The 49,998-nt window shown below is 68.7% G+C and carries 45 protein-coding genes and 1 tRNA gene (1 of these 46 cut by a window edge); 21 read left to right on the top strand and 25 right to left on the bottom strand.

Features of this window, described 5'->3' with window-relative positions:
• Window positions 1–287: 287 nt before the first annotated feature.
• Together cpaB and ACYVF6_RS37990 are read right to left on the bottom strand one after the other, a co-directional pair.
• On the bottom strand, window positions 288–968 hold the full coding sequence (gene cpaB, locus ACYVF6_RS37995; RefSeq protein ID WP_460528883.1) for a CpaB family protein: 681 nt from the start codon (window positions 966–968) through the stop codon (window positions 288–290).
• A gap of 13 nt (window positions 969–981) precedes the next feature.
• Window positions 982–1,806, bottom strand: coding sequence for a PNP/MTAP phosphorylase family protein (locus ACYVF6_RS37990; RefSeq protein ID WP_460528881.1), 825 nt, complete (start codon window positions 1,804–1,806; stop codon window positions 982–984).
• 211 nt (window positions 1,807–2,017) lie between these two features.
• On the opposite strand from ACYVF6_RS37990, the gene ACYVF6_RS37985 reads away from it, so the two are divergent.
• From ACYVF6_RS37985 to mscL, 4 genes are all read left to right on the top strand, one after another.
• Window positions 2,018–2,344, top strand: a complete 327-nt coding sequence (locus tag ACYVF6_RS37985) for a YciI family protein (RefSeq protein WP_460528889.1) — start codon at window positions 2,018–2,020, stop codon at window positions 2,342–2,344.
• A 17-nt stretch (window positions 2,345–2,361) separates the two neighbouring features.
• The gene (locus ACYVF6_RS37980) at window positions 2,362–3,567 is read left to right on the top strand and encodes an RNA polymerase sigma factor (protein ID WP_460528887.1); all 1,206 of its coding nucleotides are present in this window, start codon (window positions 2,362–2,364) and stop codon (window positions 3,565–3,567) included.
• Window positions 3,568–3,844: 277 nt separating this feature from the next.
• The gene (locus tag ACYVF6_RS37975) at window positions 3,845–4,363 is read left to right on the top strand and encodes a DinB family protein (RefSeq protein ID WP_460528879.1); all 519 of its coding nucleotides are present in this window, start codon (window positions 3,845–3,847) and stop codon (window positions 4,361–4,363) included.
• A gap of 243 nt (window positions 4,364–4,606) precedes the next feature.
• Window positions 4,607–4,999 (top strand): MscL family protein, encoded by a 393-nt coding sequence (gene mscL / locus ACYVF6_RS37970; RefSeq protein ID WP_460528877.1) that lies wholly within the window; start codon window positions 4,607–4,609, stop codon window positions 4,997–4,999.
• A gap of 75 nt (window positions 5,000–5,074) precedes the next feature.
• On the opposite strand, the gene ACYVF6_RS37965 is transcribed toward mscL, so the two are convergent.
• Complete coding sequence (locus ACYVF6_RS37965; protein ID WP_460528875.1) at window positions 5,075–5,725, bottom strand: HhH-GDP family DNA glycosylase; 651 nt, start codon at window positions 5,723–5,725, stop codon at window positions 5,075–5,077.
• 158 nt (window positions 5,726–5,883) lie between these two features.
• The gene (locus ACYVF6_RS37960; protein WP_460528873.1) at window positions 5,884–6,657 is read right to left on the bottom strand and encodes a glucose 1-dehydrogenase; all 774 of its coding nucleotides are present in this window, start codon (window positions 6,655–6,657) and stop codon (window positions 5,884–5,886) included.
• A 22-nt stretch (window positions 6,658–6,679) separates the two neighbouring features.
• On the opposite strand from ACYVF6_RS37960, the gene ACYVF6_RS37955 reads away from it, so the two are divergent.
• Window positions 6,680–7,474, top strand: coding sequence for an aldo/keto reductase (locus ACYVF6_RS37955; RefSeq protein WP_460528871.1), 795 nt, complete (start codon window positions 6,680–6,682; stop codon window positions 7,472–7,474).
• Between the two features lie 180 nt (window positions 7,475–7,654).
• Window positions 7,655–7,727, top strand: a tRNA-Arg gene (locus tag ACYVF6_RS37950).
• A 93-nt stretch (window positions 7,728–7,820) separates the two neighbouring features.
• On the opposite strand, the gene ACYVF6_RS37945 is transcribed toward ACYVF6_RS37950, so the two are convergent.
• The 8 genes from ACYVF6_RS37945 to ACYVF6_RS37910 all read right to left on the bottom strand — a co-directional run bounded on the left by ACYVF6_RS37945 (window position 7,821) and on the right by ACYVF6_RS37910 (window position 22,090).
• Complete coding sequence (locus ACYVF6_RS37945) at window positions 7,821–8,255, bottom strand: VOC family protein (RefSeq protein WP_460528869.1); 435 nt, start codon at window positions 8,253–8,255, stop codon at window positions 7,821–7,823.
• 89 nt (window positions 8,256–8,344) lie between these two features.
• Window positions 8,345–10,156 carry an ABC transporter ATP-binding protein gene (locus ACYVF6_RS37940; RefSeq protein WP_460528867.1) on the bottom strand — a complete coding sequence of 604 codons (1,812 nt, stop codon included), beginning with the start codon at window positions 10,154–10,156 and terminating at the stop codon, window positions 8,345–8,347.
• Window positions 10,149–11,930, bottom strand: coding sequence for an ABC transporter ATP-binding protein (locus tag ACYVF6_RS37935; protein WP_460528865.1), 1,782 nt, complete (start codon window positions 11,928–11,930; stop codon window positions 10,149–10,151). The genes ACYVF6_RS37940 and ACYVF6_RS37935 overlap by 8 nt, the downstream gene beginning before the upstream one ends.
• 188 nt (window positions 11,931–12,118) lie before the next feature.
• Window positions 12,119–13,534, bottom strand: a complete 1,416-nt coding sequence (locus ACYVF6_RS37930) for an integrin alpha (protein ID WP_460528863.1) — start codon at window positions 13,532–13,534, stop codon at window positions 12,119–12,121.
• Window positions 13,535–14,097: 563 nt separating this feature from the next.
• The gene (locus tag ACYVF6_RS37925) at window positions 14,098–15,735 is read right to left on the bottom strand and encodes an MDR family MFS transporter (protein ID WP_460528861.1); all 1,638 of its coding nucleotides are present in this window, start codon (window positions 15,733–15,735) and stop codon (window positions 14,098–14,100) included.
• A gap of 126 nt (window positions 15,736–15,861) precedes the next feature.
• Window positions 15,862–17,211 (bottom strand): serine hydrolase, encoded by a 1,350-nt coding sequence (locus ACYVF6_RS37920; protein WP_460528859.1) that lies wholly within the window; start codon window positions 17,209–17,211, stop codon window positions 15,862–15,864.
• 1,622 nt (window positions 17,212–18,833) lie between these two features.
• Window positions 18,834–20,030 (bottom strand): mandelate racemase/muconate lactonizing enzyme family protein, encoded by a 1,197-nt coding sequence (locus ACYVF6_RS37915; protein ID WP_460528857.1) that lies wholly within the window; start codon window positions 20,028–20,030, stop codon window positions 18,834–18,836.
• Window positions 20,027–22,090, bottom strand: coding sequence for an alpha-galactosidase (locus ACYVF6_RS37910; RefSeq protein WP_460528855.1), 2,064 nt, complete (start codon window positions 22,088–22,090; stop codon window positions 20,027–20,029). Before ACYVF6_RS37910 ends, ACYVF6_RS37915 begins: the two co-directional genes overlap by 4 nt.
• Before the next feature lie 111 nt (window positions 22,091–22,201).
• On the opposite strand from ACYVF6_RS37910, the gene ACYVF6_RS37905 reads away from it, so the two are divergent.
• Window positions 22,202–24,490 (top strand): glycoside hydrolase family 3 protein, encoded by a 2,289-nt coding sequence (locus tag ACYVF6_RS37905; protein ID WP_460528853.1) that lies wholly within the window; start codon window positions 22,202–22,204, stop codon window positions 24,488–24,490.
• A gap of 18 nt (window positions 24,491–24,508) precedes the next feature.
• Here the strand turns inward: ACYVF6_RS37905 and ACYVF6_RS37900 are convergent, their stop codons facing one another.
• Window positions 24,509–25,489 (bottom strand): adenine nucleotide alpha hydrolase family protein, encoded by a 981-nt coding sequence (locus tag ACYVF6_RS37900; protein ID WP_460528850.1) that lies wholly within the window; start codon window positions 25,487–25,489, stop codon window positions 24,509–24,511.
• Window positions 25,490–25,631: 142 nt separating this feature from the next.
• A complete protein-coding gene (locus ACYVF6_RS37895) occupies window positions 25,632–27,401 on the bottom strand; it encodes a GAF domain-containing sensor histidine kinase (RefSeq protein WP_460528848.1) in 1,770 nt (589 codons plus the stop codon).
• A 216-nt stretch (window positions 27,402–27,617) separates the two neighbouring features.
• Here ACYVF6_RS37895 and ACYVF6_RS37890 point away from each other — a divergent pair, with 216 nt between their 5' ends.
• The 3 genes from ACYVF6_RS37890 (at window position 27,618) to ACYVF6_RS37880 (ending at window position 29,754) form a co-directional block, all read left to right on the top strand.
• A complete protein-coding gene (locus ACYVF6_RS37890; protein WP_460528846.1) occupies window positions 27,618–28,217 on the top strand; it encodes a hypothetical protein in 600 nt (199 codons plus the stop codon).
• A gap of 90 nt (window positions 28,218–28,307) precedes the next feature.
• Window positions 28,308–28,958: a transcriptional regulator gene (locus ACYVF6_RS37885; RefSeq protein WP_460528844.1), complete on the top strand. Its 651-nt coding sequence runs from the start codon at window positions 28,308–28,310 to the stop codon at window positions 28,956–28,958.
• A gap of 148 nt (window positions 28,959–29,106) precedes the next feature.
• Window positions 29,107–29,754, top strand: coding sequence for a TetR/AcrR family transcriptional regulator (locus tag ACYVF6_RS37880; RefSeq protein ID WP_460528842.1), 648 nt, complete (start codon window positions 29,107–29,109; stop codon window positions 29,752–29,754).
• Here the strand turns inward: ACYVF6_RS37880 and ACYVF6_RS37875 are convergent.
• A complete protein-coding gene (locus tag ACYVF6_RS37875; RefSeq protein WP_460528840.1) occupies window positions 29,670–30,572 on the bottom strand; it encodes a CPBP family glutamic-type intramembrane protease in 903 nt (300 codons plus the stop codon). The two genes, ACYVF6_RS37880 and ACYVF6_RS37875, sit on opposite strands and share 85 nt — an antisense overlap.
• A gap of 136 nt (window positions 30,573–30,708) precedes the next feature.
• On the opposite strand from ACYVF6_RS37875, the gene ACYVF6_RS37870 reads away from it, so the two are divergent.
• Window positions 30,709–32,055 carry a sensor histidine kinase gene (locus ACYVF6_RS37870; protein ID WP_460528838.1) on the top strand — a complete coding sequence of 449 codons (1,347 nt, stop codon included), beginning with the start codon at window positions 30,709–30,711 and terminating at the stop codon, window positions 32,053–32,055.
• Between the two features lie 80 nt (window positions 32,056–32,135).
• Window positions 32,136–32,777, top strand: a complete 642-nt coding sequence (locus ACYVF6_RS37865) for a response regulator (RefSeq protein WP_460528885.1) — start codon at window positions 32,136–32,138, stop codon at window positions 32,775–32,777.
• Here ACYVF6_RS37865 and ACYVF6_RS37860 read toward each other — a convergent pair.
• The 4 genes from ACYVF6_RS37860 to ACYVF6_RS37845 form a co-directional block, all read right to left on the bottom strand.
• Window positions 32,762–33,661 carry a phosphotransferase family protein gene (locus ACYVF6_RS37860; RefSeq protein WP_460528836.1) on the bottom strand — a complete coding sequence of 300 codons (900 nt, stop codon included), beginning with the start codon at window positions 33,659–33,661 and terminating at the stop codon, window positions 32,762–32,764. The two genes, ACYVF6_RS37865 and ACYVF6_RS37860, sit on opposite strands and share 16 nt — an antisense overlap.
• A gap of 9 nt (window positions 33,662–33,670) precedes the next feature.
• A complete protein-coding gene (locus ACYVF6_RS37855; protein WP_460528834.1) occupies window positions 33,671–34,492 on the bottom strand; it encodes an oxidoreductase in 822 nt (273 codons plus the stop codon).
• A 994-nt stretch (window positions 34,493–35,486) separates the two neighbouring features.
• Complete coding sequence (locus tag ACYVF6_RS37850) at window positions 35,487–35,936, bottom strand: hypothetical protein (protein WP_460528832.1); 450 nt, start codon at window positions 35,934–35,936, stop codon at window positions 35,487–35,489.
• A 52-nt stretch (window positions 35,937–35,988) separates the two neighbouring features.
• Window positions 35,989–36,843 carry a TetR/AcrR family transcriptional regulator C-terminal domain-containing protein gene (locus ACYVF6_RS37845; RefSeq protein WP_460528830.1) on the bottom strand — a complete coding sequence of 285 codons (855 nt, stop codon included), beginning with the start codon at window positions 36,841–36,843 and terminating at the stop codon, window positions 35,989–35,991.
• A gap of 77 nt (window positions 36,844–36,920) precedes the next feature.
• Between ACYVF6_RS37845 and ACYVF6_RS37840 the strand changes: the two genes are divergently transcribed.
• A complete protein-coding gene (locus tag ACYVF6_RS37840; protein WP_460528828.1) occupies window positions 36,921–39,188 on the top strand; it encodes an excinuclease ABC subunit UvrA in 2,268 nt (755 codons plus the stop codon).
• A 72-nt stretch (window positions 39,189–39,260) separates the two neighbouring features.
• Entirely contained in the window at window positions 39,261–39,758 is a 498-nt protein-coding gene (locus ACYVF6_RS37835) for a DinB family protein (RefSeq protein ID WP_460528826.1), read from the top strand.
• Between the two features lie 180 nt (window positions 39,759–39,938).
• Here ACYVF6_RS37835 and ACYVF6_RS37830 read toward each other — a convergent pair whose 3' ends face one another.
• Window positions 39,939–40,478 carry a class I SAM-dependent methyltransferase gene (locus ACYVF6_RS37830; protein ID WP_460528824.1) on the bottom strand — a complete coding sequence of 180 codons (540 nt, stop codon included), beginning with the start codon at window positions 40,476–40,478 and terminating at the stop codon, window positions 39,939–39,941.
• A 21-nt stretch (window positions 40,479–40,499) separates the two neighbouring features.
• On the bottom strand, window positions 40,500–41,363 hold the full coding sequence (locus ACYVF6_RS37825; protein WP_460528822.1) for a Rossmann-fold NAD(P)-binding domain-containing protein: 864 nt from the start codon (window positions 41,361–41,363) through the stop codon (window positions 40,500–40,502).
• 116 nt (window positions 41,364–41,479) lie between these two features.
• On the opposite strand from ACYVF6_RS37825, the gene ACYVF6_RS37820 reads away from it, so the two are divergent.
• Window positions 41,480–41,866: a winged helix-turn-helix transcriptional regulator gene (locus ACYVF6_RS37820; RefSeq protein ID WP_460528820.1), complete on the top strand. Its 387-nt coding sequence runs from the start codon at window positions 41,480–41,482 to the stop codon at window positions 41,864–41,866.
• A gap of 105 nt (window positions 41,867–41,971) precedes the next feature.
• Here the strand turns inward: ACYVF6_RS37820 and ACYVF6_RS37815 are convergent, their stop codons facing one another.
• Entirely contained in the window at window positions 41,972–42,445 is a 474-nt protein-coding gene (locus tag ACYVF6_RS37815; RefSeq protein WP_460528818.1) for an OsmC family protein, read from the bottom strand.
• A gap of 3 nt (window positions 42,446–42,448) precedes the next feature.
• On the bottom strand, window positions 42,449–43,204 hold the full coding sequence (locus tag ACYVF6_RS37810; RefSeq protein ID WP_460528816.1) for a helix-turn-helix domain-containing protein: 756 nt from the start codon (window positions 43,202–43,204) through the stop codon (window positions 42,449–42,451).
• An 88-nt stretch (window positions 43,205–43,292) separates the two neighbouring features.
• Here ACYVF6_RS37810 and ACYVF6_RS37805 point away from each other — a divergent pair, with 88 nt between their 5' ends.
• Window positions 43,293–44,078, top strand: a complete 786-nt coding sequence (locus ACYVF6_RS37805) for a phytanoyl-CoA dioxygenase family protein (protein ID WP_460528814.1) — start codon at window positions 43,293–43,295, stop codon at window positions 44,076–44,078.
• Window positions 44,079–44,088: 10 nt separating this feature from the next.
• On the opposite strand, the gene ACYVF6_RS37800 is transcribed toward ACYVF6_RS37805, so the two are convergent.
• The gene (locus tag ACYVF6_RS37800; RefSeq protein WP_460528811.1) at window positions 44,089–44,583 is read right to left on the bottom strand and encodes a hypothetical protein; all 495 of its coding nucleotides are present in this window, start codon (window positions 44,581–44,583) and stop codon (window positions 44,089–44,091) included.
• 216 nt (window positions 44,584–44,799) lie between these two features.
• Between ACYVF6_RS37800 and ACYVF6_RS37795 the strand changes: the two genes are divergently transcribed.
• The 5 genes from ACYVF6_RS37795 to ACYVF6_RS37775 all read left to right on the top strand — a co-directional run bounded on the left by ACYVF6_RS37795 (window position 44,800) and on the right by ACYVF6_RS37775 (window position 49,874).
• The gene (locus ACYVF6_RS37795) at window positions 44,800–46,131 is read left to right on the top strand and encodes a sugar ABC transporter substrate-binding protein (protein WP_460528809.1); all 1,332 of its coding nucleotides are present in this window, start codon (window positions 44,800–44,802) and stop codon (window positions 46,129–46,131) included.
• A gap of 30 nt (window positions 46,132–46,161) precedes the next feature.
• Complete coding sequence (locus ACYVF6_RS37790) at window positions 46,162–47,124, top strand: carbohydrate ABC transporter permease (RefSeq protein WP_460528807.1); 963 nt, start codon at window positions 46,162–46,164, stop codon at window positions 47,122–47,124.
• Window positions 47,124–47,969, top strand: a complete 846-nt coding sequence (locus ACYVF6_RS37785; protein WP_460528805.1) for a carbohydrate ABC transporter permease — start codon at window positions 47,124–47,126, stop codon at window positions 47,967–47,969. Before ACYVF6_RS37790 ends, ACYVF6_RS37785 begins: the two co-directional genes overlap by 1 nt.
• 3 nt (window positions 47,970–47,972) lie before the next feature.
• Complete coding sequence (locus ACYVF6_RS37780) at window positions 47,973–49,433, top strand: glycoside hydrolase family 3 protein (RefSeq protein WP_460528803.1); 1,461 nt, start codon at window positions 47,973–47,975, stop codon at window positions 49,431–49,433.
• Between the two features lie 132 nt (window positions 49,434–49,565).
• Window positions 49,566–49,874 carry a hypothetical protein gene (locus tag ACYVF6_RS37775; RefSeq protein WP_460528801.1) on the top strand — a complete coding sequence of 103 codons (309 nt, stop codon included), beginning with the start codon at window positions 49,566–49,568 and terminating at the stop codon, window positions 49,872–49,874.
• 28 nt (window positions 49,875–49,902) lie between these two features.
• Here ACYVF6_RS37775 and ACYVF6_RS37770 read toward each other — a convergent pair whose 3' ends face one another.
• On the bottom strand, window positions 49,903–49,998 hold the 3' end of the coding sequence (locus tag ACYVF6_RS37770; RefSeq protein WP_460528799.1) for an ROK family transcriptional regulator. It continues 1,083 nt past the right edge of the window; the window shows 96 of its 1,179 coding nt (coding positions 1,084–1,179); its start codon lies beyond the right edge, outside the window; it ends in the stop codon at window positions 49,903–49,905.

Raw genomic sequence — 49,998 nt, 5'->3', positions numbered from 1 at the left:
TGCTGCGGTGCGGTGCTGCGGTGCGGTGCTGCGGTGCGGTGCGGTGCGGTGCTGCGGTGCGGTGCTGCGGTGCGGTGCTGCGGTGCGGTGCTGCGGTGCGGTGCGGTGCGGTGCTGCGGTGCGGTGCTGCGGCTGAATGACGGGCGACGCGATGCGTGCGGCGCGGCCCGGTGGAGGTGGCCGGTGGCGGGTGGCGGCCCGTCGCGGCGGGTGGCGGGCAGCTGCGGCGCTTGCGGTGCGGCGACGATGCGGTCGCCCGCTGACCGGGGGCGGCGGGTGGCCTGCTGCTATTCGCGGATTACGACGGAGAGGCGGGCGGTCACCGCTGCACGGGCGAGGGTGGGGGCGGCTGAGGGTGGGACGGCGAGGAGTACGAGGCCGCCATCGCCCGAGTCGAGTGGGGTGGCGGCCAGAGGGCCGGATGGTTCGGGTTCGCGGGCGGGGAGGGCGACGATGCGGGCTGAGCGGACGAGGGTGCGGGCCGACGCGTAGGCCTGGTCTGGCGTGGTTTCGGCGGCGAGTACGTCGACGCGGGTGCCGATCTGGACGAGCTCCAGCACTCCGGCGTCGGCGAGACGGATGGGGACGATGACTCGGCCGGGGCCGTACGCCGCGGCCAGGCCGGGGCCGAGCAGGCGTACGTCGGTTAGAGGCTCGCCGCGGCGGGCCGGGGTCGCCAGGACGCGGCCGGTGGCGCCGGAGGTCGCGCGCAATGAGCCGGAGGGTACGACCCCGGCGGGGAGGGCCACCACACGTACGTCGGACGGGGTGAGGCGTGTGCCCGCCGGCAGGTCACGGGCGATGGTGACGACGTTCGACGTCGGTGGTGGCGAAGGCTTCAGCGCGGACAGGCCGACCAGCGTCGCCAGGGCGGCGAGCCCGGCGGCCACCAGCCGGCGGTGCCACGACACCGCCTGCAGGATCGGTCGCAGCGGGCCGCGCCGCAGCTGTTCGACGAGGGAGGGCATGGCCGGTCATCCCCTACGGCAGTTCGAACGGGAGCGGCATGCCGTCGAGCGCGTGGGCGCACAGGCAGTCGCGGCTGGTCGGGAGCGCCGGCACGATGTCGTAGAGCAGCCGGCGCAGGCGGTCGACGTGTTCGGCGAACAGGCGGAAGACCTCCTCCTGGCTGACACCCTCGCCCTCGGACAGGCCGGCATCGAGGTCGGTGACCAGGGCGATCGCGGTGTAGCAGAGGGCGAGCTCACGGGCGAGAACGGCTTCGGGATGGCCGGTCATGTTGACCAGCGACCAGCCCTGCGCGGCGTACCACTGCGACTCCGCGCGCGTGGAGAACCGCGGCCCCTCGATGACCACCATCGTGCCGTTGTCGGCCGGCTCGGACGGCCACGAGCTGCGGGCGGCTTCGACGGCGGCCTTGCGGCCGGTTGGGCAATAGGGATCGGCGAACGAGACGTGGACGGCGTTGCGGTCGTAGTAGGTCTGGGCGCGGCCGCTGGTGCGGTCGACCAGCTGATCGGGAACGACCAGGGTGCCCGGGCCAAGCTCGGGACGCAGGGAGCCGACGGCGCAGGGCGCGAGGACCTGGCGGACGCCGAGCGAGCGCAGCGCCCAGAGGTTGGCGCGGTAGTTGATCTGGTGCGGTGGATAGCGGTGGTCGCGGCCATGCCGAGGGAGGAATGCGACCGAACGCCCCGCCACCGTACCGACGACGAGCGGGTCGGTCGGGTCGCCGTAGGGCGTGGTGATCGGCACTTCGGTGGCGTCGTCGAGGAAGGCGTAGAGGCCGGAGCCGCCGATGACTCCGATGTCGGCTGTTGGGTGAGGGGTGAGGGGTGAAGTCATGTCGCGAGGTTATGGGATTGGTGGGGAGGGCTGGGATGCTGTCCACAGGGGCCGGATTTCGCGGAGTTGTGGACGAAAAGTGGTGCGGGTCGGTGGTCTCGCAGACAAAGAGGCCGGAGAGGCGGTGTCGGATCAGCGCGGATCCGTTCGTGGTAAGGGTGAGCGGGTCGCCCGTGCGAGGCACCCAGAAGCACAGGATTGGCAGGCCGAGATGCGATATCTGGTTTCCGTGATCGACGACAGGACGAACTCCGCCACCGCGGACGAGATGGCGGCCACCGGCGCGTACAACGAACGGATCGAGGCCGCAGGTCACTGGGTGTTCTCCGGCGGTCTGGCGGCGCCGAGCACGGCGACGGTCATCGACAACCGGGGTACGGAGGTTGTGTTCACCGACGGGCCGTACGTGGAGTCGAAGGAGTACCTCGCCGGTTTCTGGGTCATCGAGGCTCCCGACCTCGACGTGGCGCTCAAGCTCGCCGCCGAGGGGTCGAAGGCCTGCAATCGGAAGGTAGAGGTGCGGCCGTTCCTGCCGTAGCGAGCGTTCAAGACGCGATCACGCGCGCCCACCATACGGAGTGGGCGCGGGTCGTCGCCGCGCTGACCAGGCGTTTCGGCGACCTCGACATCGCCGAGGAGGCCGCGGCCGAGGCGTTCGCGACCGCTGTCGAACGCTGGGCCGCCGACGGCGTACCCCCGAACCCCGGTGGCTGGCTGACGACCACGGCCAACCGCAAGGCCATCGACCGGCTCCGGCGCGAGAACCAGCGCGACGACAAGCAGAAGGAGGCCCAGATGCTGTACGACCGCGAACCGCCCGAGCCCGTCGGCGCCATCGACGACGACCGCCTCCGGCTGATCTTCACCTGCTGTCACCCGTCGCTCGCGATGGAGACCCGGGTCGCACTGACGCTGCGAATGGTCGGCGGTCTGACGATGCCGGAGATCGCCCGCGCGTTCTTCGTACCCGAGTCCACCATGGGGCAGCGCATCACCCGCGCGAAGGCCAAGATCAAAGCGGCTCGCATCCCGTATCGGGTGCCGGCCGCGGAGGACCTCCCGGCACGGGTCTCCGGCGTACTCTCCGTTCTCTTCCTCGTCTTCAACGAGGGCTACCTCGCGACCGGCCCCGGCACCGATCCCATCCGGCACGACCTGACGGCCGAGGCGATCCGGCTCGCGCGCCTGATCCGTGCGCTCCTGCCGGAGGACGGTGAGGTGGCCGGGCTGCTGGCGCTGATGCTGCTCACCGAGGCCCGTCGCGGCGCCCGGGTCTCGGCGAGCGGCGAGCTGGTCACGCTCGCCGAGCAGGACCGTGGCGCGTGGGACACGGCGCTGGTCGCCGAGGGGCAACGGCTGGTGCGCGAGCGCCTGGCCTCCGGGGCGGCGCCGGGTCGCTACCAGATCCTCGCGGCGATCAACGCCGTGCACACCTCGGCCCGGGACGTACGCGACACCGACTGGTCGCAGATCGTGGCCCTGTACGACCAGCTGGTCCGCATCGACCCGTCGCCGATCGTCGTACTCAACCGGGCGGTCGCGGTCGCGGAGCTGGACGGGCCGGATGTGGCACTGGCGGACATCGATCGCCTCGAGGAACGGCTGGGTGGCTATCACGCCTACCACGCGGCCCGCGCCGACCTGCTGCGCCGGCTGGGCCGGAGCGAGGAGTCGCGGGCGGCGTACGACAGAGCGATCGAGTTGGCGGGCAACACCGCCGAGACGGCCTACCTGACGCGACGGCGCGACCAACTGGGGTGACTGCGGACTCTGCGGCGAAGCGGCGTACGACCGGGCTATCGAACCGAGGCGCAACACCACCGAGACCGCCTACCTGACACGCCGCCGCGACCAGCTGGGATGACCGCGGATCCGCGGCCGAGTCCCGCCGCGAAGCAGCAGACGACGAGGCGATCAGCTGGCGGGCAACGCCGCCGCGACCAACTGGGACAGCGGCCGCGGATCCGCCCGCCGGATCCTGCGGCGAAGCGGTAACCGGCGCGCGACGGCGGTTGGGGCGGCGCGAGAGGATGGCCAGATGGAATCTTCCGACCTCCTCATCGACGCGTATGGGCGGATCCGTGAGCTCGTACAGGCTTCGGCCCAAGGGCTGGGCACCGACGGCCTGACGTACCGGCCGGAGCCCGGCGCCAACTCGATCGCCTGGCTGGTGTGGCACCTCACCCGGATCCAGGACGACCATGTGTCCGAGATCGCCGGCCGTACCCAGGCGTGGGTCGAGGGCCCGTGGGCGGAGCAGCTCGGCCGCGCCGCCGACGCACACGAGACCGGGTTCGGGCACACGGCCGAGCAGGTTGCCAGCCTTCGGCCGGGCAGCGCCGAGCCCTTGCTCGCCTACCATGCGGCCGTCGCCGGGCGTACGGTCGACTACCTCGCCACCGTCACCGCCGCCGAGTTGGACCGCGTCATCGACGACAACTACGACCCGCCGGTCACCGTCGGCGTGCGGTTGGTCAGCGTCGTCAGCGACAACCTCCAGCACGCTGGGCAGGCCCGCTACCTCCGCGGCATCGTCGATCGCCTCGGCCGCGCCTGACCGACGTACCCGTCGCAGAAGGTACGTCGGCGCGGTACCCGCCACGTGCGGTGCGCCCTCACGCTTGGCGCATGCCGCCGAGGTGGATTCGTCCGACCATCGATCGCCTCAATCCACCCACACCAAGATTCCGTCCGCCATGGGCGCTTCGCGGCGTTTCCGACGCGCAGGCGGGTTATCCCGCATGGCAGACTTCGGGCACTCGCGCACCCAAGCCCGGACAATCTGGTAGAACCAGGCACCATGATCGATGGTTTCAAGAAGTTCCTCTTCCGTGGCAACGTCATCGACCTCGCGGTCGCTGTCGTCATCGGGGCCGCGTTCACCGCGGTTATCAACGGTGTCGTCAAGGGCTTCATCAACCCGCTGATCGCCGCCATCTTCGGCGAGCCCAATCTGATGGGCGTCGGCAACTTCACGCTCAACGGTGCCGACTTCAGTATCGGGCTCATCCTGGACGCCCTGCTCAAGTTCGTCCTGGTCGCCGCCGCGATCTACTTCGTCATCGTGCTGCCGCTCAACAAGCTCAACGAGCGCCGCCAGCGCGGGCAGGAACCCGAGCCCGAGGTCGTGCCCGAGGATGTCGCCCTGCTGCGCGAGATCCGCGACCTCCTCGCCGAACGCGACCGCGGCTGACGCCGTTCTCCTTGTACACAACGGCTTCCAGTGCCGGCACCTAGGCTGGAACGGTTCCAGTTCCGGCCGCCGCGCCTATCCGGTGTGCGCCGACGCGAGTGTGTCCTGCACGACGTCCTCCGACCGGCTCGCCCGTACGCAGCCCGCCATCAGCCGCGGCAGGTCAGCGGGTTTCACCAACCCGGCAAGCCGTTCCGGCGTCTTCGGCAGACCCAGCCGCTCCGCGCCGGCCGCGGCCCGTTCGTCGACGTACGGCGCGAGGTCCGGCCAGACCGCCTGCACCTCCCGGCAGAAGATCGCGGCCCCGGTCGGACCGATTCCGGGCACCTCCCGCAGCAGCTCGCCGACGCCCTCGACGTCGCCGCCCTCTTCATGGAGACGACGCAGATCGCCCTTCCAGCGTTGGAGAATCAGCTCCGCGCCATCCCCCAGCCTGGTCGACGTACTCTCGTCGTACCTGCGATAGCGCCCACGGCCGAGCGCGTCAACGCGTTCCTGCCAGGTGGCGTCCCGCATCGCGCGAGGCGTGCGATATCCCGCCCGGAACAGCTCCTTGCCGGCGTCGACCGCGATCCCGGACGAGATCGGGGCGGACAGCAGCGTGGACACGACCAGCAGTTGATAGAGCGGAGCCGGCGTGTCCTTCAGGGAGATCCCGGCCTGCTCGGCGAACGTCACACCGTGCCGGTCGATCAGTGTTCGGACAAGGTCCTCTTTGGCACCCATGACGAACGCCCTTCCCGCGCGGAGGCCTCGCAACCTAACTGCAACCTCCCGATCGGCATGCTTTCACCGAAGCATTACCTCTCCTTCAAGGGGCGACACATGTGGCCTGCTTGAGTAGACGCAGGCAGGCCACATACGTCTACGGCAAGCGCCTGCCGTCAGGCGAACCGAGCGCCCAAGCCTCCGTCGACGTTCCACTCCGACCCGGTGACGTACGACGCCGCCTTCGAGGCAAGGAAGCAGACCACCTCGGCAACCTCCTCCGGTGTCCCGATCCGGCCAAGCGGATGGACGCCGAGCACCTGCTGCTCCACGCTCGGGTCGTCCGAACGCCGGAAGTACTCGTCGACCAGGCGGGTACGGATGTAGCCGGGGCTCACCGCGTTCACGCGAACACCGTTCGGCGCCATGTCGAGGGCGAGGCTCCGCGTCATGCCGACGAGGCCGGATTTGCAAGCAGCGTAGGGAAACATGCCCTTCGTCGTCAGCTGGGAGTGTACGGACGCGATGTTCACGATCGATCCCGACTGCCGTTCGACCATCGCCGGAAGTACGGCGCGCGCCATCAGCCAAGCCCCTTTGAGATCGACGGCGAACACCTCGTCCCACTCGTCGACGGTCATCGCCACGGGATCGGCGTAGGAGTTACGGCCGGCGTTGTTGACCAGAACGGTCGCCGGGCCGAGCGCGCCGGCGCAGGCCGCTACGGCGTCGGCGACCTGCCGTTCGTCGGTGATGTCGACCGTGGCGAGGAACGTGTCGACCCCGAATTCCTTTGTCTCGTTGAGGGTTTCGAGGCCTCCGTGCTCGTCGAGATCGAGGATCCCCACGCTCGCGCCTTCGCGCGCGGCACACGCCGCGATCGCCCGTCCGATGCCTTGTGCGGCGCCCGTGACGAGCACGACCTCGTCCGCCAGTCGTCCTTCTCGCATTGCGTCATGGTATGACCGGTACATGAGTACAAATGGATCCGTATACGAGATGGGCGCGGCGCTGTCCGGCGGCGGACAGATCCCGTTGCTGGGGTTCGGCACCTGGCAGCTGCGTGGCGACGAAGCGCAGCAGGCGGTCGAGTGGGCGCTGGAGGCCGGATACCGGCACCTCGACAGCGCGACGGGCTACCGCAACCAGACCGAGGTGGGCGCCGCGCTGAAGGCGAGCGGGCTGCCCCGCGAGTCGGTGTTCGTGACGACCAAGCTGCCGCCCGACCACGTTGACCGCGAGCAGCGGACGCTCGAGGAGAGCCTGTCCGAGTTGGGACTCGACCACCTTGACCTGTGGCTGATCCACTGGCCGCCCGGCGGCGAGGCGGGCGTGTCGACCTGGCAGGTGTTCGTGGAGGCGCGCAACCAGGGCCTCACCAAGGCGATCGGCGTCAGCAACTACTCCCTAGCCCAGCTCGACGAGCTCGCCGACGCGACCGGCGTCATGCCGGAGGTCAACCAGATCAAGTGGTCGCCGGCCAACTACGACGCCGAGATCGTCCAGGGCCACCTCGACCGCGGTGTAGTACTGGAGGGCTACAGCCCGTTCCGTTCGGCCAACCTCGAGCACCCCGTGTTCGCGGGGATCGCGGAGAAGTACGGCAAGACCGTGCCGCAGGTGATCGTGCGCTGGCACCTGCAGCACGAGTTCGTGGTGATCCCGAAGTCGTCGCAACGCGACCGCATCATCGCCAACGCCGACGCGGGCGACTTCTCCCTCACCCCCGACGAGCTCTCCGCGATCGACGGCATCTCGGCCGGCTGACGGCGCCGGCGCGCAACGCCGACCCTTTCGGCCCCGGATTCGCGGCGCGGCCGCCCTCCCGGCGAGCCGCGCCGCCGTCCGGCGCCGGCCAGCACACCGATCGACCCTCTCGCCGAAGCGCTCGACGCCTCGGGACGGTACCCTGAACGCCGGTGGATGGCGCTCCGGCTTCGTCTGCTTGCCTCAGTAGCTCAGGGGATAGAGCACCGCTCTCCTAAAGCGGGTGTCGCAGGTTCGAATCCTGCCTGGGGCACCGCTCCTGACCAGTAGGTTTCTCGAAAAGTAGCCATCCAGTTCCAGGCCCATGGGGCGAACAAACGTTCGACGGACTGATGTTCGCCGCTCTTCAGTCGAGGCAGAACTCGTTGCCCTCGATGTCCCGCATCACGATCGTCGACTCGTCGACCTCGTCGGCAGGCAACAGGCGCTCGCGTACCGCGCCGAGCGCGACCAGTCGTGCGCACTCGGCCTCGAGCGTGGCGAGGCGCTCTTCACTCACGAGCCCGGTGCTGACCCGCACGCAAAGATGTACTCGGTTCTTGACGACCTTGCCTTCGGGAACGCGCTGGAAGAACAGTCGCGGGCCCACCCCTGTGGGATCAACACAGGCGAACGCTGAACCCTGATGCTCAGGCGGCAGTGAGCGATCGAAATCGTCCCAGGTGGCAAACCCCTCCGGCGGCGGTGGCACGACGTACCCCAGCACCTCGCACCAGAAACGAGCAACGCGCTCAGGGTTCGCACAGTCGAAGGTGACCTGGAACTGCTTGACCGATGCCATCGATCCACCCTAGTGGCGCGTGCTGTTCACCCAAGAATGTCGTGCAGCGCGGCGATTTCCGCACCCTGGGTGCTCGACGGGATGGTCGCTCAGCGGTATGACCTGGCCTGGAGCTCGAAGAGCTCGGCGTAGAGGCCGTTACGTGCGATCAGCTCGTGGTGGCTGCCGATCTCACCGATCCGGCCCGCGTCGAGGACGACGATGAGGTCGGCCATCCGGACTGTGGAGAACCGGTGCGACACGAGGATGGTGATGGCGCCGGTGTCCGTACGCAGCTTGTGGGCGACGGCCGTCCAGCGTTCGAAGAGCCGGTGCTCGGTGTCGGCGTCCAGTGCCGCGGTTGGCTCGTCCAGCAGTAGCAGCAAAGGTGTGGTGCGCATCATCGCCCGTCCCAACGCGAGCTTCTGCCATTGTCCGCCGGACAGGTCGATGCCGCCCTCCCAGCTCGGGCCGAGCTGGGTGCTCAGCCCGTGGGGCATGGAGTCGAGTACGTCGGCTGCGCCGGCCTGCTCGAGAGCCCTCGACACCGCCTGGCTGTCGTTCCGCCGTGGAAGGTCGCCGATGCCGACTGTCTCTTGAACGCGGAACTCGAACCGGGCGTGATCCTGGAATCCGGCGGATGTGCGTTCCCGCCACCGCTCGGGATCGACTGTGGTGAGATCGGTTCCATCCAGGGTGATACGCCCGCTGGTCGGGACATAGAGACCCGCGAGCAGTCTCACCAACGTCGTCTTGCCCGCGCCGTTGTCGCCCACAATCGCCACTGTCGTGCCGGCTGACAAGGTGAGATTGACGTCGTGCAGAGCCTTGCCGGTGGCGTGCGGATAGCGGTACGACACACCTTCGAGCCTGATGCCGTCGACGAGCCGGACCGGCGGAGCGACAGAACTGTCGACCCGCCGCCGAACTGCTCGGGACACTTCCTGCAGGTGAACGAGGCGGCCGGCCGCGGTGAGGGTTCGCCATGCCCAGGTGAGGATCTCGGAGGAGCCGGTGACCAAGCCCAGCACCTGGCCCGCGAGCACCGCGGTCAGTGCTGCGTCACCGACCGACGCGGCACCGTCGACCGCCCGGTCCACAACGAACACGATCGCGCCGAAGTAGCCGGCTACGAACACCATCCGCGTGCTCGCACCCAGGGTCGCCGCGTGGAGGTTGACTTGCCTGCGGATCCGCTGCATCTCGCCATGGGCGAGTGCGTAACGAGCCAGCAGTTGCTCGCCGAGCCGGAACAGCCTGACCTCCTTCGCGGGTCCGCGGGTGGTTGCCAGCTCGTAGAGGTGCTGGAAGCGCCTGGTGGGCTCGGCGGCCAGATCGTGGCCGCTGCTGATCGCCGACCCGGTCTTCGAGCTCACCAGCAACGCCGGCAGGCCGAACACCGGCAGCACCAGAAGCAGCGGATGGACCCCGACCAGCAGGAGCGCTGTCGCGACAATTCGTACGAGCAGGGTCATGAGGTTGAACAACGACGGTATGACCTGCCCGAACTGCCATGCCTCACGGCCTTGCAGAACCTCCAGCTGCGTCAAGTGCGCGGGCGTCTCGTGAATCTCCAGCGTCGGCGTCGCGCCGACCAACTCCAGCAGGCGGCGTTGGACGCCGTGGTGCGCGCGTTCGACCAGCACCGCCCGGACGCGGGCCGTGGCATACCGCAGCGCACTGCCCCCGGCGATCGACACCGCCACACCCACCGCGCCGATACTCACCAGCCGTGCGTCACCGAGCTGGATACCGTCGAGGATCAGCTTGAGCCAGTACGCGAACATCGACTCCGTGACCGCCTGGGTGATGCCGAGCACGATGACCAGGACAGAACGGCGCCGGTCGGCCGTCCACGCGATCCGCAGGACCGTCAGTGCCGCGCGCATGCGAGTGACGGGTACGGAGATGGCGTCAGGCATGGTGACCTCCACTGGTGTAGCGCATGGCCTGGGTGCGGAACAGCCGCGCGTACTGGCCATCGGCCGCGAGTAGCTCCTGGTGGCTGCCGTCCTCACTGACCCGGCCGCCGTCGAGGACCACGATCCGATCCGCCCGGCGGACGGTGGAGAAACGGTGGCTGATCACGATCGTCGTCAACCCACGCGTGAGGTCGAGAAACCGCTCGTAGATGTCCGCCTCGGCGCGTACGTCCAGCTGCGCCGTCGGCTCGTCCAGCACCAATACCCGCGCGCCGGCCTCGACAGCTGCCAGCGCACGGGCCAGCGCGATCCGCTGCCACTGACCACCGGACAGGTCGACTCCGCCGGGGAATCTGCGGGAAAGCGACGTGTCCAAGCCCTGCGGCAACCCGGCCACGATGTCCTCGGCACCGGCTCGCCGCGCGCAGTGGACGATGCGGTCGTCAGTCAGGTCGCCGGCCGCACCGAAGGCGATGTTGTCCCGGGCGGAAAGCTCGTAACGTACGAAGTCCTGGAAGATCGCAGTCACGGCACGCCGCCACGACGCCAGGTTCAGCTCTGTCAGGTCGATGCCGTCCACCGCGATCCGTCCGCGTTGTGGGAGCTCGAGACCGGCCAGCAGCTTGATCAACGTCGTCTTGCCGGCGCCGTTGAGCCCCACGATGCCCAACGAGGTCGCGGCCTCGATTCGCAGATCGAGACCGTCGAAGACGGTGGAATCCCTGCCCGGGTAGGCGAAACGCACTCCTTCGAAGCAGATCTCGCGCGCCGGCAGGCAATCGGCTGGTTTCGTACCGGACGCGATCGGCACGTCGGCCACAGCCTTCTCCATCGCGACGAACCCTGGAATGGCCAGGACACCGAGATCGATGAGATGGTCACTGTCCTGGTCGGCGAGGAACGCCATGCCCAGCACTCCCTGCGCCAGAACGGTTACCGTGCCCACGCCGAGCCTGCCATCGCTCGCGGCGCGGGCCGCCAACCCGAGCACGATCCCGTTGCCGACGACCACCAGAGCGAAGACCAGTCCCATCGCGCGTTGGCCGGTACGACGAGCCCGCCACAGCTGCGTCATGGCGGTGGCCCACTCGCGTCCGAATCGGTCGGCCAGCCAGCTGACCAATCCGAAGACGCGGACCTCCTTCGCCCACTCCGGCATGGTGCCAAGGTTGTGGAGGTACTGCGCCCGGCGGAACGGATCATCTCCTCCGCCGCGTGCCCTGGCGTGGTTGACCCGCAACTGGTGGCTGGCCACGATCCAGATGACGGCGAGGAACACGGCAGCAGCCGGCCAGACGGTCGCGACCAGCACGGTCGCCGCCAGACCCTGAGCATGGGCAGACCACTTGTCGCCGTAGCCTGCCACGATCTCACCGGGACTGGGCTCGACGAACCGGACGGCCCGATCCGTCGTGGCCGCGAGCTCAGGGTCTTCGAACAGCTCCAACCGTGGAACCGAGAGTGTCGCGCGCATGATCCTGCGGCGCAGGTATCCGTCGTACCGCCAGAACAGGTCCTCGATCAGAGTCCAGCCCGCTGAAGCCGCCTCACGGGCGACGAGAACAACGGCGATCCAGGTCAGGGTGGAGACGATTCCACGACCGGCCGTGGAATCGAACCCGGCGTCCACTGCCGCCGGCAGCCGCTGCACAAGGTCTGCGACCAACGCGGCGAAGATTGCCGGCAACGCGCCGTTGAGCAGCGACATCCCGGCGATGAGCGCGAGCCTTCCTGGGAAGGCCTTCGCCAGCAGGGCAAGCGCGACTCGGCGCACTCGACGGCTGCCGGCGGATTCGTCAGCTTTCGTTAACCCGCACAGCGCGAGCTTGCCATACTTACCCTGAAAAGCCAACAGGTACGGGGAATTCCATACTGAGGCGGGCTCGCCGGTTCGCGCCGGGCGGAGCGAGTGCGTCGCTCCTGCCCACGGCGAGCCCGCCGGTCCAGTGGTGGCGGCGCGCGTCAGCGGCCCGAGCGGACGGAGCTTCCGTAGCCGTCGCCGGCTTCGGGACTGTCAAGCACTGCTTGCCGCCAGGTCGTCCGTACGGGCGAGGCGAGTTTCACCACGCCGTAGCCGTTCTCACCGGGGATTCCGATCACGACGAGGTACGTGATCGGGTTCTGGTCGTTGCTGAGCAAGGTCGCCTGCACCGACGTACCGAACTTGTCGCCGCGTTCGTTGGTGCCGCCCAGACTCGCGTCGGTGTACGAGGGCACCGACTGGATGCCCCTGCTGTTCAGCGACACCATCATGCCCGCGTCCTGGGTCGTGCCGATGTCCTCGCCGGGTACGCCCACGTAGACCCATGGATAGTTCAGGATGTCGTGCCAGTAGCCGCCGATCGCCGCACCGAAGCGGTCGCCGGTCTCGGGTGCGCCGGGCACGTTTCGGTTGGCCACGCGGTCGTACGAGCCCTGCCAGAAGGCGTCGACCGACACCCATTCGCCGGCCATGCCCGTGCCGAGCGAGTTGACCATCCCCGCGTTGACGGCGGTGCCGATGTCCTCCCCGGGTACGCCGACGAACAGGTGGCCCGCGTCGTACAGCACGCGGCCGAACTCGTCGCCGGCCTCGGCCTTGTCGGTCACCGGCTCGTCGAGGACGGAGTCCTGGGTCAGCATCTCGCCGAACTGGCCGCCCGGCCCGTCGGTCGATACGAAGACCGCCCCCGCGGCCGCCTGGCCGTTCACAGTCTCGCCCGGCGCGCCGATCTCCAGTGCGCCGGTGCCGATCGCGCTGCCGAAACGGTCGCCGGCTTCTGGCTGCTCCCAGCCCGAACGGGAGCTCTCGGTCAGGACCTCGGTCGCCACGATGGTCGCTCCGCTGAACTCGATGCCGACAACGAGGCCCGCGTCCGTGGCACCGTCGACGTCGGTGTACGGAGCGCCGACGTACAGCGCCAACCCCTCGTTTCCGTACGTGAATCCGAGCGCGGCACCGAACGCGGCGCCGGCCTGCGCACGGCCCGGTACGCCGGAGTAGGCCTGGCCGAGCATCCGCCAGTACTGGTAGCCGGTCGACGTGCCGCGGTAGAGGTACGCCGCACCCGCGTCGACCACGCCGTAGAGGTCACGGCCCGGCGCCCCGACGATCAGCTCGTCGCGCCCGTCGCCGGTGAGGTCCTTGGCCAGCGTCACCGCGCCGAACCGGTCGCCGGCCTGGTAGCCGGGAGCGGTGAGCACACTGGTCTTCCCCGACGGATGATGGATCTCGACGGCGCCCGCGTTGGCGACCGTACCGATGTCCTCGTCCGGAATGCCCACCGCGATGTACGGAAGCGCCGGCGCCGCGGCGACTGGTGCGGCGACCGATGTTGCCACGCCAACGGCAACCAGGGCGAGAGCGCTGAGCAGCGTGCGGCCCTTGCGTCTGAGCATGGTTCCCCTCCTAGTCCCTCCCACGGTGGAGATACGTTCGGGCACCCAAAGGTTTTGCTGCAGCGGCCGATGGTGGCGCTTCCGTCCCGGCGCAGCTCTGCCGAGGGGCGTCGCGTGCCGAGTTTGTGGAGCGGGATCAGGCTCGTGAGCTCGGTCATCGGAACAGCCCGACGGCAGCACGGAGAGGCGGTACCGCGGCTCGAGCCGGCGCGCCCGGCTGTGGCTCGGTGAGCAGTGCGCTGGACAGCGATGGAGCCGAAAAGTCGACTCGACGCGACGGCGCCGTGCCCCGACCGGCGCAGGTGAACATCGCGCTCGACAACGTCAGCCGGTCGACCGGTTGCCGCAGTGGTGCTCAGCGGACTGCTCGGCGGCGGGCTGGTCATCGAAGGGTCCGTGAGCATCGCCACCCCAGCGAGCGCGGGCGCCCGGCCGCGCGTGTTCTGGAGGCTCGCCTGCCGCAATCGTGGCAGGGCCTGCGCGCGGTGGGCCCCGGCCGTACACGTAACGAGGCCCGCTCCTCGGGATGGGAGCGGGCCTCGGCGTTGGTGGTTCTGGAACTGCTACCGGACGGCGGAGCGCTCGGCCGGCGGCTCGAGGTCGTCGAGCGAGTCGGCGGGGTTCGAGGTGTCCGGCGTACTGACGGTCTCGCCGTGTGGAGCGTCGGCGGTTTCGCCGTGCGGCGCGTCGGCGCGGGCCGGCATCCGCAGGGCGATCACGACCACCGCGATCGAGATCACGGCGCTGATCAGGAAGGCCAGCCGCATACCGCCGAGCTGGGCCGGGACCGCCGCGACCCCGTTGCTCGTGAGGTGCTCTGCCCGGATCGTCATCACCGTCACCGCCAGCGCGGTGCCGAACGCGGCCGCCACCTGCTGCAACGTACCCACCATCGAGCTGCCGTGGGAGTACAGGTTCGGCGGCAGCGCACCCAGCCCCAGCGTGAAGACCGGCGTGAACAGCGCCGCCAGCGACAGCATCAGCAGGATGTGCAGCGCGAGCAGCTGCCAGTACGGCATCGTCATCGACGCCTGCGTGAACCCGGCCAGCGCCCCCAGGATCCCGATCGAGCCGGGGATCATCAGCACGCGTCCCCCGAAACGGTCGAACAGCCGCCCGACCGTCGGCCCGAGCAGACCCATCGCCAGGCCGCCCGGCATGACCAGCAGGCCGGTGAGCAGCGGGCTCAGGTGCCGGAGGTTCTGCAGGTACAGCGGCAGCAGGATCATCGAGCTCAGCATCGCCATGAACGCGACCGACATCAGCAGCAGCGCTTTGGTGTACGTCGAGTGGAGCAGCGTACGCAGGTCCAGCAACGGCGAGTCGGTGCGCTGCAGGCGCAGCTGGCGGAGTACGAACACCGTGACCGCGGTCAGCCCGGCCAGTACGAACAGGATCGAACGGCCGGCGCCCGCATCGGCGAACTGCGTAAGCCCGTAGACCAGGCCGCCGAAACCGAGGGCGGCGAGGGCCACGCTGAACCAGTCGATCGTGCCGTCCTTCGGCTCGCCCACGTTGTCGAGGTGGCGCAGGCCGAACCACGTCACCGCGCCCGCGATGGGCAGCACCAGCAGGAACAGCATCCGCCAGGAGCCGAACTGCAGGACCAGACCGGAGACCGTCGGGCCCGCCGCGGGGGCCACCGACATCGCCAGCATCACGTTGCCCATCACGCGGCCGCGGTCGTTCGGGGGCACCACGGTCATCAACGTCGTCATCAGCAGCGGCATCATCACGGCCGTACCGGCGGCCTGTGTGATGCGGCCGAGCAGGAGTATGGCGAAGAAGGGCGCCGCGGCAGAGATCACGGTGCCGGTGAGGAAGACGCCCATCGCCGTGGCGTAAGCAGTACGGGTGGTCACCCGCTGCAGGAACCACCCGGTGACCGGAATGATCGCGGCCATCGTCAGCATGAACGCGGTCGAAACCCACTGGGCCGCCTGCTCGGTGACCCGCAGGTCGCCCATCAGGCGCGGGATCGCGTTCAACATGATGGTTTCGTTCAAAATCACGACAAACGTCGCCAACACCAGGAGCCGGATCACCACCGGCGTACGACCGGTGGGTTCGGCGGCACCCGCCACGTCGTCGGCAGGCAAATCGGCACGCATCAAGCCTCGCTCAGGGTTTGGGTCGGAGTAGGTGTCGGTTTCGCTGTCGTTGCCGGCGTTTCGGGTGACCGGCTTATAAGTCGCGCTCATGTCCGTTCTGACCAGCTCAATGGCTACAACTCATCGGCGACCCGACAGATTCCTTGAAATGTGATGGCTTGTGCAACCGGATTCCCTGTTGAAACAGGGGATTGCTCACCTTGGGGAGCGGTGCGCCTACGCCTGGTTCTGGTTGAGCTCGGCCAGGAGGTCGGTCGCGCCCTGGTGGCCGGGGGTCAGCGCCAGGCAGCGTTCCAGGCTGCGTCTCGCTCGTGCGGGGTCGCCGGCTTCGTGGTAGGTGAGCGCCAGGAGGTGGTGATAGGCGTCGGAGTCCGGGTTCAGGGCGACGCCGAGCTCGATCACTTCGGCGGCTTCCTTCGGGCGGCGGAGGACGGTCAGCAGGTTCGCCCAGCCGATCTCGTAGTACTGCCCGCCTCCGAAGTCGAAGTCGTCCGGCCGCTCGGTACGCAGCACGTGGTACCGGGCGATCGCGGGCTGCAGGCCCTCGTTGATCAGCGTTGGGTAGAGCTCGTGGAGTACGAGGGGTTTCGGGAGCTCCGGGGCGTAACCGAGCAGCATGTCCAGGACGGCGGTGGCGATCGCGTCCTTGGGGACGGGGTAGCTGTTCGCCAGGACGACCACGCCGAGGGTGTCGTCGGGGGCGAGGAGCAGGCTGGAGCCGTACCCGGTGAGGCTTCCGCCCTTTTGGACCGTGCGGTGGCCATGGCGCTCTCCGGTGAACCAGCCGAGGCTCGCGCGAATCCTTCCCTCGCCTTTGTTGCTGACCACTCTGACGTTGGTGATCGCCCAGTTCGAGAGGTCGCGCAGGCTGGAGACGAGGCCTTTGCTGGGGTTGTTCGCGGGGTGCGGTGGGTCGACGTTGGCGAGGATGGGATGCGGGCCGTTCAGATGGGGCGACGCTTCTCGCCGGGGATCGATCCGGGCGGGCGGGAACGTGCTGTCCGGCATGCCGGCGGGCGCGAGAATCCGGTTTCTCAGGTAGTCCTCGAACGCGTGGCCCGAGACGACGGAGATCAGCTCGCCGAGGATGTCGTAGGCGAGGTTGCTGTACTGAAACCGGTCTCCCGGCGGAGCGCTGAGGCGTACACCGGTGTTGCGGCGCAGGTACTGCTTCCGGTCGTCGCCGGGCTGTGGCTCGTGGTAGGTGCGGGGCAGGCCTGAGGTGTGATCGAGCAGGTGGCGGACGGTGACGGTCGTGTCGGGTTGGTGGTCGATCTGGAAGGTGGGCAGGTATTCGGCGACCGGCGCGTCGAGCCGGACCTGGCCAGCCTCCACAAGCTGCATGACGGCGGTGGCCACGAACGGCTTGGTCATCGAGGCGACGCGAAACATCGAGTCGGGCGTTACCGGGGAACCGGTTTCTCGGCTCTGCACACCGAACCCGCCGGTGTAGATCGACTCCTCCCCCTGCACGACGCTGACCGCCAAACCGGCGAGCTCGAACCGCTCCGCGAGCTCGCCGGCCAACGCGGCCACTCTCTCCACCACCCGCCGACGATCGGACATGGCAACCCGCCACCTTTCATGAACCGATTTCCCGCCGCGAGGAACCGGTTTCTCACGCCGTCGGAGGACATCCGCCTGCCGACGCTATCCGCTGGCCGCACCGCAGGAACCGGTTTCTCAGTCGTGCCCCTCGATTCTCAGCCCGCGCGGGCGTGCGGCGTGACTCCGCACGGCCCGAGAAACCGGTTCCCGGCGTGACGTTTGGCGCATCGACGGAAGCGCGGCTTCACACGAACCGAGAAACCGGTTCCCGACCCACGATCACCAAGGCCGGCGGCGGCAACGCGGCGGCGGCAGCGCGGCGGCAGCGGAGAAACCGGTTACTGATGCGCAATCCCCTGAGACGCCAACATCGGATGCGGCTTCGGTCGAGCCGAGGAACCGGTTTCCGGCGCGCGACCGCGGAACATGTCGGCGGCTGGCGGGTCGGCGATGACGAAGCCTTCCGAGGAACCGGTTCCTGGCACATGGGACCCCGGTGGCGGCGCGGCATCAGAACGGCCAGGAACCGGTTTCCTGCGCACGACCACGACGTGCCGGCCGCTCGCGCCGGGCAGGCTGGGGCGTCTGCGGCGGCCCGCCACTGGAGAAACCGGTTCCCGACACGTGGCCGCCGGGCGCCTCAGCGACTGGAGTGACGGTGCGGCATCGGGATGGCCGAGAAACCGGTTCCTGACGCACGACCGCGCAGTAGCGAGTAGCGAGGCAGCTCAGGACGAGCCGAGGAACCGGTTTCTCAGACGCGACCGCCGGAAGCGCCAAGCACGCGATGCGGCTCGGGAGGCTCAGGAACCGGTTTCCTGCGCACGACCACCACGTGCCGCCAGCTCGGCGCCGCGCAGGGTGGGGCGTCCGCGGCGGCCCGCCACCGGAGAAACCGGTTCCCGACACGTGGCACCGGGCGCCTCAGTGACTGGGTGTCGATGGCGGAGTGGCATCGGGCTGGCCGAGAAACCGGTTCCTGACGCACGACCGCGCAGGTAGCGAGTTGCGAGGTAGCTCAGGACGAGCTGAGGAACCGGTTTCTCATGCGTGACCGCCGGAGCGCCGAGCCGGCGATGCGACTCGGGAGCTCAGGAACCGGTTTCTCGCACGTGACCGCCGGAGCGCCGAGCCGGCGATGCGGCTCGGGAGCTCAGGAACCGGTTTCTCATGCGCGACCGCCAGAAGCGCCGAGCCGGCGATGCGGCTCGGGAGCTCAGGAACCGGTTTCCGGCACGCGGCGCTGGACGCGGCTGCGGGGCGTCGGCTGCGAAGGTTCGGGGCGGCTGAGAAACCGGTTGCTGGCGCCTGGCCACCGCCACCGAGCATGTCGGCGACTGGAGCGTCGCCCTCGCGATGGCCGGCGGCATCGCCTCTCTCGAGAAACCGGTTTCTGGAGCGTTGGCACGGACGCGTCGGCGACTGCGCCATCACCGTTGCGATGGCGGGCGCGGCGGCGGAATCCGGACGTCCCTCTTCGGGAACGGGTTGCTGGCGTGTCGGCACTGCAGGCATGCACCGACGGCGAGGCAGCTCGGAGCGGTCGGGAACCGGTTTCTGGGCGGATCCCCCCAAAGCGCTCGGTGGAGGGATGCGCTCGGCCGGCGGGTGGCAAGGGGAACCGGTTTCTGGGCGGCTGATCAGCCGGCGTCCAGGATTGGCGTTTGGTAGAGGAGCTTGCCGCCGACTTTGATTTCGACGTCGAGGAGGTACGGAGCGATGGCGGCTGGGGACGGGGTGAGACCCAGGCCGGGGCGATCTGGGAGGCGGAGCTCTCCGTCCGGCGACGGGGTGAGGTGGTCTTCGGTCAGTGCGTACGCCAGCTCGGACAGTTCCGCGGGGTACTCGCAGAGCGCCGCTTCGCGCACGCCGGCGAAGGAGTGGAGGGACGCTGCCAATGCGAGGTGGGTCGTGAAGGTGTGGTTGACGAACTGGACGCCGCGCTCGCCGGCATATGCAGCCACCGATGCCGCCGGCCCAATGCCACCGATGCGGCCGACGTCGACTTGGATGTAGCCGATGCCTGCGTAGTCGATCAGGTGGCGCGCCAGGTCCGGCTCCGAAGCGGCCTCCCCCGCCGCCAAGGCCAGCGAGCCCGAGGTGCGCGCCGCCAGTTGGCGGTAGGAGTCGAACGCGCCCGACACGAACGGCTCCTCCAGCCACCCCACGCCGCATTCTTCCAGGGCTGGAAGGCGGAGCGCCGCCGCCTCCACGTCGGTTCCCCAGACCGTGCCGGCGTCGACGAACAGCGACCGGCGAGCGCCGAGGCCCTCCCGGGCCGCGCGCACCTGCGCCGCATCCGCGTCGACGGAGCCTGTGCCGTACGGTCCCCAGCCGAACTTGGCCGCCCGGAAGCCGCGGCCGGCGACGGAGACCGCCTTCTCGTACGTCGCCTCCGGAGTGTCGCCGAACAAGACAGAGGCGTACGGCGTCTTCGGATACGCCGACGGCCAGCCCAGCAAGGCATGCACCGGAGCCGACAACCGCTTGCCCAGCAGGTCCCACATCGCGATCTCGATGCCGGACAGCGTGTGCCGCGCCTGCAGCAGATCCAGGCTCTGCCGCCGTACGAGGTCGCAGATTCGTCCGATGTCCGAGACGTCGTTCAGCGGCTGCCCGAGTACGGAGTCGAGCACCGGCTTGCACGCGCTGTGCGACATCGGGCATACGAGGCTTGCGATCGACGTCAGCGGCGACGCCTCGCACTCGCCCCAGCCGACATCGTCACCCGCGCGGACACGCACCAGCAGCACGTCCTGGCTGCCGTCGCCGATGTCGAGGACAGTGGGCATCGCCAGGTAGAACACGTCGACCGCATCGATCCGGGAGCCGCTCAACGCGCGGTCACGAGCACCAACTCCGACCCTTCCTCCGGCAACTCGCGACGCAGCCCATCCTCCATCAGCGAGCGCCCGGTCACCGTCTGGCTGTCGCCCGCGTCAAGCCACTTCACATCGTACGACCGGTCAGGATCCAACCCCCGCAGCGGAATCGCCCGCGAAGGATCGCCGCCAGGCAGGCGGAACAGCAGCACGAGATGCTCCGCGGAGTCAGGCAGGCTGTACTGGAACCCCACCCATCGCGACCCTTCACCGAACCGCTGAGGCTGCTCGGTCAGCCTCCGCAGATCGCCCGAGCGAACGAACGGCCGCACCACCTCCTGATACAGAAGGTTGTTCGCCTGCAGCCGCTCCCTGACCGCGGCAGGCAGCTCAGGCAACTTCCACGCCATGCCGCTGGCGCCCACCATCGCGATCCGGCGGTAGTAGTCGACCTGGTGCATCTCCAGCGCCGGGTCGCGCGGATCGAACAGCTGGCAACGATGTTCGCCGTGCCATTCGGAGTATCCCCAGTACAGCAACTGGTCCGGCGGCAGCAGCAAGCTCGCGCCCCACACCGCCTGCAGCCCGTGCTCCGGCCAGTCCGGATCGCTCAGGAACGTGAGGTGGGTCTGGCGCAGCATGCCGAGATCGATCCGCAACCCACCGGACGAGCAGTTCTCCAGTACGAGCGAAGGATGCGCGGCCCGAATCCGAGACAGCACGCGGTAGTAGCCGACGTAGTGCTCGAACAGCCCGTCGCCCGCACCGTGCCCGTGGTCGGTACGGGAGCAGCCCAGGCCGGGATCGAGGTTGAAGTCGAGTTTGATCCAGTCCGCGCCGTACTCGCCGGCCAGCCGGTCGAGCGTCCGGAACGCCCATTCGGCGGCGTCGGGATTGCCCAAGCAGACATAGCCGAGCGGCTCGCCGTCGCGCTGCGCCGGGAACGACGGCTGACTGACCGCGAGCGCGGCCTTCGGCCCCAGCGCCTCGATCTCGCACCAGATGCCGAACCGAATACCCTTGTCGTGTACGTAGTCGGCCAGCGCGCGAATGCCGCTCGGAAACCTTACAGGGTTGACGATATCCCAGTCGCCGCGTACGTCGACCCAGCTCGTGTCCGCAGCGGCCGGGCCGAACCAGCCGGCGTCGAGCGTGCACACCTCGACGCCGATCTCGGCGGCGACGTCGACGTTGGCACGGAACACCGTCTCGTCGATGCTGTGGTCCTCGTACGGCCACCAGTGGTTCCACTCGACCGGAAGGCGTTCGGACAAAGGGTTACGCGGAGCCCAGAACCGCCGCCCGACCCGGGCGAGCGGGATCGAGGTCGTGTCGAGGTCACCGTCGGATCCCAACGCCAGAACGACGGGAGGCGCCTCAACCACGTCACCAGGTTGCAGGACCTTCGTGAACCCGTTGTCGTGCAGGCCTCCGGACAGCAGGTGGCGATCACCCGACTGGTCGGGCTCGAAGCGGAACACCCAGTTGCCCGACCAGGCGACGGCTCCGCAGAGCACGGCTCCGTCGGCGCGCACCAGCGCGAACCACGGATGCACACCATGGGACGAACGCCCGCGCAGCGTCTCCAGAACGCGACGGCCGCGCAGCGGCTCGCGTACCGGTTCGAACTCCAGTCCCCAGCTGCCGGTGAACGACAACAGCTCGCAGGCGTGGGAGTCGAGCCCGATCGCGATGGAGTCGAGCCGCTGAACGTCGACCGGCTCAGCGCCGACGTTGTGGACCGCGACCCAGGCTTCGAGCACGGGCTCGCCAGGGCTGTGGCGGACGTGCCAGTCGATCTCGAGCTCGACCGCGGCCGCACCGGCGTCGACACCGGCAGAGGTGTAACGGCAGTGCGCGATCTCCTCGAAGCGGCTGGCACCGAGGCCGACGTGCTCGATGTCGACGACGTCGAGATCGGCCGACCTGCCGGAGATTCGCTTGCCCGCCACCTCGACGGCGAACGCCGGGCTTTCGTAGGAGGGGGTGGTCCACGGCAGTTGGCCCGTCAGGCCGAGCTTGCCGAATCGGAGTCCGTTCACTCGTTCGAGAAGCCACTCGAGCTCAGCACCCATCCGGCGAGGATACCGGCAGCAGGCCGATGCCGATCTCCCGGCGCGCCCGGCACGATGTGGAGGATGGCCGCTTCCGGCGCGCTCCGGCCTGCGCGCGTAGGATTCGCAGACGTGGATGACGAGGCCTATCGCAACCCCAGCTTGACGATCGACGCCCGCGTCGCCGACCTGCTGGGCCGGATGACGATCGCGGAGAAGGTCGGGCAGGTGAACCAGCGGATGTTCGGCTGGAACGCCACCGAACCCACGGCCGACGGCAAGAGCTTCCAGCTCACCGACGACTTCCGCGAAGAGGTGGCGCGCTGGGACGGCATGGGCGCGCTCTACGGCCTGTTCCGCGCCGATCCCTGGTCCGGACGCGACCTGCGAACCGGCGTCTCAGCTGCGCAGAGCGCCGAGACTGCCGAGGCCGTGCAGCGGTGGGTGTGCGAGAACAGCCGCCTCGGCATCCCCGTCCTGTTCGTCGAGGAGGTGCCGCACGGGCATCAGGCGATCGACGGGACGATCCTGCCGGTCAACCTCGCCGTCGGATCGTCGTGGGATCCCGGCGCATACGAGGAAGCCGCCGCCCGGATGGCGGCAGAGGTACGTGCGAGGGGCGCCCACGTCGCGCTGGTGTCGGCGCTCGACATGGTGGTGGATCCGCGCCGGGGACGTTCCGAGGAGTGCTTCGGCGAGGATCCGTACCTCGCCGCTGCCCTGACCCAAGCGCTCGTGCACGGCATGCAAGGCAACCAGCCAGGCCGCATCGGAGAAGACAAGCTCGCCGTCGTACTCAAGCACTTCGCCGGCCAAGGCGCCGCGATCGGCGGTCTCAACGCGCACGCCGCGCCGATCGGGCCGCGGGAGCTGCTCGAGATCCATCTCCCCGCCGCCGAGGCAGGCATCCGGGCCGGCGCCGCCGGCGTGATGGCCGCCTACAACGAGATCGACGGCGTGCCATGCGCCGGCAACGAACGCCTGCTCACCGGAATCCTTCGTGAGGACTGGGGATTCGACGGCATCGTGATGGCCGACGGCGGCGGCATCGACCGGCTCACCATGATGACCGGCGATCTGCGCACCGCTGCCGTCCTCGCGCTGAACGCCGGCATCGACCTCAGCCTCTGGGACCGCGCCTACACCCAGCTCGACAGCGCTTACGAGGAAGGGCTGATCGACGAGTCGCTGCTGGACCGGGCAGTCGCACGCGTGCTGCGGTTGAAGTTCCGGCTCGGCCTGTTCGACCGCCCGTACGCCACACCGGCGGCGGGCGGACAGCCGCCCCAACGCGAGGTCAGCCGGAGACTCGCCGAGCGGTCGCTCGTCCTGCTACGCAACGAGAATCGCCTGCTCCCGCTGGCGAAAACCACCCCGACGATCGCCGTCATCGGCCCGCAGGCCGACGAGCTCGTCCACCAGATCGGCGACTACACCGCGGAGCAGTCTCCTGGTTCAGGCGCCACCGTACTGAAGGGCGTGACGGCGGCTGCCGGCGAAGGTGCCGTCGTCAGTTTCGCACAAGGCTGCGGCCTGACCAGCGCCATTCCGGGCGGCATCGAGGAAGCCCAGGCGACGGCCGCCGATTCCGACGTCGTGGTCCTCGTGCTCGGCGGCAGCAGCGCGCGCCAGGCGACCACCCGGTTCGCCGCCAACGGCGCGGCGATCGTCGACCAGAACGTCGACATGACCTGCGGCGAAGGTGTGGACCTCGCCGACCTCACGTTGCCGCCGGCCCAACTGGAGCTGGCCAGAGCGGTCGCCGCCACCGGCACGCCCGTCGCGACCGTGCTGATCCAGGGCCGGCCGCACGCACTCGCCGACCTTCCCGACCGTAGCGACGCGATCCTCTGTGCGTGGTACCCCGGCACCGAAGGCGGCACCGCGATCGCCCGCGCCTTGTTCGGCGATGTCAACCCGGGCGGACGCCTGCCGGTGTCGATGCCCATGTCCGCGGCCGTGCTTCCCGTTGCCTACAACGCCAAAGCACACAGCCACACAACCTACGTCGACGTACGGGAGCGGGTGAGCTACCCGTTCGGCTTCGGCCTCGGCTACACGACGTTCGACTACAGCGCGGCCGAGCTCTCCCGGTCCGAGATCGGCGCGGACGATCTGCGCGCCGGCGCGACCGTCGGTGTCAAGCTGTCGATCGCCAACGCTGGAACGGTTACCGGCTCCGAGGTCGTCCAGCTCTACACCCGGCGGACCGCCTCCAGCGTATGGCCGAGGGAACGCGAGCTGAAGGGCTTCCGGCGCATCGACCTCGATCCGGGCGAGCGTACCGAGGTGACCTTCGAACTCGGCGTCGGCGAGCTGGGCTGGTGGCTGCCAGGCCTACGGTTCGGCGTCGAGCGGTCCAGACAGCAGATCACAGTCTCCGGTGCAGCCGGCGACTCGCTCGAGCTGACAGTCAACTAGAACAGCGGATCCGAGCAGCTATCGCCACAGAGTTCGTACGACGTAGCGGCGGTCACGGATGACCGCGACCGTGCTCTGCGCGTAGTACAGGAGCGCCTGGCTCACCGATCCGAGCAGCAGGCCGTTGATCCCTCCGTGCCCGCGGCTGCCGACGACCATCAGCCGAGCCGTCTCGGACTGCTTGGCCAGCAAGGTGGCAGGCCGGCCCTCGAGCACGTACGCCGCCGCGGAGACGCCGGGATACTTGCTGTGGAAGGGCTCCACGCGATCGCGGAGCTCGCGGCGGCGGGACTCGCGTTCGGTCTCGACGCGTTCCATCGTCCACGTACGCGAGCCGAACAGCGTGGCCGGATGCCAGGCGTACACGACGTCGAGGTGCGCGCCGCGCAAGTCAGCGGCCTCGAACGCGAACGCCAGCGCGGCTTCGGACTCCGGCGATCCGTCGACGCCGACGACGATCCGGTTGGCGGACGAGCCGGCGCGCTCCTTGCGTACGACGACGACCGGGCTGGCGGCGTGGGCCGCTACTGCGCTGCTGACCGATCCGAGCAGCACCGAGGCCAGCGACGATCGGGAGCGTGACCCGACGACCACGAGCTCGGCCTCGAGCGACTCCTCGACCAGGGCGGCGGCCGGACGGGTCGACACGAACGACCCGGTGACCCGGTCGGCGCCGATCCGCGCGCGTACATAGCCGACCGCGTCGTCGAACGCCTCCCGCGCCGACCGGATCGACTCCACCGACTCCGTCGACTCCGCTGCCTCCATCGACTCCACAACCTCCACGGGCTGTGCTGCCTCCAGCGCTCCCGCCGGCCCTGTCGAACCCACTGGCCGCACCGCGGCCGCCGCGAGTGAGGTCGCCGATCTCTCGTACGCCGTCACGACCCGCACCGGAGCATCCCGCCGCAGCGCTTCGTCCGCTGCCCATCGCAACGCGAGCTGGCTGTCGGGATTCGGATCGACACCGACCACGAGAGGGCGAGGCATCCGGTCCATGGCTCCTCCTTGCGCTGGCCCGCCCCCAACGCTCTCGCGTATACAGGGCAGGCAGACACCGCCGGAAGTCACCGCCGGCAGGGCCACCCGGCAGTTACGGTCGTTACGGTCGTCCGCAACTGGCCCGGCCAGGAGCCCAAGGTCAGAGCTCGATCGGAACGTTCCAGGTCACGCTCGTCCCGCCGGACGCGCCCGGCTCGGCGGCGAACGAGCCGCCCAGCCGGCCTGCGCGATCGGCCATGTTGGCCAGCCCGCTGCGCCGGGCCACCTGCTCGGGAATGCCGACGCCGTTGTCGACCACCACCAGCTCGAGCGTCCGCCCGGGAATGTCGACATGGATCCTGGCCGTGACCTCGGACGCCTGCGCGTGCCGGACGACGTTGGTGAGCGCCTCGCGCAGCGTCGATAGCAGCTCGCTGGCCAGCGACTCCGACACCACGGTGTCGATCGGGCCGGTGAGCGCGAGATGCGGAGTGAAGCCGAGCGGCCCGCTGATGTCCTCGATGATCTCGAGGATGCGCCGGCGAACGCTCGGTGCCTGGTCCTGGTCGTCCTGCAGGGAGAAGATCGTCCGGCGGATGTTCTGGATGGTCTGGTCGAGCTCGCGGACGTAGCCGCTGATCCGCGCCGAGACGCCGGGGTTGGCGATCTGGCGTACCGATCCCTGGATGCCCAGCCCGATCGCGAACAGCTGCTGGATCACCAGGTCGTGCAGGTCGCGGGCGATCCGGTCGCGGTCCTCATAGATCGCGAGCCGCTGCTGGTCGGCCTGCGCCCGGGCGTACTCCAGCGCGAGGGTCGCATGCCCGGCGAACGTCATCAGCATCCGCATGTCAGCCGAGTCGAACGTCTGCTGGCTCTCCGGGCGTACGACCGTGAGCACACCCAGGCGTTGCGTGCCGGCGCTCAACGGCACCACCAGCAGTGAGCTGGGCTCGGGCTCCTCGAGCACCTCGCCGTTCGCAGCTTCGGCCGGCAGCCCGATGCTGGACAGGTCGCCGATGACGACGCAGGCCTCGCCGGTACGCAGGACCTCGCCGATGCGGTTGCCGTCAGTCGGGATCCGGGAACCCTGGATCGCCGGGGAGACCGGTCCGGACACGACATCGACGGTGAGCTCCTGGTCGCGGTCCGTCAGCGCGAGGACGGCGATGCTCGCACCCGCGACCGTCCGGGCCCGGTCGGCCAGCAACTGCAGCGTCTCCTCCGGACCCGCACCACCCAGCATCCGCGACGTGATCTCGGTCGACGCGATCAGCCAGTTCTCCCGGCGACGCGTCTCCTCGTACAGACGGGCGTTCTCGATCGCCACACCGGCCGCGGCCGCCAACGCGATCACCAACTGCTGGTCCTCGGCGGTGAAGTCGCCTCCACCCTGCTTCTCCGTCAGATAGAGATTGCCGAACGCCCTGCCACGCACCAAGATCGGAACACCCAGAAAAGACCGCATCGGCGGATGATTCGGTGGAAACCCGAACGACGCGGGATGTTCTGCCAGATCATGCAACCGGATCGGCGCGGGCTCATTGATCAACAACCCCAGAATGCCCTTACCTGTCGGCAGATGACCGATCGAGCTCCGCTCCGCGTCCGACACTCCCACATTGCGGAACTCCACCAACGTCCGTTCCGGCCCGATCACCCCCAACGCGCCGTACCGAGCGTTCACCAAATCGCAAGCCGCCCGTACGATCCGATCCAGCACCTCCGGCAACGCCAGGTTGCTGCCAACCGAGACCACCGCATCCAGCAAACGGTGAACCCGCTCCTCGTTCTCGATCAGCAGGCCCGCCCGATCCACCAGCTCCCGCAGCAAGGTGTCGGTGCGCAGCATCCTGAGATCGGGCAGCACGAGGTCGGACGACTGGTCGACCGGCTGTGGGCGGCCCAAGCCGGAGTCACCTTGCTCCATGTTCCGCAGCTTAATCCAGTCGATCACCCAAGGGCGATCCAAACGTCCCGCCGGCCCGTGCCGAACGGACCGTCCCGCCGGAGCCGTCGCGCCCGCATACGTCCTGGCCGGCTCCCGACCATCGGCATCGAGCTCCTGTGCCGTCCGGCCGCAGCGCCGTGCGCGTTCCTGACGGGAGATTGGAGGCAACAAACCAAGCCCGCAAGGAGAAGTGAGATGGCCACCCAATCCACGCCGGCCCAGCGGACCCCCCGACGGACGGCTCCTGCTCCGTCCAGCACGCCGGACGTACCCTCCACGAGAGGACCGGGCCGGCTACTGGCGGTCGTGCGGATCGCCACCGGGTTCGTGTTCCTGTGGGCGTTCCTCGACAAGCTCTTCGGCCTCGGCTACGCCACCCCGGCGGAGCGTTCCTGGGCCAACGGCGGCTCGCCGACCAAGGGATTCCTCTCCGGCGTCGCCGTCGGACCGTTCGAGTCGACGGCGCACAGCATCGCGGGGACGGCCTGGGCGGACTGGCTGTTCATGCTCGGCCTGGCCGGTGTCGGCATCGCGGTCATCGCGGGAGTCGCGCTGCGTGTGTCCGCGGTCGCCGGCGGCCTCATGATGCTGCTGATGTGGGCGGCCGAATGGCCACTCGACAAGCTGACATCCGGCGGCGAACCGTCGATGTCGACCAACCCGCTCATCGACTACCACATCATCTACGCACTGGTCCTCATCGTTGTGGCGGCGACGTACGCCGGCTCCACGTGGGGTTTCGGAAAGGCCTGGAGCCGTCTGCCGCTCGTCCAGCGCTTCCCGTGGCTGGCATGACCTGATACGTCTCGGTTTGGCCCCAAAGGCCCGGTAGGAGTGGGCCTTTGGGGTCTACCGGCGACTGCCGGCACCTGTAACTATTGAATCATGGCGATCAAGGTCTTCCTGCTCGACGACCACGAAGTGGTACGCGTCGGCCTGCGGCAGCTGCTGGAGAGCGAACCCGGCATCGAAGTCGTCGGCGAGGCCGGAACCGCCGCCCAGGCAGTCGCCCGGGTTCCCGCGCTCCGGCCTGATGTCGCCGTGCTGGACGTCCGCCTGCCGGACGGCGACGGGGTCACCGTCTGCCGCGACATCCGCTCGGCGATGTCGCCCCCGCCGGCCTGCCTGATGCTCACCTCGTACGCCGACGACGAGGCTTTGTTCGAAGCCATCATGGCCGGTGCGTCCGGCTACCTCCTGAAGCAGATCGAGGGCAACCGCCTGATCGAAGCGGTCCAGCGGCTGGCCGCCGGCGAATCCCTGCTCGACCCCGCCCTGACCGCGGCGGTGCTCGAACGGCTGCGGCACGGCTCGGAGGAGGAAGACCCGAAGTACTCCTCGCTGTCGCCGCAGGAGAAGCGGATCCTCGACTACGTGGCGCAGGGCATGACGAACCGCGAGATCGCGCAGACCATGTACCTCGCGGAGAAGACGGTCAAGAACTACGTGTCGGCGTTGCTGCGCAAGCTCGGAATGCAGCGCCGCACGGAGGCGGCGGTGTACGCGGTGGAGCGTACGCACAAGCCGCAGCCGTAGACCGTAACGCTGTCGCCGCGTGCGGTCAGGTCGCGGAGGCCGGAGGCCGGAGCCCACCACGGTCTTGACGATCTGAACCGTCGCTGTCCGCGATGCCTGTGCTACAGCCCACGGCAAGCCGGGCTGTAGCTGCGTATATTCGGCCCTTATGACCGAGCCGGACCCCGCAGATCTCACCGCCCGCGCCCGGATCAGGAACGCCGCGATGGTGCATTTCGGCGAGCACGGCTTCGAGAAAGCCACGATCCGCGGCATCGCACAGACCGCCGGCGTCTCGTCCGGGCTGGTGCGGCACCACTTCGGGTCCAAGCAGGCGTTACGGGAGGCCTGCGACGAGCACCTCGCGCGTACGATCAGCCGTCTCAACGACCAGGTCTGGGGCGACCGCGGCACCGGCGGTGTCAACTACGTCACCGCCGGCCGGCTCGCGATGGGGCCGTACCAGCGCTATCTCGCCCGCGCGCTGTCGGAGGGTGCGGCAGGAGACCTGTTCGACTCGATCGTCTCGATGGTCGAGGAATGGCTGGCCGCCGCCGACGCCGAACGCGCGGACCAGCCCGCGGCCGACCGCCGTAGCCGGGCGACGGTGTTCACGGCGATGGCGCTCGGCGTACCGATGCTCTACTCCCACGTCGCACGCGGGCTCGGCGTCGACCTCGAGTCGCCGGAAGGTGACCGCAGGCTGGCCAGGGCGCTGCTCGACATCTACTCTCACCCGCTGCTGGCCCCATCGGATGCCGCCGCGGCCCGGGACGCGCTCGACAGGCAGGAGGCCGCGGAGGCAGGCACGGCCTGACCTGGTCCGGCGCCCCCGGTCCAGCGGCCGGCGAGCACGATGCACAGGCTGGTCGCCGCCAATGGCACCATCGTCACGAGCATCACCGTGACAACGTTCAGCCCACCGCCGTCCTGCAACAGGATCCCGGTCAGCAGGCTGAGCACCATGTTGTTGCCCGCGTGCGCGACGCTCGTCGTCCAGATCGAGCCGCTCCTGGTCCGCAGCCACGCCAGCGCGATCTCCTGGAACTGGAACGACAGGGTCCAGACGGCCAGCCCCACCAGCACGTTGTCGAACTCGATGTAGCCGAGGAAGGCCAGCGGATAGTGCCAGACCGCCCAGATCAGGCCAGTCAGCATGACCGCGGCCCACGGCCGGCCCGGGCACAGGCGCAGCCGGAGGTAGCTCGTCCAGCCGAACTCCTCGCCCCAGTAGAGCGGCGCCAGCAGCGGCACCACCAGTATCAGCACCAGAACGAACGTCCATCCCGGTAGGCCTGGCACGACGTCGCCGAGCCCGGCCAGGTCGAAGTGCCACAGCCCGAGGGCGGCCGCCAGGCCGACCGTTGCCGCCGCCAGCACCAGCGGCCCGAGCCAGGCCAGGACGTACTCCCGCCAGGCTTCCCGGAAACGCAGCCGTAGCCCCGCGTCGCCGAATCCCTCCCTGGTGACCCATCGCCGCACCACGACGGCCGCGATCGCAGGCAGGAACGCCCACCACTGCGCCAGCGGGTTGACCAAAGACCAGCCGAGCAGCTTCATTCCGAACATGCCGGCCCAGCTCAGGCCGAACGTCAGACCCAGAAACGCCCACACGCCTTTGCTTCTCGTCTCCATGGCCCACCAGGGAATCCGACGAACGGGTGCCCGGTCACCGGAGCGGAGCACCAAAGCCGGGGTGTACTCCGCTATACCTCGAGGACTACGGCTCGCCTCGCTGGTAGTGCGGGCTGCCGCGACTAGCGTGCTTGACGTGACGAACGTGACGAAAGCAAAGCCGGCGAGCGCCTGGGAGGCTCTCCACCGCGCAGGCTTCCTCCTCAGCCAGTGGCCTTGGCGCTCGGCCGCGTACGTGCTCACGACTCCGTTCGTGGCAGGCGTGGTGGCGATTCCGATGTGGCTCCTCGCCGCCCCGATCCTGCCCGCGCTGGCCTGGGCGCGGAACGGCCAGTTCGAGACGCGCTTCGGCTCGATGGCCGTTCTTACGCTGCTCGCGGCCGCGTTGCTCACGGCGTTCGGTCCGCTGGTCGCGGCACCGCTGGGATACGTGGAGCGGCTCCGGCTGCAACTGGGCGACTCGCGTCCGGTCGCCGACCCGCCGAACCAGCCGTTCCTCCGCTGGATTCGCACCCGCTACACCTCTCCGTCGGCCTGGCGGGAGTTCGGATATGCCGCGCTGCTCGTGACGGCCATCCCGCTGCTCTACCTGGCGGTCGCCATCGTCGGCATGGTCGACTTCGTCTGGATCATCAGCCCGTTGCTGGTCTCCGAGGGAGACTCGATCAGCATCGGATTCGCCACGATCAGCTCGGCCGGGGAGGCGATCCCGTTCACCGCGGCCGGCCTGCTGCTACTGCCCGCGATGCCTTACCTGTGGACCCTCCTGTCCGCCACGCACGTCGCGATCGCCCGTTCCTTGTTGCTTCCGGCGGCGAACGAAGAGTTGCGTACCGAGCTCGTCGAGGTCACCCGGTCGCGCGCCCGGCTGGTCGACGCGTTCGAGGCCGAACGCCGCCGGATCGAGCGCGACCTGCACGACGGCGCGCAGCAGAAGCTGGTCAGCCTCACCATGCAGCTCGGCCTGGCGAAGGTGGACCTGCCCGCCGGATCGCCCGCGGCCACGGCGGTGGCGGACGCGCACGAGCAGGCCAAGCAGCTGATGGCCCAGCTGCGCGAGCTGATCCGCGGCATCCATCCGCGGGTGCTGTCCGACCGTGGCCTGCCGGCGGCGATCGGCGAGCTCACCGACCATGTACTGCTGCCGATCGATGTCAACGTGTCCTTGCCGGATCGGCTGCCCAGCCATGTCGAGGCCACGGGGTACTTCGTGGTCGCCGAGGCGCTCAACAACGTCGCCAAGCACAGTGGCGCCTCCAGCGCTTCGGTCACCGCCCGGCTGGACGCCGGGATGCTGGTTGTCGAGGTCGTCGACGACGGGCAGGGCGGCGCCGATCCGTACGCCGGCGCCAGTCTGACCGGACTGGCCGGGCTGGTCGACCGGGTGTCGGTCGTCGGCGGCAAGATGTACCTGTCCAGTCCAGACGGTGGGCCCACCGTCGTACGTGTGGAGATTCCGTGCGGTCCGAGCAGAGCGGGGTAGGAGCAGGGTCAGTCGATGCCAGCGCCGGGCCTGATTCCGGGTCTGATTCCGGGGCTGTGCCGCGTGGCCGCGAGGGCGGGATACGCACTGTGCTTGCCGAAGACGGCGTGCTGCTTCGCGAAGGGCTGGCGGGCCTGCTCACCCGGTTCGGCTTCGAGGTCGTGGCGGCGGTCGGTGACGCCCAAGCGCTGCAGGCGGCGGTGGCCACGCACCGGCCCGATCTCGTCGTGACCGACATCCGGATGCCGCCCGGCTTCTCCGACGAGGGACTGCGGGCCGCGGTCTCGTTGCGGCAGGCGGATCCGGGGCTCGCGGTGGTCGCGCTGAGCCAGTACGTCGAGCGCAGCTACGCCGCCGAGCTGCTCGACTCCGGCGACGGCACCCGGGTCGGCTATCTCCTGAAGGATCGTGTGGTCGACGTCGAGGAGTTCGCCGGCAAGCTGCGGCAAGTCGTCGACGGCGGCACGGTCGTCGATCCGGAGGTGGTCCGGCAACTCCTTCGCAGGCAGGGCGATCCGCTCTCCCGGCTGTCCACGCGCGAACGTGAGGTGCTCGCGCTGATCGCCGAAGGGCACTCCAACAGCGCGATCACCCGGCGGTTGGTCGTCACCGAGACGACGGTGGCCAAGCACGTCGGCAACATCTTCGCCAAGCTCGACCTGCCACCCACCGACGACACGCATCGGCGGGTGCTCGCGGTGCTGGCTTACTTACGTAGCTGAGCTTCCAGCTTCGCCTTGGCCGTGCACGCGCGGTCGACCATCGCGCCGACCGCGCCGATTCCCAGGTTCTTGGCGGCGAACACCAAGTACTTCACGTTGACCGCGACCGTTGCCCAGTGGAAGCCCAGTGTTGCCAGCTCTTCGTCGAGCGGGCTGCCGGTGGCGTCCTGCCAGGATTGCTTGTAGCGCTGGAACTTCTCCGTTCCTGGTGTGGTGAGGTTGGCGAGGTCGAGCATCGCGGGCGCGAGGTAGACGCCGCCCCAGTCGATGAGCATGGAGTACGGACCGTTCACCAGAACGTTGTTGGCGTGGACGTCGCCGTGCACGAGCGTGTGTGGGAGGGCTTGGAGCGTACGAGCAAGGGTTGGGTCGATGGCGTACTCCCTGAGCAGCTCGAGGGTCTGGTCTCGTAGCGGGTCGGCCGGGATGAACTGGGGCAGGCGTTCGATCGCGAACTCGCACTTCTGCCGCCACCTGGCCTGGTCGAGTCGCGGGACGTCTTCCAGCGCCACGTCGGAGTAGTGGGCGTGCAGGCGGGCGAGCGACTCGACCACCTCGACGGGGATCGCTGGCTCGTTGAGGGCGGGTATGCCGGTGTAGAAGGGTGTCAGCACCCACGGGCCGTTCTCGTCCTCGCCGGTGGCGAGCAGCTCGGGGAACGTCGTGGCGTCGCGGACCTCTTGCAGAGCGCGGAGGGCGGAAACCTCAGCCTGGTTGGCTGTTTTGCGTAGTACGGCGGCCAGCGCGGGACGGGCGTACGGGCGGGTCACGCGCAGGTCGAGGCGTTCGACGTTGGGTGAGGAGAAGCCGTTGGTGAGCTTCGTCCGCCGCGTCACCCAGGCGATCGCGCCGTCTCCCCAGCGTTCGCGAACCCACCCGTCCATGCGTCCAGGCTAGCGCTCGCGGGTGACGAGCTTGTCGAACACGCGATCCGGCAGGAAGCGGTGCATGCGTACGAGCGTGCCGGCCAGGTAGCCCTTGCGGTAGCGCGGATCGGGGTCGTTCGACTCGATCGCCTTCCGGATCACGTCGGCGATCTCCTGGGGCTCGGATGCCTTGCTGTTCTGGCCGAACGAGGCCTCGGCGGCCTTGGCCATCGCCTCGGTCTGGGCGGCGTAGGGGCCGCCGTTCGAAAGCTCGCGCATGTCCTGCGGCGTATGGTCCTGGAACTCCGTCTTGACCAGGCCGGGCTGGATGATGACGACGTTGATGCCGAAGCGCTTGACCTCCTGGCGGAGGGAGTCGGTGTAGGCCTCGAGCGCGTGCTTGGAGGCGTGGTACCAGCCGCCGAGCGGCAGGGAGATCGCGCCGCCGACCGAGGAGACGTTGACGATCGTGCCGCTGTGCTGGTTTCGCATCTGAGGGAGGACGAGCTGGATCAGGCGGGCGGGGCCGAACAGGTTGACCTCGAACTCGCGGCGGGCGCGGTCGAGCGGCACCTCCTCGGCGGCGCCGTACTGGCCGATGCCCGCGTTGTTGACCAGGACGTCGATCCTGCCTTGCTCGTCGAGGATGGCGCGGACGGCGCGTTCGAGGTCGGCGTCCTTGGTGACGTCGAGCTCGATCGGGTGGCCGCCGGCGTCACGGATCACGTCCATCCGCTGGACTCGACGGGCGGCGCCGTAGACGGTGTGGCCGGCTTTCAGCAGTTCGAGGGCGGTGGCGCGGCCGATGCCTGAGGAGGCACCGGTGACGAGGCAGATCTTGGCTGCCATGACGTGACGACCTTTCCTGGGTCTTCTGCTTCGTGGTGCTTCTTGTGGGAGGCGTGGCTCGGGCTGGCTACACATGTGTATAGCATCCTGAACGTCGTCGCAGCCCGGCTGGTGCGTGAGATCCTGGCCACGTGGCCGTCGCGTACGTGGCTCGGGCGGTTTGTCTAGTCGATCTGGCACGCCTGCGGACAGATCTCCTATCCGCGTGAACGAATCGCGCCCACCGGGTCGACTGTCGGCGGCATCGCGCTGGGGTCACCGATCGAACAGATTCCCGACGATGGCGCGGGCGAATCGTCCGTCGCAGAAACCGGTTTCTTGATCGGGCCGCACGACCGGCCGATCGTCAACGCGCCAACCGCCGACCGCCGACCGCCGAGCACCGCGCGCCCTCAGCCCGCCCAGAAACCGGTTCCTGCAGGCACGCTGGCCCGCGTCGGCCGAAGGCGGGCTGAACTCCAATCCGAGAAACCGGTTCCCGCAGACCCGCCCGGCCCCGCCGGCCTAAGCGGGCTAGGCCGGCCGAGAAACCGGTTTCTGGGACGGAGCCGGCCAGACAACTGCGCAGAAACCGTGTTACTGCGCGCCCGAGAAACCGGTTCCCCGCTTTGGAGGAACCCTGCTTCCAGCGCGCCGGCGGTCTGCTGCGCCATCCGCCGCCATCCGCCGCCACCCGCCGCCACCCGCCGCCACCCGCCGCCACCCGCCGCCGCCAGCCGCTGCCGGTCACTGTCGGGACCATGAGCGGCGCCAGCGAGAAACCGGTTCCTGGCGGGCGGGTTCGTCTCCGATCGGAGCGAGCCGAGCGCGGGCGGAGAAACCGGTTCCTGGACGGCGGGCGCGGTGGTTCGTCGCCGCTGGCGCGGGCTGGGCTCGGATGGAGAAACCGGTTCCTCGTGCAAGAAACGGGTTCCCGGGTTGGAGAAACCGGTTTCTGTCGAGGTCGCCCGGCGCGGGCCCCAGCCGAGACGGCGAACCGTCCCGTTCAAGCTATTCAGCTCTGGTCGAGTTGTTTGGCGCGCTTGTCCGAACGTCCGCGGGTGATGTCCTGGGTCAGGCCGAGGCTGCCGATCAGCAGGAAGAAGCCGGCGGGAACCAGCACCCACAGCCACCTGCCTCCTTCGTCGATTGCCCAGAGGCCGGCGAGCGTGGAGAGCACGATCAAGCCGAGGCCCAGCCCGACCCCGATGCCGCCAGGGTCGCGCCGGCGTTCCTGTTCGTCTGCCAGGAGGTCGATCGTGCGGTCGACCAGGGCCGCGAGCTTCCGGGTGCTCGGACTGTCCGCGGGGAGCTCGTTCAGCAGCTCGATGTTGGTACGCAGATCCGACCGCAGCGTCCGGCGGGCTGCCCGCCTCCCCAGCAACGGAACCACCGCCCCGATCAGAGCACACGCCACCAACGCCACCTGCCCGATCAGCTGTGCGTCCATCCGGATGCCCCGCATCTCAAAACGCTCGCCGGCTTCGCTTGTTGGTGACGGCACAGACGGCGTTCGGTTACACGCCCCGACGCGCGATCGTCGCCTCCAGGCCGTCGAGGATGACGGCGAGGCCGGCCTCGAACGTCTGCCGGGCACGGCGTTCGAGGTACGGCAGCTCCGCGTCCTCCGGACCGAGCGCATCGGCCTCGCCGTCGTCGCTCTCGAGCCAGGTCGCTGCGGGAAACCGGTCCCCGAGATCGGGTACGACCTGCCGCAGCAGCGTCGTCCGCGCCAGCCACCACTCCTCGTCCGAGAGACCGGTTTCTTCCGGCGCCCTCCGAACCTCCGCGACCGTCTGGGCGGCGCCACGGACATAGTGGACCAGCAACGCGAACACACTGCGCAGCCGAGACGCCGAGAGACCGGTTTCTCGGAGGATCCGCGCCAGCGTCTCCCGGAGCGCGAACTCGTTCGGCCCGAGCACGGGCCGCGCCTGCGAGAAGCTCAACGCCCACGGATGCCGTACGTAGAACGCGCGCAGGTCCGCAGCCCACGCCGACAGTGCGGCGCGCCAGCCCGCGTCCAGCTCGTACGACGACGGCAGCTCGCCGAGCACGCTGTCGTACATCAGGTCGACGAGCTCCTTCTTGTTCGGCACGTAGGTATACAGCGCCATGCCCGTCCGCCCGAGCCGCTCGCCGACCGTCCGCATCGAAAGCGCGCCCATTCCGTCGGAGTCGGCGACAGCGATCGCCGCGCGGACGATCGCGTCGACGCTGAGCCCCGGCTTCGGCCCCGGCCCGCCGCTGCCGGCGCTCCCACTGCCACTCCCACAGCCGCTGCCCGGAGAGGAGCCGGCGCCGACGTCCGCGTCCCGCCACAGCAGCGACATCGACCGGTGTGTGTCCGCCTGCCCGGCGTAAAACGTCATTGCCAACTCCTTACAGCATAAAGTATTCTGCTCGGTCCAGCTTTATACCGTAAAGCATCACAGAGAGGCGGTACACGGTGACTCGGGCGGCAGCCGACAGCCATGACGTGATCCAGGTACGCGGTGCCAGGGAGAACAACCTCGCCAACATCTCGGTCGACATCCCCAAACGACGTCTCACCGTCTTCACCGGCGTATCCGGGTCCGGCAAGTCCTCGCTCGTGTTCGGCACGATCGCCGCGGAGTCGCAGCGGCTGATCAACGAGACCTACACCGCGTTCCTCCAGTCGTTCATGCCGAGCATCGGCCGGCCGGACGTCGACGGGCTCAACAACCTCAGCGCCGCGATCATCGTCGACCAGGAACGGATGGGCGCCAACTCGAGGTCGACCGTCGGCACGGCGACCGACGCGCACACGATGTTGCGGATCATCTTCAGCCGGATCGGCCAGCCGTACGTCGGCCATTCCGGCTTCTTCAGCTTCAACCTGCCCGACGGCATGTGCCCGAAGTGCGAAGGCATCGGCCGCGTCTCGACGATCGACGTCGACCAGCTCGTCGATAGGGAGCTCTCGCTGAACGAGGGCGCGATCACCGTGCCGAACTTCGGCGTCGGCACGTGGTACTGGCAGGTGATGGCCGACTCCGGCTTCTACTCCCCCGACAAGAAGCTGAAGGACTTCACGCCGCAGGAGTGGAAGGACTTCCTCCACAAGCCGGCGACGAAGATCAAGGGCGCCTCGTTCAACACCACGTACGAGGGTCTCGTGGTGAAGGTGCAGCGCACGATCCTGTCCAAGGAACGCGACTCGATGCAGAAGCACCTCCGCGCGTTCGTGGACCGCGCGGTGGTGTTCAGCACCTGCCCGGCCTGCGACGGTGCCCGGCTGAACGAAGCGGCGCTGTCGTCAAAGATCGACGGCCGCAACATCGCCGACTGCTCGGCCATGCAGATCAGCGACCTGGCGGAGTTCATCCGTTCGATCGACGATCCGTCGGTCACGCCCTTGCTGAAGACCTTGCAGGAAACGCTGGATTCCCTGGTGGGCATCGGGCTCGGCTACCTCAGCCTCGATCGCGAGTCCGGCACGATCTCGGGCGGCGAGGCGCAACGGGTGAAGATGGTGCGGCACCTGGGCTCGAGCCTGACCGACATCACGTACGTCTTCGACGAGCCGACGGTCGGACTGCACCCGCACGACATCCAGCGAATGAACAACCTGCTGCTTCTTCTCAAGGACAAGGGAAATACCGTGCTCGTCGTCGAGCACAAGCCCGAGGTGATCGAGATCGCCGATTACGTCGTCGACCTCGGGCCGGGGGCGGGCACCGGTGGCGGGCAGGTCTGCTACACCGGTGACGTAACCGGCCTGCGCGCGTCGGACACCTTGACAGGAAGGCATCTGGACCATCGCGCCCAGCTGCGTCCGGAGGTACGCGAGGCGGCCGGCAAGCTGCAGATCCGGAACGCGAACCTGCACAACCTGAAGGATGTCTCGGTTGACGTCCCGCTCGGTGTGCTGACCGTGGTGACCGGCGTCGCCGGCTCCGGTAAGAGCTCGCTGATTCACGGCTCGATCGCTTCCAGGGAAGGGGTTGTGGTCGTCGACCAGTCGGCGATCCGGGGCTCGCGGCGCAGCAACCCGGCGACGTACACCGGCCTGCTCGACCCGATCCGGGCGGCTTTCGCCAAGGCCAACAACGTGAAGGCGGCCTTGTTCAGCGCGAACTCCGAGGGCGCCTGCCCGAAATGCAAGGGAATCGGGCTGGTCTACACAGATCTGGCGATGATGGCCGGCGTCGCGTCGATCTGCGAGGAGTGCGAGGGGCGGCGGTTCACGCCGGAGGTGCTGACGTATCTCCTGCGTGGCAAGAACATCAGTGACGTGCTGGCGATGCACGTGGAGGAGGCGCGTTCGTTCCTGGCGTTCCTGCCGGCGGCGAAGGTGATCCTGGACCGGCTTTCCGATGTGGGGCTGGGATACATCGGGCTGGGTCAGCCGCTGACCACGCTGTCCGGCGGCGAGCGGCAGCGGCTGAAGCTCGCGATCCGGATGGCCGACAAGGCGGTGACGTACGTGCTGGACGAGCCGACCAGCGGGCTGCATCTCGCGGACGTCGACCAGCTGCTGGCGTTGCTGGATCGGCTGGTCGAGTCCGGCAACACCGTGATCGTGATCGAGCACCACCAGGCGGTGATGGCCCACGCCGACTGGATCATCGACCTCGGCCCGGGCGCCGGCCACGACGGTGGTCAGGTGGTCTTCGAGGGAACGCCGCACGAGCTGGTCGCGAAGGGCGACTCGCTGACAGCGGTGCACTTGCGCGAGTACGTCGGCGCGTAACCGAGGCTCTTCTGCTTGCGCATTCTGTCCTGTCTGGCTCTTTTGCGCGCCGGGCAGGGCAGAATGCGTGGCATGGAACGGATCCCAGAGCCGCCGGACGGTGACGAGCGCGGCATCCTGCTTGGCTGGCTGGCGTTCCACCGGGACGCACTGCGGGCGAAATGCGCCGGACTGTCGGAAACGCAACTGGTGTCGCGGTCGGCGCCGCCGTCGCCGCTGTCGTTGCTGGGACTGGTCCGGCACCTGACGGAGATGGAACGCGCGTATGCCGTCTGGGCGCTCGGACCGGCGGCCGACCTGGAGTGGGTGTGGGGCGTCTACACCGACGACGGCCCCGAATGGGACATCGACGCCGACGCCTCCATGGTCGAGTCGTCGATGGCGGCCTGGCAGGCGGAGATGCGCGCGGCGGACGCGCGCTTCGCCGAACACGCGACGCTCGACTCCGTTGGCGCGGGCAACGGGCGCAGCGTGCGCTGGAACCTGCAGAAGCTGATCGGCGAGTACGCACGCCACAACGGCCACGCCGACCTGATTCGCGAACGAATCGACGGCCAGACCGGCGAATGACCGCCGGACGGGTGAGAGGCGGCGGATGTCCGCCGCTGGCCCGGCGACCGGCGGCGTGCGGGAAGAGCTCGAGGTCGGCGGTCTGGCCATCGACGAGCAGACCCTGCCCGACGCTGGCGCGGCCAGCCGACAACGCCAGGTCAGATCCGCGACGCACCGGCGGAATGACCGGCCACGCCGCTAACGCGCCGGCGTGCCAACGACGGTCAGCGCGCGACCGGAGCTCAGGTCGGCGGTCTGGACGTCCGCGGCTGTGAAGCCGTTCTGCTTCAGCACCGCTTCCAAGCGGGCGATGGTCGGCTCGGTGTCGGCGGGGTCGAGGGGTTGGTACGACAGGTACACGGCTCCGCCCGGTGCCAGGTGGTCACGGATGACGGCGAGTTCGCAGGCAGGGTCGCCGCGGGCGAAGACAGGTACGTGGACTCCGAGCACCTTGTCGAACTGCGCGCCGGCGAGGTTGGCGTGCTCCAGCGACGTGATCTGGAACGACGCGCGGCCGCTCGCGATGTGTTCCGCGTTGCGGCGGCGCGCCTGTTCGATCATCTTCGCCGACCGGTCGAGGGCGAGGACGGTGCCGCCCGCCGTGAGGCGGTCGCAGGCCAGCGTCACCGCGACGCCGTGGCCGCAGCCGATCTCCAGTAGGCGGTCGGACGGCTGCAACCGTAACGTCGCGACGGCCCAGACCAGCCGTTCGGCCGCTGCTGGTCGCCGGATCGCCATGGCCGTCACCCTAACCGCGGGTCACCCCGAGCGCAGGGCCGCTTTCAGTACCTCTGCCAGCGGCGTCGTCGGACGGCCGATCAGGCGGCGGAGGTCGCCGGTGGTGGTGTCGAGTTCGCCGCGTGCGATGCCGCGGTCGGAGTCGGCGAGGACGGCGGCGAACGGCTCTGGCAGGCCTGCCGCCACGAGCGCCTTGGCGTAGTCGTCGGCCGGGAGGTCCTGGTAGCCGACCACGACGCCGGACTGCTTCGAGACCTCGGCGGCGTACTCCGCCATCGTGAACCGGTCGTCACCGCCGAGTTCGTAGGCGACGTTCGTGGCCTGCTCGTCGCCGGCCAGGACGGCGGCCGCTGCCTCCGCGAAGTCGACCCGCGGCGCCGCGGCGACCCGGCCGTCGCCGGCCGAGCCGAGGACCGCCTTGTACTCCAACGCGGGGGCGAGGTTCTCGGTGTAGTTCTCGGTGTACCAGCCGTTACGCAGGAAGATGTACGGCAGACCGGACTCACGGATCGCGGCCTCGGTCGCCTGGTGCTCGGCCGCGAGCTGGACGCCGGTGGTCTCGGCATTCAGGATGCTGGTGTACGCGATCAGGTCGACGCCGGCCGCGACCGCCGCGGCGATGACGTTCTGGTGTTGCGGAAGCCGCTTGCCGGGCTCGCTCGCCGAGATCAGGAGCAGCCGATCGGTGCCGACGAGCGCTGCGGCGAGGGTTTCGGGCCGGTCGTAGTCGGCCTCGCGCACTTCTACGCCGCGCCCGGCGAGGTCCGCGGCAGCCGCGGGATTGCGTACGGCGGCGACGATCTGGTTCGCGGGCACGCCGCGCTCGAGCAGGGCAGCGACGACGAGCCGGCCGAGCTTGCCGGTGGCTCCGGTGACGGTGATCATGTGGGCACTCCATTCGTTCGGACTACCCCTCACACTGCACTAACTTCTAGAAAGTGCCAACCAATGGTGAGCACAATCACTTGGGAGAGCGCGGCGCACCAGCTACCGTGGAGGGCATGAGCTGCGAGACCGGGCCGAGCGACGAGCTGATCACCGACGTGTTCGCACGCGCCTGCCCGTCCCGGCGCACGCTCGAGAACGTCGCCGGCAAGTGGGGCACGCTCGCGCTGGTCGCACTGCTGGAGGGCGGCTACCGCTTCAACGCGCTGCGGCGCCGCGTCGACGGCGTCAGCGAGAAGATGCTGGCCCAAACCCTCCACGCCCTCGAACGCGACGGGCTCGTCACCCGCGACGTGCAGGCAACGATCCCGCCGCGGGTCGAGTACACCCTCACCCCGCTCGGCGAACGCGTCGCCGGCAAGCTCCACGAGCTGATCGAGCTCGTGGAGGCCGAGATGCCGGCCGTCCTCGAGGCTCAGGCCGCCTACGACACGGCGAAGTAGAAACGCTCGAACTGCAAGGAGCAGGCGGCGCCCTGCGGCGCACGACCCTGGCGTCGGCGCGGCACACCGCCAGGGCGATCTTCGCGGGCGAGCGCCGAAGCGGCCCTACTCGACCTTGACTCGCGGTTCGTGGTCGACCGGGAAGTTGACGGATCGGGCGATGAAGCAGACCGCGCCGACCTTTTCGTGCAGCGCGTGGGCCTGCTCGACCATCGACTGCGAGGCGACAGTGACCACCGGGCGCAGGACCACGCGAGTGAACTGGCCACCCCAGCCCTCGTCGTCCTGGACCATCGTGCCGACCGCCGAATCTTCGTACCCGACCACGACCACGCCGGCCTCGACGCAGAGGTGGAGGTAGGCCAGCATGTGGCACTGCGCCAGCGCCGTGACCAGCAGCTCCTCCGGATTCCAGCGCGAGGCGTCACCCCGGAAGGTCTTGTCGGACGAGCCGGCGAGCGCGGGCTTGCCGGCTGCCCGGACCTCGTGCTCGCGTCCGTAGTCGCGGTAGCCCGTGGTGCCGCTCCCTCGGTTGCCCTGCCATTCGATCGCGATGTCGTATTGATGCGAGGCGCCCATGCCTCACAACGTACCCGCGCGCAACGCGCCCGGTGCCGAGCCCGTCGCCGCCTTCACGTGGCGGCTGAGGTGGCTCACCGAGTCGTACCCCGTGAGCTCGGCGATCGCCTGCAAGGTCAACGTGGAGTTACGGATGTAGCCGAGCGCGTGCCGCAACCGGACGCCCTGCAGCGCCGCGCGCGGGCTCATCCCCCGGTAGCGCACGAAATAGGCGCGCAGCGAGGACGCCGAGAGCCCCAGCTCGGCGGCGACCTCCGCGATCCGGACGCGCGCGGCGAAGCGCTCCTCGAAGAGCCGTTCCGCCTGCCCGACCAGCTGCTCCGCGTCCGTCACCGGCGAGGCGCCGGCCGCCGCCGCCCGCCGCAGTCGCAGGTCGAGCTCGCCCATCAGCAGGCCGCACAGCTCCGCGCAGTCCGGACCTGGCTGGTTGATCTCCCGTACGAGCGCGTCGAACACCCGGCCCAGGCTGCGCTCGCCGTCGTCGAAGCACAGCCGCGGCCACGGCCACCCGGCAGGCGCGGAGACCTGCAGGAAGCGGTTGACGTAGCCGGTACGGCTGAGCTCCGCGTGCCACGTACGCGGCGGCGTGAGCAGCACTGTGCCGGGCGTCGCGGAGTACGTCTCGTCGCCGATCGGGCAGGTGATCCGGCCGCGGACGTAGTAGACGAGCTCCCACGACGTGTGCGCGTGCGACGGGAAGTCCTTGCCGGGCCCCGCGGTGTGGACGCCGGCGCTCAGCAGCTTCGGCGATTTGTGCATAAGCGCTGTCGCCTTCTGCATTGGTTTCCAGGTACGTCAGAGCGATGCTGACATCGATTCGTGCACCTTGTAAAGGAGTGCATTGCGCATGAGCGACCCGGATGACATGGACATGGCGACCGCGCTTCGCGACCTCGGCGTGACCGACGACCTGCTCACGCCGGCCGAGAAGGACCACCTCGACGCGATGGGGTTCCTGCCGCTGGAGGGGATCCTCACGCTGGAGGAGGTGGCCGGGTTCAACAAACGGATGGCCGAGCTCACCGCCGCCGAGGGCGACCGCGCGGGCCTGGAAGTTCACCAGGAGAAGGGCGCCGACCGCCTCGCCGACCTGATCAACAAGGACCCGATGTTCGAGGTGTGCTTCAGCCACCCGCGCGTCCTGGCGGCGATGAAGCACGTGCTCGGCGAGTTCAAGTTGTCGTCTCTCAACAGCCGGGCGGCACTGCCGGGCCAGGGACACCAGGCGCTGCACGCCGACTTCGGCCATCCGGTCGAGCCGGGCGCGTACGAGGTCTGCAACTCGATCTGGCTGCTCGACGACTTCACACCGGAGAACGGCGCGACACGCGTCGTGCCCGGCTCACACCGGCGCGGCACCATGCCCGGCGACGAGATGGCCGACCCGGCCGACGAGCACCCCGACCAGATCCAGCTGACCGGCAGGGCCGGCACGGTCGTGGTGTTCAACAGCCATCTGTGGCACGGCGGCACCAAGAACCGGACCGACAAGCCACGCCGGGCCATGCACTCCTACTTCGCGCTGCGGCACCTGCCCCAACAGCTGGACCAGCAGGCCTACCTCCGCGTCGAGACGTACAAGCGGCTGAGCCCGGCGCAGCGCTTCATGCTGGACGTCACCGGCACCGGATAGCTCCGGCGCGTTACTGGCAGGTCGCGGAGATCTGAACAGACGACGACACCGCCGCCTTGTCGGTGCTCGTGACCTTCACCTTCACTCCGTCCGTCCCGCAGGTGTGGTACTCCCTGGTCGAGACCTTGGCGGTGAACGCGATGGCCACCGACCGCTTGGCTTCGAAGGTCTTGAAGTAGACAGTGCCGCTGGTCATCCAGTCGCCCATGTGCGTCCAGTCGCCGTCGCCACTGAGCTCGCGGTAGTAGGTCGTGCCCTCCACGTAGTCGAGCCCTGCGGGCAGCGTGGCGCTGAGGTTCAGATCGCTCTGGGCCGCCGTTCCGGTGTTGGTGTACTCGACCGTGTAGGTGATGGTGTCCGGATACAGGCGGTTCACGAACCCCTCGATCTGTGACACGTTGGCGATCACCGCTGTCAGAAGTCCACCGATGGCCGTGATCAGCGCGGCGACGATCACCGGATGCCGGAGAGACGACTTTCCGGAGCCTTCGTCGTCATCTGCCACGACATCCCCTCAGTAGCACCCGAATCCACCGATCCCTGCAGTCCAGACGCATGGCCGACGCGCCGGTTACAGGCCGCGGGACCGCCGCCAGATTCGGGTCGAAAGCCCTCACTCTCGTTGCGATCTGATCACAGCACTATCCAACAAGAAAGTTTCTTGTTAGTTTGTCGGTCACTGTGCTCACGCATGAGGGCTCAGCTGCTTAGGGAGAGGCACATGAAGCTCGTGAAGATCGCGGCCGTTGCGACCGCCCTGGCGTTCGGCCTGGCCGCCGCCGGCTGCGGTTCCGGGGACGGCGGCACGACAAGCAACCAGCCCGGCAAGAAGGGCTCGGCGGGCGGCGACAAGCCGGCCAGCATCACGGTGTGGCGGTTCGGCGACCCGACCGATCCGCACAAACAGTTCATGGACGAGGTGAACGCCGACTTCACCAAGCAGACCGGCGTCAAGGTCAACGTCTCCTGGATCGCTTGGCCGGACGTGCCCGACAAGCTGTCGGCCGCCGCGGCCGGAGGGAAGGGCCCGGACGTCACCGAGATCGGCAACACCGACGTGCTCACCTGGGCCGGTCAGGACGCACTCGCCGACATCACCGAGAACGTCGAGGCCTGGGACGAGGCCAAGGGCATCCCCGACAACCTCTGGAGCTACGAGAAGCTCGACGGCGGCACCTACGCCGTTCCGTGGCTCGGCGGCGCCCGCGTCGTCTACTACCGCAAGGACTGGTTCGACGAGCTCGACATCAAGACACCCACGAACTGGACCGAGCTGGAGGCCGCAGCGCAGAAGATCGTGGCCGCCAAGGGCAAGGGCACCGCCGGCTTCGCCATCAACGGTGGCTCGGACGCGATCCACACCATCGCACCGTTCATCTGGGGCAACGGCGGCGAGATCGCCACCAAGGACGGCGACACGTGGGTGTCGAAGGTCGACGAGCCCGCCGCCAAGGAAGCGATCGAGTTCTACTCCGGCCTGGTCACCAAGTCCAAGGTCTCGCCCGCCGCGTACGCCGGCAAGAACTCCGTCGAGATCCAGAGCGACTTCATCAACGGCAAGGTCGGCATGTACCTCGAGGGCTCCTGGGGCATCGCGCAGATCACCGATCCCAAGAAGGGCAAGCCCGAACTGGCCGACAAGGTCGGTACGTTCGCCCTGCCGGCCAAGACCGGCGGCCCGGCACCGCAGTTCGCCGGCGGCAACGACCTCGCGGTCTGGAACGACAGCCAGGCAAAGGATGTGGCGTTCGACTACGTCAAGCTGATCGCCGGCAAGAAGTACGTCGAGAAGTACGCCCCGATCTCCGGGCTGCTGCCGGAGTACACCGAGCTTCTGCAGTCCGACGCCTACACCAAGGACCCGAAGCTGGCGCCGTACGCGCAGGCCTTCGCCGTCGCACGCGGCTACCCGACGTCGCCGAACTGGGTCGAGGTCGACCAGAACAAGACGGTGTTGCAGACCGCGGTCCGCGACATCGTGCAGAGGAAGAAGTCCGCCGACCAGGCGGTGCAGGACGCGGCCAAGGAAATGGACACGCTTCTCAACCAGTAGAAGCTTAACCAGTAAAGGGCATTCCTCCACATGGCTGCTGCTTCGCTGGGCTTCCGGCCAAGGCGACCCCTTGGCCGGAAGCTCACACCCTATGTCCTGCTCGCGCCGGGGCTGGTCGTCATCGGCGGACTGTTGCTGTACCCGCTCTACCAGATGGCGGTGATGTCGTTCCAGAAGGTCGGCATCCGGCAGATTCGCGGCGCCTCACCGCCGGAGTTCGTCGGTTTCGCCAACTACCAAAGCGTTCTGGAGAACGACCTGTTCTGGCAGTCGCTGCGCAACACGGTCGTGTTCGCCGCGATTACGGTCGCCGCCACGCTGGTGATCGGAACGCTGGTGGGTCTGTTGCTCAACCAGCTCGGCCGGAAGATGTCGACGTTCGTCATCATCGGCATAATGCTCGCCTGGGCGACGCCACAGATCGCGGTCGCGGTGATCTGGCGCTGGATGTTCGACGACCAGCGCGGTGTCGCCAACTGGGTCCTTTCCGCATTGCCCGACTGGCTCACCGGCGGCCTGTTCGGCCGGTCCGACTGGTCCGGCTTCGTCTGGACGCTCGACACGCTGCCGCTCTACACCGTGCTCGTGCTCGCCGTGGTCTGGCAGTCGTTCCCGTTTATCGCGGTGTCTGTGCTGGCCGGCCTCAAGTCGGTGCCGGGTGAGCTGTACGAGGCCGTCCGAATCGACGGCGCCGGCGCGTGGCGGGCGTTCTGGCAGCTGACGTTTCCCTTGCTGCGCCCGGTGTTCGCGGTGCTGTTCGTGCTGTCGGTGATCTGGGACTTCAAGGTGTTCACGCAGCTGTACGTGCTCGCCGGCAGCACGCTGGCCAACCGTGACGTGTTCAACCTGTCGCTCTACGGCTACGCGGAGGCGTTCAAGGTGCCGCAGAAGATGGGCATGGGTTCGGCGATCGCCATCATCCTGACGCTCATCCTGCTCGTCGTCACGGCCGTGTACGTACGTCAGATCGTGCGGCAGGAGGAGCTGGACTGATGGCCAAACCCGTGGCGTACAAGCGAATCGCGCTCAACCTGGCAGGCGTACTCGTGTTCGCGGCCTCGGTCTTCCCGGTCTTCTGGATGGTGTCGACCGCGCTCAAGCCAGGCAATGAGATCTTCGGACCCGACGTGCGGCTGTTGCCCGCGCATCCGACACTGGAGAACTTCCGGGCCGTACTCGAGGACGGCGTTGGTGGCCACTCGTTCTGGGTCTACCTGAGCAACAGCCTGATCGTCGCGCTCGGCACCGTGGTCGCCGGGTCACTGTTCGCGTTGTTGTCAGCGACCGCCGTGGCGCGCTTCCGGTTCCGGTTGCGCACGTCTTACCTGCTGTTGCTGATCGTGATGCAGATGGTGCCGGCCGAGGCGCTGGTGATCCCGCTGTTCCTGATGGTGAAACGGGCCGGCCTGTATGACCAGCTAGCCGGCCTGATCGTCGTCAATGTCGCGTTGACACTGCCGTTCGCGATCTGGATGCTGCGCTCGTTCGTGGCCGCCGTGCCTCGCGAACTGGAGGAAGCGGCGGCGATCGACGGTGCCGGCCAGGTGCAGGTGTTCTGGCGGATCCTGTTCCCGCTGGTGGCTCCCGGACTGGTCGCCACCAGTATCTTCTCGTTCATCACGGCCTGGAACGAGTTCATCTTCGCGCTCACGCTGATTCAGGACGACGGCCTCTACACAATGCCGGTCGCTCTCCGGTACTTCTTTGGCAGGGACGCGACAGAGTGGGGCTCGATCATGGCAGCATCGACGTTGATGACTGTTCCGGTCATCGTCTTCTTCCTGGCCGTCCAACGACGTATGGTTTCCGGCCTGGTCGCCGGTGCGGTGAAAGGATAAGTCGTGGTCAACTCCGTTGAGCGGCTCGCGCTGGGCACGCTGCTGCCGGCCTTTCAGGGCCTGTCCGTTCCCGACTGGGTGCTGCGCCGGGTCGACGAGGGACTGGCCGGCGTGACGTTGTTCGGCTTCAACATCGAGACCGACGACCAACTGCGCACGCTCACGCGCTCGCTGCGTTCGTCCGGCGAGCTGCTGATCTGCCTGGACGAAGAGGGCGGCGACGTCACGCGGATCACCTACCGCACCGGAAGCCGTTATCCCGGCAACGCCGCGCTCGGCGTGATCGACGATGTGACCGCCACCCGCGAGGTCTACCACGCGATCGGTGCCGACCTGGTTTCGCTTGGTGTCAACGTGGACTTTGCGCCGAGTGCGGACGTCAACTCCGAGGCGGAGAACCCCGTGATCGGCATCCGCGCGTTCGGCACCTCGCCCGACCTGGTGGCACGGCACACCGCCGCGGCGGTCGAGGGCCTGCAGGGCGCGGGCGTGGCGGCGAGCGTGAAGCACTTTCCCGGGCACGGCGCGACCCGGCAGGACTCCCACCTGGAAGTACCCCTCGTCGACGTTCCGCTGTCGAAACTTTCGGAACGCGAGCTCGTGCCGTTCCGGGCCGCGATCGAGGCGGGCGTACGGCTGGTGATGACCGCACACGTCAGGGTGCCCGCTCTGACCGGCGCGGAGCCGGCCACCTTGTCATCGGCGGCGCTGGGGTCGCTGTTGCGGGACGAGCTCGGCTTCACCGGAGCGGTCGTAACCGACGCGATGGACATGAAAGCGATTACCGAACGGGTCGGGCTGGCCCGCGGCTGCGCGCTGTCGGTGGCCGCCGGGAGCGACCTGATCTGCCTCGGCCCGTTGCCGACTCCGGACGACGTGGCCGCGATCGTGGCCGCGATGGTGACTGGCGTCGAGGAGGGCTGGCTGCCGCTGTCGCGACTGGAGGACGCCGCCTCCCGGGTCGGCGCTCTGCGCGAGTGGCTGCGTTCGGCCGACGGTTTCGGGTCGGGACGTGAGCGGGCCGACGGCGTTGGGCTGGCCGCGGCCCGCCGGGCGATCCAGGTGAGTGGGAACGGTTCCGGATCGCACGCCGGCGGCTTCGGTCTGGTCGATCCGCTGGTCGTCGAAGTCGACTCACCACCGACGATCGCCGTGGGCACGGTGCCGTGGGGGTTGGCGCCGTTCTTCGCCGGCGCCCTGCGGCTCGACCCGGCGACGGACTCCGCCGAGGGCGTGATCGCGCGGGCGAAGGACCGCGGACTGGTCATCGTCGTACGAGACGCGCACCGGCACCCCGACAACCAGACGTTCGTCTCGGCGCTGCTCGCGCAGCGGCCGGACGCGTACCTCGTCGAGATGGGCCTGCCGTACTGGCGGCCGCGCTGCGGCGGCTTCATCGCCACCTACGGCTCGGCCCTCGTCAACGCCCAGGCCGCCGCCGAACTCCTCACCGCCGCCCGCTGACGCGTACCGGGCGGCCGGCCGCCGCACGGCGTTGGATGCGGCGACGGCTTCGCTGAAGAGAGGCTCGAACGCTCGGCTGGATGCGACGATGGCTGCTGTAGGCACCGGCTCGGCTGCTCCAGGGAGGTCGGGATGTCGAGGTCGGAAAAGATCCGGGACGGCATAGCCAGGCTGCGAGACGCGGAGATCCCTCTGTTCAATCGCATCAAAAAGGAACAAGGGCGAGCCGAGAGCGCTCGGAAGCGCGCCGCCCTCCTCCGCAGGCGGGCCGCTCGGCAGAGAGGTGAAAGCAAGCGGGCCGGCTTCGAGCGCAGAGCTCGCGATCTGGACGCCAAGCGCCTGTCAGCTGTGCGAAAGCTCGCAGACGACTATGCGGACCTCGCGAAGAACCTGGAGTCGCAAGTGGCTCAGGCCGAGCGGCTCGCGCGCGCGGAGCGGTAGCCGCGCCGCCAGGCTCCGGCGCGAGGGCTCAGGACGGGGTGAAGAGGTCCTCACGGGCTTGTTCGGCCGCCACGTCCACGGCGCCGAGCAGCACGGGGCGGCGTTCGACCGCGGTGACGGAGAC

This window comes from Flindersiella endophytica (assembly GCF_054779015.1).
This window is presented reverse-complemented; position numbering and strand designations above follow the sequence as displayed.

Bases quoted from the DNA above. Each gene is read 5' to 3' on its own strand.
- ACYVF6_RS37965 (WP_460528875.1), bottom strand. From the start codon at position 5,725: ATGGGTGCCAAAGAGGACCTTGTCCGAACACTGATCGACCGGCACGGT.
- ACYVF6_RS37925 (WP_460528861.1), bottom strand. From the start codon at position 15,735: ATGAGCGCGACTTATAAGCCGGTCACCCGAAACGCCGGCAACGACAGC.
- ACYVF6_RS37955 (WP_460528871.1), top strand. From the start codon at position 6,680: ATGAGTACAAATGGATCCGTATACGAGATGGGCGCGGCGCTGTCCGGC.
- mscL (WP_460528877.1), top strand. From the start codon at position 4,607: ATGATCGATGGTTTCAAGAAGTTCCTCTTCCGTGGCAACGTCATCGAC.
- ACYVF6_RS37890 (WP_460528846.1), top strand. From the start codon at position 27,618: ATGGCCACCCAATCCACGCCGGCCCAGCGGACCCCCCGACGGACGGCT.
- ACYVF6_RS37790 (WP_460528807.1), top strand. From the start codon at position 46,162: ATGGCTGCTGCTTCGCTGGGCTTCCGGCCAAGGCGACCCCTTGGCCGG.
- ACYVF6_RS37775 (WP_460528801.1), top strand. From the start codon at position 49,566: ATGTCGAGGTCGGAAAAGATCCGGGACGGCATAGCCAGGCTGCGAGAC.
- ACYVF6_RS37825 (WP_460528822.1), bottom strand. From the start codon at position 41,363: ATGATCACCGTCACCGGAGCCACCGGCAAGCTCGGCCGGCTCGTCGTC.
- cpaB (WP_460528883.1), bottom strand. From the start codon at position 968: ATGCCCTCCCTCGTCGAACAGCTGCGGCGCGGCCCGCTGCGACCGATC.
- ACYVF6_RS37855 (WP_460528834.1), bottom strand. From the start codon at position 34,492: ATGGCAGCCAAGATCTGCCTCGTCACCGGTGCCTCCTCAGGCATCGGC.
- ACYVF6_RS37875 (WP_460528840.1), bottom strand. From the start codon at position 30,572: ATGGAGACGAGAAGCAAAGGCGTGTGGGCGTTTCTGGGTCTGACGTTC.
- ACYVF6_RS37810 (WP_460528816.1), bottom strand. From the start codon at position 43,204: ATGCACAAATCGCCGAAGCTGCTGAGCGCCGGCGTCCACACCGCGGGG.
- ACYVF6_RS37805 (WP_460528814.1), top strand. From the start codon at position 43,293: ATGAGCGACCCGGATGACATGGACATGGCGACCGCGCTTCGCGACCTC.
- ACYVF6_RS37885 (WP_460528844.1), top strand. From the start codon at position 28,308: ATGGCGATCAAGGTCTTCCTGCTCGACGACCACGAAGTGGTACGCGTC.
- ACYVF6_RS37880 (WP_460528842.1), top strand. From the start codon at position 29,107: ATGACCGAGCCGGACCCCGCAGATCTCACCGCCCGCGCCCGGATCAGG.
- ACYVF6_RS37945 (WP_460528869.1), bottom strand. From the start codon at position 8,255: ATGGCATCGGTCAAGCAGTTCCAGGTCACCTTCGACTGTGCGAACCCT.
- ACYVF6_RS37920 (WP_460528859.1), bottom strand. From the start codon at position 17,211: ATGTCCGATCGTCGGCGGGTGGTGGAGAGAGTGGCCGCGTTGGCCGGC.
- ACYVF6_RS37845 (WP_460528830.1), bottom strand. From the start codon at position 36,843: ATGACGTTTTACGCCGGGCAGGCGGACACACACCGGTCGATGTCGCTG.
- ACYVF6_RS37990 (WP_460528881.1), bottom strand. From the start codon at position 1,806: ATGACTTCACCCCTCACCCCTCACCCAACAGCCGACATCGGAGTCATC.
- ACYVF6_RS37940 (WP_460528867.1), bottom strand. From the start codon at position 10,156: ATGCCTGACGCCATCTCCGTACCCGTCACTCGCATGCGCGCGGCACTG.
- ACYVF6_RS37850 (WP_460528832.1), bottom strand. From the start codon at position 35,936: ATGCGGGGCATCCGGATGGACGCACAGCTGATCGGGCAGGTGGCGTTG.
- ACYVF6_RS37930 (WP_460528863.1), bottom strand. From the start codon at position 13,534: ATGCTCAGACGCAAGGGCCGCACGCTGCTCAGCGCTCTCGCCCTGGTT.
- ACYVF6_RS37785 (WP_460528805.1), top strand. From the start codon at position 47,124: ATGGCCAAACCCGTGGCGTACAAGCGAATCGCGCTCAACCTGGCAGGC.
- ACYVF6_RS37860 (WP_460528836.1), bottom strand. From the start codon at position 33,661: ATGGACGGGTGGGTTCGCGAACGCTGGGGAGACGGCGCGATCGCCTGG.
- ACYVF6_RS37815 (WP_460528818.1), bottom strand. From the start codon at position 42,445: ATGGGCGCCTCGCATCAATACGACATCGCGATCGAATGGCAGGGCAAC.
- ACYVF6_RS37835 (WP_460528826.1), top strand. From the start codon at position 39,261: ATGGAACGGATCCCAGAGCCGCCGGACGGTGACGAGCGCGGCATCCTG.
- ACYVF6_RS37895 (WP_460528848.1), bottom strand. From the start codon at position 27,401: ATGGAGCAAGGTGACTCCGGCTTGGGCCGCCCACAGCCGGTCGACCAG.
- ACYVF6_RS37985 (WP_460528889.1), top strand. From the start codon at position 2,018: ATGCGATATCTGGTTTCCGTGATCGACGACAGGACGAACTCCGCCACC.
- ACYVF6_RS37830 (WP_460528824.1), bottom strand. From the start codon at position 40,478: ATGGCGATCCGGCGACCAGCAGCGGCCGAACGGCTGGTCTGGGCCGTC.
- ACYVF6_RS37910 (WP_460528855.1), bottom strand. From the start codon at position 22,090: ATGGGTGCTGAGCTCGAGTGGCTTCTCGAACGAGTGAACGGACTCCGA.
- ACYVF6_RS37900 (WP_460528850.1), bottom strand. From the start codon at position 25,489: ATGGACCGGATGCCTCGCCCTCTCGTGGTCGGTGTCGATCCGAATCCC.
- ACYVF6_RS37820 (WP_460528820.1), top strand. From the start codon at position 41,480: ATGAGCTGCGAGACCGGGCCGAGCGACGAGCTGATCACCGACGTGTTC.
- ACYVF6_RS37960 (WP_460528873.1), bottom strand. From the start codon at position 6,657: ATGCGAGAAGGACGACTGGCGGACGAGGTCGTGCTCGTCACGGGCGCC.
- ACYVF6_RS37795 (WP_460528809.1), top strand. From the start codon at position 44,800: ATGAAGCTCGTGAAGATCGCGGCCGTTGCGACCGCCCTGGCGTTCGGC.
- ACYVF6_RS37975 (WP_460528879.1), top strand. From the start codon at position 3,845: ATGGAATCTTCCGACCTCCTCATCGACGCGTATGGGCGGATCCGTGAG.